This window comes from Streptococcus suis, assembly GCA_002831545.1.
Classification (GTDB): domain Bacteria; phylum Bacillota; class Bacilli; order Lactobacillales; family Streptococcaceae; genus Streptococcus; species Streptococcus suis_P.
In genome coordinates this window covers 461,372-519,042 of the sequence record CP025095.1, presented here as the reverse complement: position 1 = coordinate 519,042, position 57,671 = coordinate 461,372, and the positions used below count along the sequence as shown (strand labels likewise).

The following is a 57,671-nucleotide window of genomic DNA, read 5'->3' as shown; positions in this document are numbered from 1 at the left end:
TCCCATCTGGACTCAAAACTTCTACCGGAATATCCACCTCTTCCAATAACCATGGGTGGTCATAGCCTTTTACCAATACATTTTGAGGATATTGGCCATCAAATCCCTGAGCAAAAGGCGCAAAATCTCTAAAATCAAACGGCGTCCCTGTCACATCTTCTAAGACACCCGTGGGCAGGTTATCCTCCCCAAGCGGAGCATAGTGATTGGCAGCAATTTTAATACGGTGCTCGGCAACTGACCGTTGAAAATCACCAGTCAAGTTGAAATAGATATGGTTGGTCGGATTAAAAATCGTATCCTTATCCGATACAGCCTGGTAGTCAACCATGAGCTCATTGGCATCTGTCAGACGATAAATTGCCTTGACCATCACATCGCCTGGAAAACCATTGAAACCATCTTTTAAGGTAATACCAAAGGTAACTTGATTTCTCTCATGGTCTAACTCAGCGTCCCAGTACTGCTCATTTGCCGTTCCAATACCACCATGCAAGGTCCGACCCGGTTCATTTTCTGTCAATGGATAAACGTGTCCACCAATTTCCACCTGAGCATCCGAAATCCGTCCTGCCACAGGGATAATCGTTGCCCCGGGATAGGGATCCGTCTGCAAATATTCCTCAGCCGCCCCCGCTCCCAAACTGACATTTCGTAAATTGCCACCTTCTTCCACAGGGAGGAACACTCCCACCACTCTAGCTCCAAAATCCGTCAAGGTTACTTGCATCCCATTCTTGTTTTCCAAGCAATACAGTTTTGCTTTTTCACCAAATGTTTTTACTTCAATCATTTCTTTTCCTCATAAGCCAAATGAGGGAGTCACTATTGTAACTCCCTCAGGATACTTAAAGCCTATCAACTATAGAACAGTTTATAATTAACGAAAATCAAATCCGTCTGTAACAATCGGCTGAGTTAGCCTCACTCTCTTATTTCTAGGCTCGGGCTGAAACAGTCACTTGAACTTCCCTCGCTCTCTTATTTCTAAGTTCGGGCTGAAAAACTCCACTGGAGTTTTTCACTCATCTTCATCACTTGTTAATAGACTATTGACATGAACTAGGTTGCTTGTCCCAAATTCTACATAATCCACAGCCTCTCCCAGCAGGACGCCGTTCAAGAAACCGATAACCATTGGCATGTTCATCCCTGCATAGAGGTCAAACTGTCCGCCTTCAATCAATTTTCGTGATACGACGTTGGCTGGTGTACCGCCCAACAAGTCTGCGAAGACAACGAAATCTTCCAATCCTGCAATTGTTTCTTCAAATTTTTTCTGGAAGTCTTCTGGACCTTCTTCTGGTAAAAGAGCTACTGTATAGATGTCCTCTTGAGGCCCCATAATCATCTCAGTAGATTTCTTCAACTCTTCACAGAAGATACCATGACTTACTAATACTAAACTTCTAGTCATTATGCCATACCAAATACGAAGTGACCGATTGCAGAAAGTCCAACTGCAAGTGCGATGATAATCAAGATAGCTTTAGTAGAAGTCATGCCACGACGACCAAGAAGCCAGAAGACAAATCCTGTAAAGACAGCTGGAACAAGGCGAGGGAAGATTGTGTTGAGCAAGTCTTGAATGTCAATCACTTTCTCACCTACATTTGGAGCCCAAGTCACTTCAAAGTTAATCATAGTTGCAATCAAGGCACCCATCATGAAGACACCCATTACAGACGCTGCATCTACAAGAGCGGTCAAGCGGTCACGCATAGTAGTGATGAGTTTAGTTCCCTCTTTGTAGGCAACTTCCAACTGTTTCCAGCGGAAAATATCATATGCAACAGCCACGGCTACCCAAAGGAAAATACCTACCGGAGAACCTTCCTTACCCATAGTCGCTGCCACAGTACCCATAATCGCTGGAACAAGAGAACCAAAGATAGAGTCACCGATTGGGGCAAATGGACCCATCAAACCAGTCTTAATACCGTTAACCGCATCTTTAGAAGCCACACCGTCGCTTTCTTCCAAAGCCAAGTCAATACCTGTGATAATAGTGTGGAAGAATGGTGAAGTATTGAAGAACTGAGTATGCAGTTTCATCATTTCCTTCAACTCAGGTGTACCATCTCCATACATTTTACGCAATTGCGGCAAAATCATGTAGAGGTAGCCAGATGCTTGCATCCGCTCATAGTTCCAACCAAGTTGGAAAGTGAACAAGCTACGTTTGTTGATTTGATTAAAATCTTCTTTTGTTAATTTGTAATTAGATTTCGTCATCTTCAATTTCCCCACTTTCTGAATTTGATGGAGCAACCACAGTTACTTTTTGGCTATTTTTGAAGTGAAGCACTGAAAGGAATGCACCCACAATAGCGATACCGATCATTGACAAGCCTTTGAAGTTGTTAACAAAAGCCACGCCTGCATCTTCAGGAAGAGTACCAACGATACCAGCAACTGCACCACCCAAAGCTGACACATTACCGTAAAGAACAGTCAACATAGCTGTAAGGGCGAAACCTACCGCCAAGTAGTGAAGGTTACGTTTAAGTGGAAGGTAGTGGAGCAAGATTGCAAATCCAAGACCTGGAAGCATACGAGCTGCAAGCGTCAAACCATTGGCAATCCATTGGTATTGTTCAATAGTTTTAACCATTGCATCTACAAACCCACCACCAAAAGCAAGAGCAAGGAAGACTGGAAGTGCACGAGAAAGTGCCCAAGGAATTGCACCAAGCAAGTAGTTGCGTTCGATACCAGCGTAGTCAAAGCGTTCAATCGCAGCATCTACACGGTGTGCAAAGAAAGTAGTTGAGAAACGACCAGCAATATCTGTATAAACAAGAAGTGCTGCTACTGGAACCGCGATAGTAGATACCGCAAGTTCAGGGTCAATACCTTGTGATACAGAGAAGGCAGTTGCCAATACCGCACCAGAGGTTGCGTCGATACGAGATGCACCACCGAAAGTACCTACACCAAGTACCATGAGCTGCAAGCTAGCACCGATTGCCAAACCTGTTGCCATGTCCCCCATGATTAAACCAGAGATGAACCCTGCAAAAACTGGTGATCCAGCTGACGATACGATGGTCAGCTCATCACAAATCTGGTAAGCAGAGTAGAGCGTTAGAAGTAATATTTGCCACCATTGCATAATAGTGATCCTCCTTTAAATTTTTCAAAAATATCCGAATGTTATCTAACCTTATCCAATAATGGCATAAAGTCTTTTGGTGAATCGCCAGGTACCATTTGTGCAAATAATTTTACACCCTTAGCCGCCAAGGCATCAAAATCTGCAATATCCTTATCTACAACGTTAATAGAACGAGTTACAGAACGAGTTTCTGGTGATTGTGACATATTGCCGACGTTCAATTCAGCAAGTTCTACACCATATTCTACCAAGCGAAGGAAGTTTTCTGGACGACGAGCAACAATCAAGAGACGTTGCGCATCATATTTGCCTTCCTTGATGTTATTGGCTGCTTTTTCGATTGGCAAAATAGATAATTTTACCCCCGGTGGGCAAGCCAATTTCAAACCTTGTTTCTCAATGTCGTTTTGAGCAACCGCATCGTCAATAACCATGATACGACTAATATTTAATTTAGTAGTCCAAAGGTTAGCAACCTGACCGTGAATCAAACGACCATCAATACGCGTAGCAATAATTGCCATACAGTGTTCTCCTTTTCTTCATAAATCTTTCTGTTAGATGTTCTCTGCAGAACACCTACACCTCTTTATAAACGGGTTCCTGCGAAAAACTAATCTTCTCTCTATATTTTCCTTCCGTCTCGAAGACGACGATTTCATTTTCTCCTTTCTTTAAGTATCCTTTTGGAATATAGAGATAGAGGATTGGTCCTTTTTCCCAGAAACGTCCGATATTTACATTATTAACGAAAACAACTCCCTTACCAAAACCTGTCATGTCTAAGTAAGTATCCGCAAGTTCATCTAGTTCAAACTGATAACGATAGAAAGCAGCTTGACCTTCCTCCCAGCCCTTACTAAAATCCAAGTCCTCAACTGACTCAAGATGCAAAGGATAGGTTTCCCAATGACCAATAAAATGTAAATCAGCCATCGCACCTCGACCAAGCCCTTTAGACTGGGTAGGAGCCGTTAGTTTGTGCCCATAATTGACACGTCCCATATTTTCTACCAAAATATCTAATATTAGCTTGTCATCTTTAAAATCCAATTCAACATCGTCACCAATCTCTGTCTGATACTGAGTTGCAACGAATTTTCCATCTGCATAAATTTGGATACGGTCACGCGCATCAACCACTCGGAAACGTTCCGATTCTGTCTTATCCCGCTCCAACTCTGTTCTATATAAAATATAACCTGTTGACTGATCAAGTTCTTCCATATTCTTAGGATAAAACCCTTTTACGCAATCGCTTACATTTTCTAGAGTAGCAAATAAACTCACCTTATCATGAAGCAACACATCTGAAAAAGCTTTTGCCTCTTTTACAAGCGGTTCTGCATACTCTAATTCAGGATAGACTTCTTTCAAACGTTGTTGCAAAATATAAAACTTCTTAGTAGGATTTCCAGCTTCATCCAATATAGCATCATAATCATAAGAAGTTACCTGAGGCAAATCAATTTGACCACGAGCAGAGCAACCATTCATGAAACCAAAATTTGTTCCACCATGAAACATGTACAGATTTAAGGAACCCAATTCGATACATTCCATAACCGAATCAACCATTTCCTCCGGCTCTCTACGAATAATTTCATCGCCCCAACGATTGAACCAACCATCCCAAAATTCCATACACATGAGTGGCCAATTCTTCTGATGTTCATTAAAGAATGCCGTCATATTTGCAAAATTCTCTCTAGCTTTAGAACCAAAGTTTCCTGTTACAAATACATCGTCCTCTATCAGTGTTCCTGCACGTAACGTTGCTCGCCAAGAACCGTCCGAGGTAAACAAGGGAGCAGTTAGACCATGTTTACGCATCAAGCTAGCCACCGATCTTAGATACTCCTTCTCCTCACCATAAGAGCCATACTCATTTTCCACTTGGAACATAAGTACATTTCCACCCTGTGCGAGTTGGAGCTTGGCCAATTTAGGAATAAGAGAAGCGTAATATTCATCTAAGTGCTGCAAGTACACCGAATCACTCGAACGTACTCTAAGCTCTTCCTTCATCAACCAAGCAGGGAGGCCACCCCATTCCCACTCCGCACAAATATAAGGGGAAGGACGTACAATTGCATAAAGCCCTAATTCTTGAGCCAATTTCAAAAATCGCTCAATATCCAATATACCCTCGTAACAAAACTCACCCTTTCGAGGTTCATGCATATTCCAAGGGACATAGGTTTCAACCGTATTAAAACCAAGGGCCTTTAAGTTATACAAAGAATGGTACCAATCATCAGGATGGACACGAAAATAATGAATCGCACCTGATAAAATCTTAAAGGGTTCACCGTCCAAATAAAATTGGTCTCCAATATAAAATTCTTTCATTTCTTCCTCCGATGCAACCGCTTACCTTTCTATTAATATACTAACACTTATTTGTGGTTATGTCCAGTACTTTTTAAAAAATTTTTACTTTTTTTTTTGCAAACACATCTATTTCATCAGTCAGAAAGGGATTACATCTATTTTTTTATGGATTTCAGCTATTTTTTTTGATTTCCATCAATTAATTTAGTATAATGAGTTACGGAAAGGAAGGAAATAAGTATGAAAGTACCTAAGTACCAGCTTGTACAAAATGACTTACGTCAGCAAATCATTTCTGGTAAATTTGAAAATGGCGACAAATTTTACACAGAATCTGAATTAACAAAACTATTTAACGTTAGCTCTATCACCGTTATTCGTGCAGTAAACGAACTAGTTAAAGACGGCTACCTCGTTCGTCAACAAGGTAAAGGGACCTTTGTATCCCGTTCACGCAAAGGACGGCTTGTAGAATTTTCTGATATTGAGATTTTTCCGATGGATAAGGATAAGGTTACTGTTCTCTCGTGCGAAAAAGGCAATAAACCCGATATCCTTGAAAAACTAAATCTTGACAAGAATGAGTTTTACTATAAAATTGTACGCGTCCGCGCAGCAGAAGACACTCCATACATCTTCCACAATTCATATATCCCTCAACGATATATCCAGAATCCCGATGCTCCACTCGAGCACTATCAATCAATCTATCAACGCTTCAAACTGGACTACAATATCCACATGTCCGAGGAACCATTTGTAGAAACAAATGAAATTGTCAGCCCATGTCCAAAAGAGGTTGCCAGCCATTTGAAATTAAAAGCGACTGAACCAGCTGTACTACAAAACAAAACAACTACTAACAGTACTAGCGGTGAAGTGATGGAATATACTGAAACTTACAAACACTGGAAGTATTACAAATTTGAAATTACAGCCAATCATCGCTAAAAAAACGCAGACTAACGTCCGCGTTTTTTTCATACCCAATAACAATCAAAAGTAGCCTAGGAAACGAAACCGAAGATAGAACTGGATTTCATCAAGGCTCTTGACAACGAATAATTTTGATTTTCGAAGAGTATTAATTCTAATATCCCCGTTGATGGCTAATCTTGTAACGAAACTGGTCCGCTCTAGCAATACTAAACGTAAACTCGATAATTCTATTCTTATCATTATACGTTTTTCTTACCAAATGAAGCACTGGACTATTGCTTGGAATTCCGAGTATCTTAGCTTCATTATCCAAAGCAATACTTGCATAGAACTCTTCTTCTGCTAGTCGAATTGTCTGACCATAATCCTCAAGAAAGATTTCATAGAGTGGTTTTTCCCTCATCCTGATAGCTGTTAAGGCAGGAAATAGCGAGGCAGGAACATATGTCCTTTCCAACATCATCGGAACCTCATCTGCAAGTCTCAAACGTTCAACTTCAAACACTTCCTCACCCTGACTAAGTTGTAAATGCTGCACAATATAGTCTGACGCCTTAACCAATTCAAAGGATAAAATAGATGTCCTCGGTACTTTCCCTATTTTTTTCATCTGCTCTGTAAAACTATAGGATTGCGATAAATCCACAGCAGTATCCGAAATTTCTGAAACATAGGTCCCTTTACCATGCTTCTTATAGACTAAGCCACGTTTTTCCAATTCTTGCAAAGCCAAACGAACTGTAATACGACTGACACCATAAACCTGTGTCAACTCACGCTCTGAAAATAACTTGTCATTCGGAGCCATCCTCTCACGAATTGCAACTTCCAATTTATCAACCAACTGCAAATAGAGAGGTTTTTCAACAGTTTGACTAACCATAGACTCCTCCTTTCTAACCCACATAAGCTTACAAATCTATTTTACACCAAATTTCATATATTAACAATATCTTAGGTGATAAAATACCAGCTCTTCAAGCTAAAGCAAGGTCACCTCATCTGGCAAAGTAATGGTCTCTTTTCCCTGCTTGTCCATTACCAAGATTGTTGAGGGATAAAAAGGATCAAAACGACTACTTAGATCTACAGCCAGTACATTTTTATAACCTTCCTGCGAAAAGACCAGCGTAATCTTACCACGACGATTTTTGATAGAAAAACGGATTACATTTTTCAAAGGAATAACTCCTTTTAAGTAGTGATCAATAACATACCAGAAACTATCAATCACTTCCCCAGGAAGTGAGGTCACAACTCCAAAACTTGCATAGCGTCCATTTGTTTGTTCAAAGGCCATAAGCCCCTCCTTTACAATAAGAAAAAAGCCTGTAAAACAGGATTTTCTTTTCTAACTTTATCTACTTCTCAGTTCTAAATAGCGTTTGTACCAGATATTAACGTAGGCTGGAGAGAAAGGACCGCGCTGATTATTGATCCAATCAACCAGTATCTTGACATTTTCCTTCAAAATAAAATCAATATCATCCGAATACTTCATCGCCTTACGATGACGCTTATATTCATCCACATCCAGCAATCTCTTTTCACCATCAGCAAAGACCTTAACATCTAGGTCATAATCAATGTATTTGAGTGCCTCATTGTCGAGAACATATGGACTAGCAAGGTTACAATAATAGGAAACTCCGTTTTCACGAATCATTGCAATGATATTGAACCAGTATTTTTTATGAAAATAAACGATTGCTGGCTCTCTTGTTACCCAACGCCTACCATCATTTTCAGTCACTAAGGTATGATTATTGACTCCAATAATAGCATTTTCCGTTGTTTTTAATACCATGGTGTCACGCCAAGTGCGATGAATTTCACCGTCATGCTTATAACTTTGAATTGTAATAAAGTCGCCTTCCTTTGGTAATTTCACTTTGTTACCAACTTTCTACAATTACAATTTATCTTGACTATTATATCATATTTTTCTAACCTAGGCTAAATTTTTTCACAGATAATCACGAAGGACAGCCTGAATCCGATCAAAGTCATAACCCTTTCGAGCTAAAGCCTGTATCAACCTTTGCTTCAATTCGTAGCCTTCATATTTACGACTATATTTTCTATACTGCTTATCCAGTTCCTTGGCAATTAAGGCATCTTCATTTTCCTCATCAGCCACAAGTTCCAACTGGCCCAGGCTTTGTTTGGCCGTCTCATAAGAAAACCCCTTACCCATCAATCCCTGTACAACTTTATCTTGCAAAGCTCGAAGAGGCAATTTTCTTTGGTATCTACCCACCAATTTCTCCCCAATCTTCCTAGCAAGCTCTGAAAAATCTTCCTCTGCCAGCCTTTTATCAATCAGCAGTTTAGGAATTCCTTTCTGCATCAACTTCTGACGAATCATAGCTGGTCCCTTATCTCCATTTAGAGCATTCTGACGGACATAGCTATCAACATAATTCCCATCGTCCAGCCATTTTTCCTCCTCTAATACCGTCACAATCTTGACAATATTGTTTTCTTCAATTTCATATTTCTTTAGATAATCACTAACTTCTTTTTTGGTACGTTGCTTGAAGGAAAGGTAATAAAGTGCTAGATTTTTCCCATAAGAAAACTGAGCAAAATCGCGAAGCTCACGAAACTCCTGCTCCGTGATTTCCTTTCCCTTACTAAGCATGAAGCGAACAATTGTGTCTTCCGTAATATATAAACTATCCTGACCGTCCACTTCAAGTAAATAAAGACGTTTCTTCTTTTCAATTTTTGTAATTCTCATTCTTTCATTATACAGGATTTTTCGGTAAAATAATAATATGAATCTACAAGTAAACCAACGAATCCCCTTAAAAATCAAACGAATGGGCATCAACGGAGAAGGCATCGGCTTTTATCAAAAAACGCTAGTCTTTGTCCCTGGTGCCCTTAAGGGAGAAGAAATTTTTTGTCAAATTACCTCAGTCAAACGAAATTTCGTTGAAGCAAAATTATTAAAAATCAACAAGGAATCAAAATTCCGTGTCAAGCCTGCCTGTGACATCTATCAAGCCTGTGGTGGTTGTCAAATCATGCACCTCCGTTATGACAAGCAACTGGACTTCAAGCAAGACCTGCTCCGACAAGCCTTGAAGAAATTTAAGCCAGCAGGCTATGAGGATTACCTCATTCACCCAACCATTGGAATGGAGCAGCCAAGTCATTATCGGGCTAAATTACAGTTTCAAACCCGTTCATTCAAGGATCAAGTCAAGGCTGGGCTCTACGCTGAAAATTCCCATCGCTTGATTGGAATTACGAATTGTTACGTCCAAGATGCCGAAACACAAGAGATTATCAACGGAATCGCAAAGCTACTCACCAAGCACCGTATTCCTATTTATAATGAGCGCAAGCAACATGGAATCCGCACGGTTATGGTCCGCAAGGCTCGAAAAACAGGTCAAGTTCAAGTGATCTTTGTCACCTCTTGTCAGGTTAATCTTATTAAATTAATTGATGAACTCACCAGTCAATTTCCAAGTATAATCACTATTGCTCTAAACTGGAATAGGCAGAAAACGAGTGATATTTATGGTGAAAAAACAGAAATTTTATGGGGAGAACAAGCTATCGATGAAGCTGTTTTAGATTACGAATTCTCACTATCTCCACGGGCATTTTACCAATTAAATCCCCAACAAACAGAAATTCTCTATGGCGAGGCCGTCAAGGCTTTGGATATTTCAGGAGATGAAGACTTGATTGATGCCTACTGTGGCGTGGGCACAATCGGCTTCGCCTTTGCTAAAAAGGTCAAATCTGTTCGAGGTATGGACATTATTCCAGAAGCCATCGAGGATGCTAAAGCAAACGCTAAGCGAATGGGACTATCCAATACCCACTATGAGGCAGGTAAAGCAGAAGAAATCATTCCAAAGTGGTACCAAGAAGGCTACAGGGCCGATGCCTTGGTAGTTGATCCTCCGCGAACTGGACTCGACGAAAAGCTCCTCAAAACCATTTTGGATTACAAACCAGCTAAAATGGTTTATGTATCCTGCAACGTCTCCACTCTTGCAAGGGACCTTGTTGAGCTAAGCAAAGCCTACAAGGTAGAATACATTCAATCTGTCGACATGTTTCCCCACACAGCACGGACAGAGGCGGTTGTTAAACTAAGCAAAAAATAAAAGGCACTATAAGACTATGACGGGTAAACCCACCATAGTCATATAGAGCCTTTTTGAGTGTAGAAAAAAGTCCCCTACGACCTACACTGAAAAACAACAAAACTCATATTTTCCAACACCAAATTAGAAACAACTAACAATCTCATCAAAGTCATTAAAAGAAATGCCTTTGGTTTCAGGAAGATGAAAACTAGAAAAACGGATTTTGATTGCCTTAAACACAAAAAAAGGGAGAACGAAGTTCGTCCTCTCTAGGTGTTAGCTTTTCATCTACCCACTACAGTTGACAAAGATCTAAAAAAGAACATTGCTGCTCTCTTACAATAATCGGGAAGACAGGATTCGAACCTGCGACACCTTGGTCCCAAACCAAGTACTCTACCAAGCTGAGCTACTTCCCGATACTATTAAAAATAAAGCTCCCCTAACGTCTCCATTAAGCGAGTGATGCACCCTAGAGGAGTCGAACCTCTAACCGCCTGATTCGTAGTCAGGTACTCTATCCAGTTGAGCTAAGGGTGCTAACTATTATAATCTTCATGCCGAGGACCGGAATCGAACCGGTACGATGTTGCCATCGCAGGATTTTAAGTCCTGTGCGTCTGCCAGTTCCGCCACCCCGGCCTCTCAAAGCGAACGACGGGATTCGAACCCGCGACCCCCACCTTGGCAAGGTGGTGTTCTACCACTGAACTACGTTCGCAATCTTTCCTAATGCCGGCTACATGACTTGAACACGCGACCCTCTGATTACAAATCAGATGCTCTACCAACTGAGCTAAGCCGGCCTATTTCTATTCTATGCGGGTTAAGGGACTTGAACCCCCACGCCCGAAAGCGCCAGATCCTAAATCTGGTGCGTCTGCCAATTCCGCCAAACCCGCATATGACTCGTGCTGGGCTCGAACCAGCGACCCATTGATTAAAAGTCAATTGCTCTACCAACTGAGCTAACGAGTCGAAAATATGAAGCAAACTCCGTTTGCTCTATCTCCAACTTCAAATAGTCTCCCAGACTATTTGAACGGTCCCGACGGGAATCGAACCCGCGATCTTCGCCGTGACAGGGCGACGTGATAACCGCTACACTACGGGACCTATGGGAGTTAACGGGATCGAACCGCTGACCCTCTGCTTGTAAGGCAGATGCTCTCCCAGCTGAGCTAAACTCCCAATTTGCTAAGCGACTACCGTATCTAACAGGGGTCAACCCCCAACTACTTCAGGCGTTCTAGGGCTTAACTGCTGTGTTCGGCATGGGTACAGGTGTATCTCCTAGGCTATCGTCACTTAACTACTGAGTCTTGTCAACTCAAAATTGAATATCTATATTCTAACAAGAAACCGTGCGCTTGTCAATATCGACTCGTGAGTAATTGTACTCAGGCTAAATTCTTAGTGAAAAAGATAAACTTCCTAGAGTCTATTGACTCTGCGTCAGTTTCCTATTTTCATACAGAATTTGTAACGCCTTCGTTACTTATTCTTGGATAAGTCCTCGAGCGATTAGTATTGGTCCGCTACATGTGTCGCCACACTTCCACTTCCAACCTATCTACCTGATCATCTCTCAGGGCTCTTACTAACATAAAGTTATGGGAAATCTCATCTTGAGGTGGGTTTCACACTTAGATGCTTTCAGCGTTTATCCCGTCCCTACATAGCTACCCAGCGATGCCTTTGGCAAGACAACTGGTACACCAGCGGTAAGTCCACTCTGGTCCTCTCGTACTAGGAGCAGATCCTCTCAAATTTCCTACGCCCGCGACGGATAGGGACCGAACTGTCTCACGACGTTCTGAACCCAGCTCGCGTGCCGCTTTAATGGGCGAACAGCCCAACCCTTGGGACCGACTACAGCCCCAGGATGCGACGAGCCGACATCGAGGTGCCAAACCTCCCCGTCGATGTGAACTCTTGGGGGAGATAAGCCTGTTATCCCCAGGGTAGCTTTTATCCGTTGAGCGATGGCCCTTCCATACGGAACCACCGGATCACTAAGCCCGACTTTCGTCCCTGCTCGAGTTGTAGCTCTCGCAGTCAAGCTCCCTTATACCTTTACACTCTGCGAATGATTTCCAACCATTCTGAGGGAACCTTTGGGCGCCTCCGTTACCTTTTAGGAGGCGACCGCCCCAGTCAAACTGCCCGTCAGACACTGTCTCCGATAGGGATAACCTATCCGGGTTAGAGTAGCCATAACACAAGGGTAGTATCCCAACAGCGCCTCAGTCGAAACTGGCGTCCCGACTTCATAGGCTCCTACCTATCCTGTACATGTGGTACAGATACTCAATATCAAACTGCAGTAAAGCTCCATGGGGTCTTTCCGTCCTGTCGCGGGTAACCTGCATCTTCACAGGTACTAAAATTTCACCGAGTCTCTCGTTGAGACAGTGCCCAAATCATTACGCCTTTCGTGCGGGTCGGAACTTACCCGACAAGGAATTTCGCTACCTTAGGACCGTTATAGTTACGGCCGCCGTTTACTGGGGCTTCAATTCAGATCTTCGCTTGCGCTAAACCCTCCTCTTAACCTTCCAGCACCGGGCAGGCGTCACCCCCTATACATCATCTTACGATTTAGCAGAGAGCTGTGTTTTTGATAAACAGTTGCTTGGGCCTATTCACTGCGGCTCAGTTAAACTGAGCACCCCTTCTCCCGAAGTTACGGGGTCATTTTGCCGAGTTCCTTAACGAGAGTTCTCTCGCTCACCTGAGGCTACTCGCCTCGACTACCTGTGTCGGTTTGCGGTACGGGTAGAGTATGATACATCGCTAGAAGCTTTTCTCGGCAGTGTGACGTCACTAACTTCGCTACTAAACTTCGCTCCCCATCACAGCTCAATGTTACAGATACAAGCTTTTGACTCATATCACACCTCACTGCTTAGACGGGCTCTTCCAATCGCCCGCTTTAGTTAGCCTACTGCGTCCCTCCATCACTTCATACTCTAGTACAGGAATATCAACCTGTTGTCCATCGGATACACCCTTCGGTCTCTCCTTAGGTCCCGACTAACCCAGGGCGGACGAGCCTTCCCCTGGAAACCTTAGTCTTACGGTGGATGGGATTCTCACCCATCTTTCGCTACTCATACCGGCATTCTCACTTCTATGCGTTCCAGCACTCCTCACGGTATACCTTCTTCACACATAGAACGCTCTCCTACCATAACACTAATGTGTTATCCACAGCTTCGGTAAATTGTTTTAGCCCCGGTACATTTTCGGCGCAGGGTCACTCGACTAGTGAGCTATTACGCACTCTTTGAATGAATAGCTGCTTCTAAGCTAACATCCTAGTTGTCTGTGCAACCCCACATCCTTTTCCACTTAACAATTATTTTGGGACCTTAGCTGGTGGTCTGGGCTGTTTCCCTTTCGACTACGGATCTTAGCACTCGCAGTCTGACTGCCGACCATAAATCTTTGGCATTCGGAGTTTATCTGAAATCAGTAAACCGAGATGGCCCCCTCATCCAAACAGTGCTCTACCTCCAAGATTCTCAAATGTCGACGCTAGCCCTAAAGCTATTTCGGAGAGAACCAGCTATCTCCAAGTTCGTTTGGAATTTCTCCGCTACCCACAAGTCATCCAAGCACTTTTCAACGTGCCCTGGTTCGGTCCTCCAGTGCGTCTTACCGCACCTTCAACCTGCTCATGGGTAGGTCACATGGTTTCGGGTCTACGACATAATACTAATCCGCCCTATTAAGACTCGGTTTCCCTACGGCTCCGTCTCTTCAACTTAACCTCGCATCATATCGTAACTCGCCGGTTCATTCTACAAAAGGCACGCTCTCACCCATTAACGGGCTCGAACTTGTTGTAGGCACACGGTTTCAGGTTCTATTTCACTCCCCTTCCGGGGTACTTTTCACCTTTCCCTCACGGTACTGGTTCACTATCGGTCACTAGAGAGTATTTAGGGTTGGGAGATGGTCCTCCCGGATTCCGACGAGATTTCGCGTGTCTCGCCGTACTCAGGATACTGCTAGGTATAAAGAATATTTCAAATACGAGGCTATTACTCTCTTTGGCCTACCTTCCCAGGTAGTTCTTCTATACTCTTTAAGTCCACATTGCAGTCCTACAACCCCGAGGAGTAAACTCCTCGGTTTGCCCTCCTGCCGTTTCGCTCGCCGCTACTAAGGCAATCGCTTTTGCTTTCTCTTCCTGCAGCTACTTAGATGTTTCAGTTCACTGCGTCTTCCTCTTCACTACCTTAACAGTAGTGAGTGACAGGCATTACCTGCCGGGTTCCCCCATTCGGACATCCCTGGATCATTGCTTACTTACAGCTCCCCAAGGCATTTCGTCGTTAGTCACGTCCTTCATCGGCTTCTAGTGCCAAGGCATCCACCGTGCGCCCTTATTAACTTAACCTTAATTACTAGTTTTTTTCTAAACTAGAAAACTCATTAAATATTCACAGCGTTTTCGGTTTATTTTCTTGTTACTATTTCTTAATGTATCCTTTCAGATACATCAGGAATGTTTGATAGATATTCAATTTTCAATGGACAAATATAAGATACTAAGACCGTCCCGACTTGTCGGGCATTTTTGTAGAAAATTAGGAAACTGATGTAGTGTCGTCAGACACTAGGAAGTTTATCTATTTTCCTAGAAAATGAGGTCGTGTTCAATTACTTGAACAATATCTTTTGGTTTTAGGATAGGAAAACTCATCTCCTTACCCTATGGAGCCTAGCGGGATCGAACCGCTGACCTCCTGCGTGCAAAGCAGGCGCTCTCCCAGCTGAGCTAAGGCCCCGTACATTTTTATGTACCTGTTAACGTATTTAATTGTTTCGATATAATATCATTTTTGAGACGCTGGCCCCTGTCGTGCACTAGCTCCGCTAGTTTCGACAAAGCTTCAACCTAAAGGTTTCGCTTAGCTGAGCTAAGGCCCCACAAGACCTCTCAAAATTAAAGAAGACTGACGTACAGGTTTCCATTTCCTTAGAAAGGAGGTGATCCAGCCGCACCTTCCGATACGGCTACCTTGTTACGACTTCACCCCAATCATCTATCCCACCTTAGGCGGCTGGCTCCTAAATGGTTACCTCACCGACTTCGGGTGTTACAAACTCTCGTGGTGTGACGGGCGGTGTGTACAAGGCCCGGGAACGTATTCACCGCGGCGTGCTGATCCGCGATTACTAGCGATTCCGACTTCATGTAGGCGAGTTGCAGCCTACAATCCGAACTGAGACTGGCTTTAAGAGATTAGCTTGCCGTCACCGACTTGCGACTCGTTGTACCAGCCATTGTAGCACGTGTGTAGCCCAGGTCATAAGGGGCATGATGATTTGACGTCATCCCCACCTTCCTCCGGTTTATTACCGGCAGTCTCGCTAGAGTGCCCAACTGAATGATGGCAACTAACAATAGGGGTTGCGCTCGTTGCGGGACTTAACCCAACATCTCACGACACGAGCTGACGACAACCATGCACCACCTGTCACCGTTGCTCCGAAGAGAAACCCTATCTCTAGGGCGGTCATCGGGATGTCAAGACCTGGTAAGGTTCTTCGCGTTGCTTCGAATTAAACCACATGCTCCACCGCTTGTGCGGGCCCCCGTCAATTCCTTTGAGTTTCAACCTTGCGGTCGTACTCCCCAGGCGGAGTGCTTAATGCGTTAGCTGCGGCACTGAGTCCCGGAAAGGACCCAACACCTAGCACTCATCGTTTACGGCGTGGACTACCAGGGTATCTAATCCTGTTCGCTCCCCACGCTTTCGAGCCTCAGCGTCAGTTACAGACCAGAGAGCCGCTTTCGCCACCGGTGTTCCTCCATATATCTACGCATTTCACCGCTACACATGGAATTCCACTCTCCCCTTCTGCACTCAAGTTTGACAGTTTCCAAAGCGTACTATGGTTAAGCCACAGCCTTTTACTTCAGACTTATCAAACCGCCTGCGCTCGCTTTACGCCCAATAAATCCGGACAACGCTCGGGACCTACGTATTACCGCGGCTGCTGGCACGTAGTTAGCCGTCCCTTTCTGGTAAGATACCGTCAAATGAGAAACTTTCCACTCTTCTCACAGTTCTTCTCTTACAACAGAGCTTTACGATCCGAAAACCTTCTTCACTCACGCGGCGTTGCTCGGTCAGGGTTGCCCCCATTGCCGAAGATTCCCTACTGCTGCCTCCCGTAGGAGTCTGGGCCGTGTCTCAGTCCCAGTGTGGCCGATCACCCTCTCAGGTCGGCTATGTATCGATGCCTTGGTGAGCCGTTACCTCACCAACTAGCTAATACAACGCAGGTCCATCTCATAGTGAAGCAATTGCTCCTTTCAAGTATCTACCATGCGGTAAATACTGTTATGCGGTATTAGCTATCGTTTCCAATAGTTATCCCCCGCTATGAGGCAGGTTACCTACGCGTTACTCACCCGTTCGCAACTCATCCGTCTAGTGCAAGCACCAGACTTCAGCGTTCTACTTGCATGTATTAGGCACGCCGCCAGCGTTCGTCCTGAGCCAGGATCAAACTCTCATTAAAAGTTTTGATTCAAACTCAAGCTATTGCTAGCTTTCCGTTTTATTGTTTTGTTTTGTCATTGACGATTTATCCTTAGATAAATCACCCTGCACGTTTGGTTCGTCTTCTTTAATTTTCAAAGGTCTTGTTCATCGCTCTTGCGACAACTATCTTAGTTTATCATTTCTTATGAACTTTGTCAACACTTTTTTGAAACTTTTTTTCGTTCTTCTGTTAACTAGTCCCGCAAGAGATAACTCGATTATTCTATCATCTTCTGATGGTCTTGTCAACACTTTTTCGAAACTTTTTTTCGTTCCTCTGTTAACTAGCCCCTCAAGAGACAACTCAATTATTCTATCACGACTTATATACTTTGTCAACCGGGTTTTTGAAAATAATAAAACAGCTGCAAAAACTGCAACTGTTTTATTATCCTTATTGACGTACCTCTAGAAGACCCAAATCTCCATCTTCACGTCTATACAATACATTTGTTGTACCGTCATTAGCATCTGTATAGATAAAGAAATCATGTCCAAGCAACTCCAATTGGAGGACTGCTTCTTCCATATCCATTGGTTTCAAGTCTACTTGCTTAGTACGAACCACTTTTACTTCCTCGCCTGTTTGCTCAACAAGTTCATCTGTAAAGACTTGACCAGTTGCCACTTTTTGACGATGTTTTCGTTCAATCTTGGTTTTGTTACGACGAATTTGGCGTTCAATCTTATCTACTACAAGATCGATAGAGCCATACATTTCTTGTGAAATATCTTCTGCGCGAAGTGTAACTGCTCCAACTGGAATTGTCACTTCTACTTTTGCACGCTTGTCACGGTAAACTTTTAGATTTACTTTAGCATTCAACTCTTGTTCTTCATTGAAATATTTCTCAATCTTAGCTACTTTCTCTTCTACATAGGTGCGAAGTGCATCTGTAACTTCAAGGTTTTCTCCACGAATACTGAATTTAATCATATTTAGTACCTCTTTCTTGGCTTTCGCCTTTCTTCACTATTATTATATCACATTATTAAATAAATGCAACCGTTTTCTCATCGTGTTAGTGAAAATGTTTTGATTTCTTTCCTACCAATTTTCATGAAAAGTTCTACAGCAAGTTGGATTGTGGCTCCTGTTGTATATATATCGTCGAATAATAATATTTTTTCTGGCACTTCTTTTTCATCTAATAGATAGAACATCTGTTTTGCTTCTAGTCTCTCTGCACGATTTTTAGATGATTGTTTTTGGCTTTCATACTTTCCAAGAAGGGACTGATAGGGAATATTTGTAGCACTCAAAAGTCCTTCCACTTGATTAAAACCGCGTTCTGATAGTCGTTTTTGACTAATTGGTATGGGAACAATTGTGTAGTCAGGAAATTGGCTTAACGCTATTCTAAGCTTTTTAGCAAAAATATTTCTTAAAACATAGTCTCCTTGAAATTTGTAGCGACTAAAATAATGTGCCATCGCTTGATTATATCGGTACAAAGCTGTGTGGACAACTGGTTTCCCTTGATTCTGCCAGTACTGACAATCCTTGCAACTTTCCGATTCTCCATTTTTATAACAATGTGGACAGTGTTGCTCTGCTATTTCCTCAAAAGTCGAAAAACATTCTTCACAAGTGCCCGATTTTTCTTTACTAAAGAAGATGAGATCTGAAAATCTTGTTTTATTTTTCATAGCTTGACCGCACAATAGACAATTAGACATAACCAGCCTCCTTGTTCATCTGTTTAATTTCAGCGATTGCCTTTTCAATGGCTCCTGTACTTCCCTCATGATAAAACTGGAGTAAACCAGTCGGACGTTCCATACTCCTGCCGACCCGGCCTGCAATCTGAACAAGACTTGACGCTGTGTAGAGGTAATGATTGGCTTGAACAACAAAGACGTCTACACATGGGAAGGTCACCCCACGTTCAAGAATAGTAGTCGAGATTAAGACTGTGATTTCTCTCTTGCGAAACCCTTCAACTATTTCAAGGCGATTTTCTGTTTGACTGGATACAAAGCCAATTGTTTCTTCTGGGAATGTTTTTTTCATTATCTTGGTAAATTCTTGACCTTTGGAGATTTCTGGGACAAAAATGAGTAAGGGAAAGCCCGACTTCCTCTGTTCTTCAATCGCTTTTTTCAACTTTGGAACTAGTCTATTTTTCTTTAGGGTATCATCGAATTTACTAAACCAGACTTTTTGCGGGACAACAAGTGGGTTGCCATGAAAGCGCCTTGGCAAACTAAGACGGCTTAATTTACCCATTCTGACTTTTTTATCCAATTCATCTGTTGAAGTCGCCGTCAGAAAAACTTGAACTCCGTCTTCCTTGACCGCATTATCTGCTGCTCGATAGAGCATGGGATTATCTGCATAGGGAAAGGCGTCTACTTCATCAATCAAAACCAAATCAAAGGCCTGATAAAATTTTAATAACTGATGTGTGGTTGCTACAACTAATGGAGTTCGGAAATAGGGTTCAGACTCTCCATGCAGTAAACTAATTGGAACTGAAAAGTCATTTTGCAGACGTTTATAGAGTTCGATACAAACATCAATTCGAGGACTGGCTAGGCAAACCGCTCCGCCTTTATCAATCACTGAGGCAACGGTGTGGTAGATCATTTCTGTCTTACCTGCTCCTGTTACTGCATGAACCAATGTCGCACGATTATTTTCCACGTTTGCAACTAGTCCATCTGAAATTCTTTGTTGCCAATCAGTTAATTGACCTTTCCACTTTAAACACTTAGTGATTGAAAAATCTTTCTGAGGAAAATGATAGAGTTTTTCGTCTGACCGTACTCTGCCTAGAAGCAAGCAGGCTCGACAGTAATAAGCATCGTTTGGCAATTTGTTTTCTTCTTCAAAAGTTGTTCCACAGCGAAAGCAGTTATTCTTTTTTGTAATACTTGGCACTTTTTCTGCTTTTTCTCTTTCTTTTGCTGTCAATTGGTATTTGGTAAATAATCTTCCATAATAATTTTCTAATTCTTTCATCACTTATTTATTCGGAATTTCTTGTCAGTTTTTAAAAAAATTAGTACAATTTGGTTATGAAAGAATTTAAAACAATTAGAGAAGATGGTATTGTTGAGGAAGAAATTAAAAAGTCACGATTTATCTGCTTTATGAAACGAGTGACCAGCGAGGAGGAAGCTCGCGACTTTATCAACAAAATCAAGAAAGAACATTACAAGGCTACTCATAACTGCTCTGCTTTTGTCCTTGGAGAAAATATGGAAATCAAGCGTTCCTCAGATGATGGGGAGCCGTCTGGTACTGCTGGTGTGCCAATGCTGACGGTTTTAGAAAATCACGAACTGACCAATATCGCAACGGTGGTTACCCGCTATTTTGGAGGTATCAAACTCGGGGCAGGCGGACTTATTCGTGCTTACGCTGGAGCCGTGGCTAATGCAGTCAAGGAAATCGGGGTTGTGGAAGTCAAAGAGCAGGAAGGGATTTCCATTAGCATGTCCTATGCCCAATACCAAGAGTTTGCCAATTGGCGTGCGGAGCAAGGTCTGGAAGAATTTGATACCCAGTTTACTACTGAAGTTTCAACCATGATTTTTGTAGATAAAGAATTCCTTGAACAAACCTTAGCAAGTCTCACTGACTTTTACCACGGAAAGGTATCCGCGGAAAAAGCTAACTCTCGAATCGTTGAGGTACCTGTCTATTAAAAAAAGCTATCGGCGAGATAGTTTTTTTATATTATCCTTTTTTGACTTTCTACTATATAATGTATAATAACATTATTTGGAGGTGCCATATGGCTATTTATCAAAACATTACTCAATTAGTTGGAAAAACACCAATTATCAAGCTAAATAATATTGTTCCTGAGGGATCTGCGGATGTCTATGTTAAGTTAGAAGCCTTTAACCCAGGATCTTCTGTAAAAGACCGGATCGCCTTGGCTATGATTGAAGATGCTGAGAAGGCTGGTACAATCAAACCTGGAGATACTATTGTTGAGCCAACAAGTGGTAACACTGGTATCGGTCTTGCTTGGGTTGGAGCAGCAAAAGGTTATAAGGTGATTATCGTCATGCCTGAAACCATGAGTGTTGAGCGTCGTAAGATTATCCAAGCTTATGGAGCTGAACTCGTCTTGACTCCTGGTAGCGAAGGGATGAAGGGGGCTATCGCCAAAGCAAAAGAGATTGCTGAAGAAAAAAATGGCTGGGTTCCTTTCCAGTTTGCTAATCCATCCAATCCAAAAGTTCACGAAGATACAACAGGACAGGAAATTTTGGAAGACTTTGGAACAACTGGTTTAGATGCCTTTATATCTGGTGTTGGTACTGGTGGAACTGTTTCTGGTGTTTCGCATGTATTAAAAGCTGCCAACCCAAACATCGCCATCTATGCCGTAGAAGCTGATGAATCGGCAGTCCTATCTGGTGAAGCACCTGGTCCACACAAGATTCAAGGCATTTCAGCTGGTTTCATTCCTGATACGCTGGATACAGCAGCCTATGATGGCATTATTCGTGTTAAATCAGATGATGCTTTAGCAACAGGTCGAGCAATTGGTGGACAGGAAGGTTTCCTTGTGGGTATTTCATCTGGAGCAGCAATTCACGCTGCTATCGAAGTCGCTAAGGAGTTGGGAACTGAAAAAAAAGTGTTGGCAATCTTGCCTGATAATGGTGAGCGTTACTTGTCAACAGCTCTTTATGAGTTCAATGATTAAAAAGAAAGAAGGTTAGGAATGCATCCTATACCTTCTTTTCTTTGTGTTCTTTGAGATAGCCTTTAGCTTCCTCAATCCATTTCGGAAGTTGTTTTGCTAAAGGGGAAAAACCAATTTTATTCCGTTCATTTGTAAAACGATGATGACGCGGAATTTTTTGTTGTTCTTCTTCTAAGGTCCGGATTGATAAACTAGCCTTTTCAGTATATTCATCAAAGTCGACTACCTGTACCAAAACCTCTTGCCCCAATTTTAAATGATCATAAATATTATCAACAAAACCTGTTTTGATTTCCGAGATATGGATTAGGCCCGTCGTCCCATTCTCTAATTGTACAAAGGCTCCATACGGCTGAATGCCCGTTACCGTCCCCTTGAGTTTATCTCCGATTTTCATCTTAATCCTCTATTTCGATGGTCTCAATTACAACATCTTCATGTGGACGATCTGCTGAATCTGTTGCAACCGCTGCGATAGCATCCAAGACGACGAAGGAGTCTTCATCAACTAGATGACCAAATACTGTGTGGCGTTGATCTAGATGTGGTGTCCCGCCATTTTTGACATAGGCTTCTGCAACTTCTTTAGGCCAACCGCCTCGTTCTAATTCTTTCGCATTGTATAGGAAGTTTTGGTTTTGAACGATAAAGAATTGGCTTCCATTTGTATTTGGTCCTGCATTGGCCATTGACAAGGCTCCTCTGAGATTAAAAGCTTCCATTGAAAATTCATCTTCAAACGCAGTACCATAAATAGATTCACCACCCATACCTGTTCCGGTTGGATCGCCACCTTGAATCATAAAGTCTTTGATAATACGATGGAAGATAATTCCGTCATAATAGCCATCTTTAGAAAGAGCTACGAAATTTGCTACAGTTTTGGGTGCAATTTCAGGGAAGAGTTTTACTGTTAACTTACCATGGTTAGTCTTGATATGCGCAACTGGTCCTGTAACATTTTCCAAATCTAATTGCGGGAAATATTTTTCTTTTTCTACCATACCTAATTTCTCCAAGGCATCAAAAATGCCATCTTCTTCTACTTTTTTTGTGATATAATCTGCATGCTTTTGCAGTTCTGGATGCGAATGCCCCATAGCGATACTAATTCCTGCATAATCGAATAACTCAATATCGTTGAGTCCATCTCCGAACACTAGGACATTTTCAGGTTTCAGGCCTAGTTTTTCAACAACCTTAGCAACACCAGTTGCTTTGGAAGAGCCTTTTAGCACAATGTCCGATGAAATAGCATCCCAACGAACACTACGCAATTCCGCTTGCAACTCTTCTGGAAGTTCTACTTCGTGACCATCTTTCTCGAAAGTTAGCAATTGGTAGATGTCATTTTCTTTATAAAAAGTTGGGTTTGTTTCCAAACCTTCATAAATCAAGTCAATTACTTGACTAATGCGGTCAGTTCGTGCAGAAAGTGTCCCTTTTTGACTACCAAGCATACCATATTCGATTCCAATTTCTTTAGCCCAATTTAATACAGATTCTACTAAATTTTGGGGCATCGGCTGATGGTACACTACCTGACCTTTGGCATCTTCTACGTAGGAGCCGTTAATCATAGCGAAAAAGTCTGGCTTTAAGGCCTTGATTTCTGGCACCAAACCATAAGGAGTTCGTCCTGACGCAATTCCTGTCAAAATTCCCTTTTCTTTTAGTGATTTGAAAACCTGCTGAATTGATTCAGGAATGTAGCCTGTATTCTTTACACGTAGCGTGTCGTCAATGTCAAAAAAGACTATTTTTATTTTTTTTGCCTTATATCTGAGTTTTGCATCCATATAATTCCATTATCCTTTGGTTGAAAATTAACTAATTTTCATTATACCACTATTGGTCCTCTTGCGCCACCAAACCATGCTGGAAAGCATAAACAACTGCTTGAGTACGATCGCTAACAGCTAGTTTGGATAAGATATTGGAAACATGGGTTTTAACAGTTTTTAGGGAAATGAAAGACTCATCTGCAATTCGTTGATTATCATATCCCTTGGCTAACAGCGTCAAGATTTCGCGTTCACGAGCTGTCAAGTCATCATGTAAATCTGGGTGGCGTTTATGGTGCTCTACTTTTTTCTCTACTTCTGTCTCAATAGCATATTCTCCAAGAGCTACCTTGCGGATGGCTGCTAAGATTTCGTCAGCACTTGACGTTTTCAACATATAGCCACGAGCTCCTGCTTCCAGCACAGGATAGATTTTCTCATTATCTAGATAGGAGGTCAGGATGACAATCTGCGCTTGCGGCCATTCCTTCAGCAAGGCCAGGGTTGCTTCTACGCCAGTCATCTTGGGCATAACCAAGTCCATCACTACAACATCGGGTTTAACCTCTAATGCTTTAGCCAAACCTTCCTCGCCATCACTAGCTTCTGCAACTACTTCAACATCTGGCTGTAAATTTAAGTAACTTTTCAATCCTAGACGAACCATCTCATGGTCGTCAACCAACATCACTCGAATCGTATTCATCTTCTTTTCCTTTCAATAGTGGGATACGAATATCAATCGCCACTCCCTTATTTGGAGCTGTGCGAATTTTTATCGTTCCAGCCATGTCTTCAACCCGCTCACGTATGTTTTGAAGACCGTAACTTAATTCATCATCTGCACCTTGTTGGAAGCCGATACCATCGTCTGCCATTTTCAACTGAAGTTCTGTTTCCTTCTGCAAGAGGTAAACATCCAAATGCTTGGCCTTGGCATGTCGCAAGGTATTACTGATAATTTCTTGCGCAATGCGGAAGAGATGTTCTTCAATTAGTTTCGGTAGCTCCTCTACTTCATGTTGGAAATGAACGATAATATTACTTTTGTCACTAACTTCACGCAAAATCAGCTCAAATCCTTCAACCAAGGTTTTACTTTCGAGTTCACTTGGGCGTAGATGTAATAATAGGATGCGTAGGTCTCTTTGGGCAGACTCAATCATGTCTTTCACGAGCATCAGCTGTTCCTGCAAGGTTTCCTGCGGAAGAGTGGATAGATTGGACGATAATCCTGACAAAATCATGCTCGTTGCAAATAACTCTTGACTAACCGTATCATGCAAATCCCTGGCAATCCGTTTCCGTTCTCCCTCAACAATCTCTTCTTTCTTGACTAAATCTTGATTGTCAACCAGCTGCACCTGACGTGTGAGGTTTCTGACCTTATCCGACAACTGGAGCAAGAGTTGATCACTTTCGGTATCTGTTCGAATACTTTTATTCTTCAAGATAGCTTGTAACTTCGTCCGCATAACCTGAGTGGAGGCTAGACTGACAGTTTGTACCATTACAGCTAGAAAAAGGGTCAAAACAATAACTAGTAGAATGAGAGTAAACACGAGCTGCTCCGTTGAAATCCAGAGCGTAACATCTAGCAATGAATAATTTAAAAGTGGGAGGGTGGAAGCAATCACCACAAAAACAATAAGACAGGCAAACCAGGCGAGGAGTAGGTAGGTACGTTTTCTCATACGCGAACCACCTCCACATCTCCCAGTATATTATTGGTAACGACTTTTACACGTTTGTGTGATTCTTGATAATCGGGACTATTGACCGCTATACTTTCATTCCGCAAATCCCAGTATGATTCACCCAAGAAACTTACTCGTCCATAGATACTAGTTGCTGAAAGTGCTACCTCAACATCAATTGGAACAATAATTTTTGTCTGTCCAAACGTTTTACGAATTACAACAATATTATCTCTACCAACTAATACAGTCTTATCCAAATCAACTACATCATTGCCAAACAAGCGTACAATGTTAATATCTTCAAAACCAAACCTATCTTGAGAGTGGTCGTGGTTGCCAAACCATCTATTTTTCTCTTTTTGAACCTGTAGAGAATAGTCACTAAAAACAATGTGGGTATATTGGTTTCTCTTTTCATAACGTGAAAAGAAATTAATCAGCATGTACACGACTAGTAGCATAATCCCAATAATGAAGAAGGGATTTAAAACAAAGACCAAAAATAATAGAGATAAGGAGCTGACCAGTAAAACACTGTTGACTTTTCTTCCTAGGAAGTACCAAATGATGAGTAATAAGGCAGAGAAAAGTAGCAGGGTCCGACTGGCCTCATTGGCTACCACATCAAAGGCTGCCATCGTAAAAATCATACTTTCTATTAGTAGAAAAAATTGAACTTTCCGCATCTTCTCCATCCTTTCTATACTATTGTAACAAAAAATAAGTAAAAGAACTCCATCCAAAGTAGGAAATATTAGTTCAAAGCAACGAGATGCAGGCTGTACTAAAGTACGGCAAAGTAAATTAACGAAGCAAGCAAAATAAACTAAACATGACTATAAACTATGCAAATCACTCCTAGGCCATCACTCTTGATGGACAGAAGGAAACAATTTTGGCATAGGGGACCGCTCACAAGCTACGCTCTCTAATCAAGAGAAAAAGGTTCGGCATCTGCCCAACCTTATTCATCTTTATCGTCCGCTATCTGTTGAAGTACTTGTGCTGGTGGAACTTCCTGTTGAGGAATCGCTACTGGTGCCGGTTGATGCAACGGAGACATACAAGGTAACTGTTCCATCAATTGTTGCTCCAGCAGCAGGATATTGTCCAATGACGATGTCACTTGTCGTTGAGTAATAGCTTCTATCTTCTTGTTTTTCAATACTTTCCACATTGACGCCTAGCGTTTGTAATTGACTACGTGCCTGTGAATAGGTGTAATTGCCAGATGTTAAATCAGGCATAATCAATTCTTTTCCTTTTGAAACAACTAGATTGATGATAGAACCTTTTGTCAACTCTGCATTGGCAACGGGATCTGTACTGATAACCTGACCCGCAGTAACAGATGAGCTATATTCCTGAGTAATAGTTCCAATACTGAAGCCTGCTGTCTGAAGAATTTGAGCAGCATTCTCCTGAGTTTTTCCAACAACGTTCGGCACAACTTGTGGCGCTACTCCTTTGGAAACATAAAGGGTAATTTTTGCCCCCTTCTCAGCAGAACTATTTGCTCCTGGATCTGTTTTGATAACGAGTCCTTGGGCAACTTTTTCGCTATATTCTTCTTTTATTGTCACTTGGAAACCAAGAGCCTCCAATTCCTGCCGTGCAGTATCAGAATCCTTATCTGTCACATCTGGAATAGATACCATCGCAGCCGTTGCTACTACAATATCAATCTTACTTCCTTGACGTCTGGTCGTCTTTGCAGCCGGAGAGGTCCGTATTACCAAGCCTTCATCTACAGTCGCTGTCGCTTCTTCTGTGATGTTTCCAACTTCCAATCCTGCCACTTCAATCATTTCTGTAGCTTTTTCAACGGTTTGACCAGACACATCAGGGACTGTAACTGTTCGTGGAGTGTTGAAAAACATGAGTCCAGCCGCTATGACTGTTAACAAAATAGCCCCTATCAAGACTTTGTAGCGTGTACGCATACCTGGCCTTGGTTTTGAAACAGGCTTATTTCCCGACTTCGCCACTTCTTTCTTACCAGGCCCCTTATCCGTCGCAGAAACTTGGGCAGAACTGTTTGTATGCGGTACTTTCGTTTCAACATTGGCTTGGGAGAGTTTTGGCAAGGTTTTTGTATCAACCTTGTTCCCTTCTAGTTCAACCCTGGGTTCATTCCGACGATCCATGGATAGAGACGAAGCTAAATCTGCATACATTTCTGCAACCGACTTATAGCGCTCGTTTAATTTTTTAGCCGTTGCTTTTAGTACAACATTTTCTAAGGCCTGAGGTACGTTGGCATTCTCTTCTCTAACCGATGGGAGAGGTTTTTGGAAATGCTGAAGAGCGATCGTCACAGCACTATCTCCATCATAGGGAATACGACCCGTCAACATTTCAAAAAGGATGATCCCCATTGCATAAATGTCACTTTGAATGGTCGCTTTCGAACCACGCGCCTGCTCAGGTGAAAGATAGTGAACAGAGCCCAACATAGAGTTGGTTTGTGTCAAACTCGTTTCAGCGAAGGCAACTGCAATACCAAAGTCTGTTACTTTAGCGACTCCATTGGAAGTCAAAAGGACGTTCTGAGGTTTCAAATCTCGATGGACAATTCCTCTCGTGTGCGCCATTCGCATAGCAAGGAGAATCTGTCCCATAATTCGCACCGCAACATCGTTGGAGAGTGGTGCATTTTCTTTTATATAACGTTTTAAATCGAGGCCATTGACATATTCCATAGCCAGATACTGTTGACCATCTTCTTCGCCGATGTCCGAAATACGAACGATATTGGGATGGTCAAGTTCTGCCATGGCACGCGCTTCACGTTGAAAACGCTGGATAGCAATTTGATCTGTCTGATAGTTGGTCCGAAGAACTTTAACGGCAACCTCTTCTCCATCTAAAATCAAATCTCTTGCTAGGTAAACATCTGCCATACCGCCTCGACCAATTTGCCGAACGATTCGATACCGACCGGCAAAGATCTTACCGATTTGAATCATTACCTAGCCTCCTCCGTAATGTGAAGCAAACCTACTGTAATATTATCTAGACCGCCTGCATTATTGGCAAAACGTACAAGTGTTTCTACCTTGCTTTCAATTGAAACATCACTCAATACAATATCACGAATGTCCTCGGTTGGTACCATATTGGTTAAGCCATCGCTGTTAATAAGGACATAATCTCCAACCTCAAGAGTTTTCAAAGCAATGTCTGGTTCAATTGGTTCGGCTTGTCCAATGGACTGCGTTACAATATTTTTTTGAGGATGACGCTGTGCTTCTTCTTCTGTGAGCTGACCAGCTCGAACAAGGGCACCTACCAGCGAATGGTCGTTGGTTAGACGTGTATATTCATCATCTCTAATCAATCCAACTCGTGAATCTCCAACATGGGCATAGATCATTTGGTTGTCGATGACAACAACTGCTTCAAGAGTTGTTCCCATCCCCTTGTATTCTTCTGTCTGTCCAAGTTCATGAATCTTTTGGTTTTCAGCATCAATGATTGCAACCATCCATTCACGGACATCATTTAAGGTCACTAATTGAGTATCAACCCAAGCAGCTCCCAAATCTGTTGCTGCCATTTCACTAGCAATATGACCGGCACGGTGACCACCCATTCCATCAGCTAACACGACCAAATCAATCCCTGCGCGGTTTTTGTAGCGATTGATATAGTCTTGGTTGTTCGAACGTTTCTGTCCTACATCAGTAAGTAATGCAATTTCCATAATTTTTATCGTTGCTAAGCAACTTCCTCCTCTTATTCTAGGATTTTCGTCTAAGTTGACCGATGAAAAAGCCATCTGTCTTATACTGTTCAGGGGTTATCAACAAGCAGCCATCCACCATAATATCTATTTGAGGGTGCTCTAGTGTCACCTGTTCAAAATTGGGATGGTTTTGCAGAAATTCTTGAATAACCTCTTGATTTTCCTTAGCAATAATCGTACATGTGCTATAGGTTATTATACCACCAATTTTCAAGCTTTGGCAAACACTGTCCAGTATCTGCAACTGGATAGTCTTTAGAGAATCAAAGTCCATCGATGCCTTGTTATAACGAATATCTGGCTTACGGCGGATGAGTCCAATACCTGAACATGGGGCATCTACTAGGATTTTATCAAAGGTATCTGGACCAAATTCCTCATGAACACGACTGGCGTCCAGACCTTTGGTCTCAATCTTATCTGCTAGGCCTAAACGACGTGCGTTTTCTTCAATCAGGGTCAGTTTATGCTCGTATAAATCAAGAGCAATAACTTTACCACTTGTTAAATAGCTGGCCATGTGACAGGTTTTTCCACCCGGAGCCGCACAGGCATCCAAGATGATTTCATCTCCTTGAATATCCAAAGTCGGAGCTACCAATTGACTGGTTTCGTCTTGAATAGTGATAAGCCCTTCCTTGAAATAATCTATCCCCGCAAAGTGTCCCTGAGATTTAACCAACCCAACTGGTGATAACTGAGAGCGTTGGGCATCTAGTTCCTCTGCCAATCGCTCCACTTGTTGACCATCCGTCACGCGTACGCTAGCCTTATTCCGATCATGTAAGCTTTGGAAAATCTTCTCTGCACGTTCATCGCCATATTCTGCAATCAGGGTTTGGACCAACCAAACTGGAACAGAATACTGAACGGATAGACGTTTGTTCTTTCTTTTAATATCTGCTGGTTTCGGCAACGAATCCTGACTAAGCTTACGCAAAATAGCGTTGACAAACTTGTCTGTTCCAGGCTTTCGCTTGGCAATATTAACTGCCTCATTGACAACTGCGTGGGGGGGCAATTTGTCCAAATATACCAACTGGTAGAGGCTCAACTTGAGGAGATAGTAGACCCAAGTGTCCAACTTTTCCCTATCTTCGATAAAATGTGCCAAATACCACTCTAGGGTAATTTTACGAGAAACCGTCCCATAGACCAACTCAGTCGCCAAGCCCTTGTCCTGTGTTGATAAAGGAGAAGATTCTAGAGCCTTATTGAGTGCGATATTGGAATAAGCTCCTTGATCAAAGACTTGTTCCAATACAGATAAGGCTAAACTCCTTGCTGTTTCATGTTTATTGACCACCAAATTGATCTCCTACTGCAATATCTCGACCTGCACCATTTAAAAAGTCTGCAATGGTCATTTTTGGCTTACCAGCTGGCTGGACAGTTTTCAGAGAAAGGGCTCCCTGACCTGTCGCAATGACCAATTCTTTCTTGCTTCGAGCAATAACCCGACCGACTGGTCCTTCACCTCCTACTTCAACAGCTTCTTGAATTTTAAACCGTTCGCCTTGCCAATAGGTATAGGCAACTGGCCACGGGTACATACCGCGAATGTGATTAAATAGTTGACGAGCTGTCTTATTCCAATCCAGTACCTCTTCTTCTGGCTGGATATTTGGTGAGAAGGTTACCTGTTCTGGATTTTGAGCGACTGGTTTCAAGTCACCAGCAATATAGGCTGGTAAGGATTGTAATAATAAATCCCGACCAACAACAGCCAACTTTTCAAACAAGGTGCCGACGTTGTCACTTTCTTCAATAGCAATGCTATCGCTGGAAATCATGTCACCGGCATCCATTTCCTTAACCATTTCCATGATGGTTACGCCGGCACGTTCATCACCGTTAATCAAAGCGTAATGAATAGGGGCACCGCCACGGTATTTAGGAAGAAGAGAAGCATGAACATTGACTGCAAAGTCAACTGAGTTCAATAATTTGGTTGGTAGGAATTGCCCAAAAGCTGCCGTCACAATCCCATCTGCTCCTAAATTCATCAGCTCATCCATTTCTTGACTTCCAGATAGCTTCTCTGGTTGATAGACTGGTAAATTGTATTCCAAGGCTACTTCTTTCACAGGTGTCATTTGGATGACTTTTTTTCGTCCAACAGCTCGGTCAGGCTGGGTAACAACAGCCAGTATGTTGTAATTTCCATCAGCTAAGAGCCCTCTTAAGACCGTCGCTGAAAACGCTGGCGTTCCCATAAAAATCAACTTTGTCATCTTTGCTTTCTCATCTCCTTTACTCTATAAGGTTTCTACTAATTCTATTATCCCTTAATTATACCATTTTTGCTTATTTTTTCCTTAATTCATGCCTATTTAAAGCCTTTTAACGCAAAAAAAATAAAGCCGATTGCTCGACTTTACATCATATTCTGTGGTTCATTATCAATAATCAACCGCAAATCTTGATTTTCTCTCTCCTGCGTCCAATCCAAAATCTGATTCAATACCTCTTCCAAACGGTCTTCCTGCCGGTATTTCAAGATGATCTGGTAGTGGTAGAGATTATGGGTTCTGGCAATAGGCTTGGGCGTCGGTCCCAGGATTTGAATTGCATCTGTTAAGTGTTGACGGAGAAAGGCTACAGTTTCATAGGCTTTTTTCACGACAAATTCTTCCGACTTGTGCGAAAAGGTTAGACCAACTGTAAAATAGTAAGGTGGATAGCCAAGATTTTTCCGAATGCCCATCTCATAACGATAGAAACCTTCATAGTCCTGCTCTTTGGCAAAAGCAATGGCATAATGATTGGGGTTATAGGTCTGAATCAGGACCTCTCCTTCCTTATCAGCTCGCCCAGCCCGACCAGCTACCTGAGTCAGCAACTGGAAGGTCCGCTCAGAAGACCGAAAATCAGGCAAATTCAGAGCCGTATCCGCATTGAGCACGCCAACTAGGGTCACATTTGGAAAATCCAAGCCCTTGGCAATCATCTGAGTTCCTAGAAGAATATCCGCTTCGCCTCGACCAAACCGTTCGAGCAAGTCCTCATGAGCACCTTTTTTCTTGGTGGTATCTACATCCATCCGCAAAATTCTGGCCTCTGGCAAGAGCTCCTGTAACTCATCGTAGGCCTTTTGCGTACCAGTTCCATAATAGCGAATGGAACGACTTTGACAGTTTGGACAGGTCTGGGGAATTCCTTTTTGAAAACCACAGTAGTGGCAATTCATGGTTTTTGTATCCATGTGAAGCGTTAGGGAAATATCACAATTTGGACACTGGTCCACAGTCCCACAATCCCGACACATGACAAAAGAAGAATAGCCACGCCGATTTAACATGAGAACGACCTGTTCCTTACGAGCCAATTTTTCTCTAATCTTCTCAATCAAAACAGGGGTGAAATTGCTAGCCTCCTGCTGACCAATGTAATCTCGAAAATCCACAACTTCCACTTCTGGAATACGAGCCAAGGGATTAGCACGTTGGTTGAGCGTTAACCTACCATAAACACCTCGACTAGCCCGAGCCCGTGTTTCAAGGCTAGGGGTAGCCGAACCCAAAACCAGAGTCGCTCGATTGTAGTCTGCCCGCAACTTTGCTACATCACGCGCATGATAGCGTGGATTACTGTCCTGCTTGTAGGTCGCCTCATGCTCCTCATCAATGATGATAACACCCAAGTTTGTCAAAGGGGCAAAAATGGCCGAACGGGCCCCGACAACCACCTGGGCATTGCCTGCCTCAATCTTCCGCCACTCGTCATACTTCTCTCCATCCGACAGTCCAGAGTGGAGAATGGCAACCTGCTGACCAAAACGAGAAATAAAACGATTGGTCATTTGAGGAGTCAAGGAAATTTCAGGCACCAGCATAATAGCTGTTTTCCCCATCTTCAGAACCCTATCAATAACCTGCAGATAAACCTCCGTCTTCCCAGAGCCAGTCACTCCTTGGAGAAGAAAGGTCTGGCTTTCCTGACCGATAGAGGCCACAATCTCCCGAACTGCAATCGCCTGCTCTGGATTCAAATCCAGGGCCTGCGTTTTTTCCACCTTATCAAAAACTCCCTGAGTCCGTGACACTTCCTCTTCCCAGACTTCTATATAGCCTTTTTCTTGGAAATAGCGGAGCGTATCAGCTGAATAGTCCGATTTTAGGTTTGAAAGGAGCTGGTCTTCAGGATGAGTCAAAAGAAATTCTCTTAATTGCTGCCGTTTTTTAGCCCGATTGCTGATGTCTGCATCGTGCAATTTATCTAGACAAACCCGGTACCATTTTTCTGTCTTGATTTGCTTTTTATCCTTGGCCACATAGTCTACCAAGATTTTCCCTGACTGGGCCAGACGCATGATTTTTCCTTGCTCTTTCACGTCTAAGTCAGAAAAACGAATCTGGTCCTTATCACCGAACAGACTGACCTGCTCTGCCATTTCCAAGCCATTCCCCGGTCTGAGTAATTTGTCATAGGTGGAATTGAGAAGACTTGGCAACATGGATTTTAAGAGGGTAATTTTATAGGAGAAGACCGACTTCCTCATCTGGTCCGCCAACCAAAATTGCTCTTGATTGAGAACAGGACGATAGTCCAAAACTTCCGCAATCTCTTTCAAATCCTGCAAATCAAGTGCATCATCTTCATCAATCAAGTCAACTACAATCCCTTGAATGAGGCGATTGCCCTTGCCAAAGGGTACATGGACTCGTACACCAACCATAAGCCCCTCTTCCAACTCAGCAGGAATCCGATAAGAATAAGCTTGATCGGTCTGCATCAAGGGGACATCCACAATAACTTGTGCTAACATAGGACCTCCTTTCTTTGAATGTCCATAAGTGAAAAGAAACCCGGATGGCAAGCCCAACCGAGTTTTTTATTAAATCTTTTCGCCTTCTTCTTTTTCTTTGGCGATTTGTTCTTTGATTTTCTTCTCTTCTTCTTCTGCCAGACGTTTCGCTTCTTCCGCACGGCGACGAACTGCCTCACGTTTTGCTTCTGGATCTGGGTGGATAACCACATTACCAGATTCAATTTCTTCCAAGGCACGAAGGGTTGACTTTACTGAAGTAAATTCTTGAGTTGGTTTTGCGCCAGCTTCTAATTCATGGGCACGTTTTGCCTCAAGAATAACCAAGGAATATTTAGATGGTACCTTGTCCAACAAGGTATCGATAGATGGTTTCAACATCATAGTTCTATTCTCTACTTTCTATTAAGGTTCTATTACTTGTTCACATCACGAATCATTTCATCATAACGACCGATTACGCGATCGACACGGAAATGCTCTGCTTCGATAATACGTTTAACACGTTCTGCTGCCAAAGGAACTTCATCATTGACGACTGCATAGTCATACTCACGCATGAGGGCAATCTCTTCCTTGGCACGTTCGATACGTTGCGCAATGACTTCCTCACTGTCTGTCCCACGACCAACCAAGCGATCTTGTAATTCTTCTAAATCTGGCGGCGTCAAGAAGATGAAAACACCGTCTGGAACTTTTTTCTTGACTTGTAGAGCTCCCTGTACTTCAATTTCCAAGAAAACATCTATCCCTTTATCAAGCGTTTGGTTGACATAGGTCAAAGGAGTTCCATAGTAGTTGCCAACATACTCAGCATATTCCAACATCTGACCCTGACGAATCAAATCCTCAAACTCCTCACGGCTACGGAAGAAATAATCTACCCCATCAACCTCTCCAGGTCTCTGTGGACGTGTCGTCATGGACACAGAATATTCAAATTTATTATCCGAACTCTCGAAAATTTCCTTTCGAACCGTTCCCTTCCCAACTCCCGACGGGCCGGAAAATACGATGAGTAAGCCTCGCTCTTTCATGATATCTCCTTTAAAATCTTTCATTCTAGTGTAACAAAAATCCCTAGGAATTTCAACTGATTTTAAATGAGCAGGGTATTTTTTCAAACAGAAAGGGAGCTAGTCTAGCTCCCCCTGACTTATTTAGCAATATCTGTCGCTCTTGTTTCACGAATGACAGTGATCTTGATATTTCCTGGATAATCCAAGTTATTCTCAATTTTCTCACGAACATCATGGGCCAAGATGGTAATCTGATCATCAGTGACCTTGTTAGGATGAACGATAATCCGAATTTCACGACCAGCCTGAATAGCATAGGATTGTTTAATCCCTTCAAAACTGTTGGCGATTTCTTCCAAGTCTTGCAGACGTTTGATGTAGGCTTCCATAGATTCACGACGCGAACCTGGACGAGCAGCGCTCAGAGCATCTGCTGCAGCCACAATAACTGCAATAGTACTTGTCGCTTCTACATCGCCATGGTGACTAGCAATCGCATTGATAACAATTGGATTCTCTTTATATTTCTTAGCCAATTCTGTACCGATTTCAACGTGGCTACCATCAACCTCACGGTCAATTGCCTTACCAACATCATGGAGGAAACCAGCTCGCCGTGCCAAATTCACATTCTCGCCCAACTCAGCAGCGAGGACACCTGCTAATTTAGCAACTTCGATTGAGTGGCGAAGAACATTTTGTCCGTAAGAGGTACGGAAATGCAAACGTCCCATGATTTTAATCAAGTCTGGATGGAGGTTTGGTGCCCCAACTTCATAAGCAGCAGCTTCCCCATACTCACGAATACGATTATCCATCTCTACACGGTATTTCTCAACCAACTCCTCAATACGAGCTGGATGAATACGACCATCTTGAAGCAAGGTCTCCATGGTCATACGGGCAATCTCACGGCGAATTGGATCAAAACCTGATAGAACAACCACTTCGGGTGTATCATCAATGATAACATCGATACCTGTGAGACTTTCAAAGGTACGAATATTTCGACCCTCACGTCCAATAATCCGTCCCTTCATCGCATCATCCGGTAAATGAACCGATGTAATCGTCTGCTCAGCCACATATTCACCTGATATGCGTTGCATCGCTTGGGCTAACAAGTCCTTTGCCATCTTGTCAGAACGTTCTTTTACTTCACGCTCTGCTTCCTTGATACGAGTCGCAATTTCATGCGTCAGTTTATCACGTGTATCGGTAAGGATGATTTCCTTCGCCTCTTCTTGACTGAGGGCCGCCACTCGTTCTAACTCCAAAGCTTTTTGTTCTTCGAGTTTTACAACTTCTTGTTCACGCTCATCAATGTGCTTAGCTTTATCGGTCAGACTTTGTTCCTTTTGTTCCAAAGTCTTTTCCTTGTTGGTCAAATTATCGTCTTTGCGGTCCAAGCTGGTCGCCCGCTCTGTCAAGCGTGATTCGATTTGCTTCAACTCTTGACGTTCTGACTTAAATTCTTCTGCAATTTCTTCTCGGTACTTACGAGCTTCTTCCTTAGCTTCCAAGAGTAATTCTTTTTTCAAGGTCTGGCGATCGCGCTCAGCTGTTTTTAGAATAACCTCAGCTTGCTCTTCTGCTCGACCACGAACATTACTAGCTTCTTGTTCTGCGTTTAAAAGTGTCAATTCTGCAGTTTCTTTTGCAGATTTCATCTTCAAAGAAATGGCAAAGTAGCCAATTACTAAACCAATGAGAGCAGAAACAAGAGTCACTACTACTGTAATGATATTCATATTTCTACCTCTTTTTTATAATTCGATTTTCACAAAATCTGTTTCTATTTTATCATAATTGAACCGATTTCACAATTCCAAATTGTCAAATATGGTATAATAAATTCATCACTTATTTGGAGGAAACCATGAAAAAAGAAGTCACTGTCGAAAGCTTCGAGCTAGACCACACTATTGTGAAAGCACCTTACATCCGCTTAATTTCTGAAGAAGTCGGACCAAAAGGAGACATTATTACAAACTTTGATATTCGCCTTATCCAACCTAACGAAAATGCAATGGATACAGCTGGTCTACATACCATCGAGCATCTATTAGCTAAACTAATTCGCCAGCGCATCGATGGGCTAATCGACTGCTCTCCTTTCGGGTGTCGGACAGGTTTCCACATGATTATGTGGGGAAAACAAGACTCTGAAAAGATTGCTCAAGTCATCAAGTCGAGTTTGGAAGAAATTGCAGAAGGCATCACTTGGGAGGATGTCCCAGGAACAACCATTGAATCATGTGGTAACTACAAAGACCACAGCCTTCATTCAGCTAAAGAATGGGCCAAACTAATCCTTTCTCAGGGAATCTCTACAGATGCCTTTGAAAGAAAACCAATCTAACAAAAAAGCGGATACACCGCTCAGAACGTAGACAAACTCCTAAAATATAAAAAATTGAAGAAGTTTGCGAAAGATAGCAAGTCATTAAACTCTTAGAAACATTGATATTTCGGCATTTCTGAGAGTTTTTTATTTTCAACATAAAGAAAAAAGATTGAAGAAAATTGTCCAAAATGAACTTTTTCTTCAATCTGAAGGGAGCGGGAAAGAACTCGACTGGTCAAAAAAAGAGTTCGTCTTCCCACCCCCGCACAGTTGATTAGGTCAGATTTGGAGTGTAAAACACGAACAAATCTGCCAATCAACCACTGCGCTGAGATGTTGACACGAACCCTGAGAAGCGAGGTTGAGCTTTTTGCCCAGCCTCTTTTTTGCTTAATAATCCAAGGCATCAGAATGACCAGCACCATTGCCGACAAAGTAGCCTGTCTTACAATTTATAGAGAACAAGTAGGTCCCATCTGGTTTAAACATATTGTAGTAGCCATTACCGTTGATAATATTAACTTTTTCCAAGATATATTGATTGCCTGTTATATACCCACGTTGTTGCGAGATAGTCACAATATTTTCAAGGATACCTGGATTGAAATTCCATGCTTCATTGTTTACATCATCAATCATTGCTTGATTATAAGGAACACGACTGCGGTCACGTTGCAAGACGACACCAGCTGGTACGGCAATACCAAAGTCGGTTGTTGATCCTGAAACCGTTGTTGAAGCGACTTCTGTTGTCGCTGGTACACCAGTAGATTCAGTTTCATCAGCACCTTGGTTGCTTGTGACTGCAGCCTCACTTGCTGCCGTAGCCGAAGCGACTTCCTGTTGTGAACGACCAAAATTCACGACGGATGCCAATAGACTATCAACCGCACTAATCCCTGTCGTTGTCGCAGAAAGAGATTCTCCTGATTTAACCGTCGCCGTTGTATCAATTTCACCATTAACAACGACTTCTTTATCAAACTGACCATTAATGGCCTGAATGGCTGCAATGGCTTTTTCAAGATGATCATACTGTTCTTTAGCTTTGGTATAACTGTCCGAATTCTTATCCAATTTTTCCAACAGCACTTTCAATTCTGCTAATTTACCAAACTCTGAATTTTTTAGCTTGGTCAAACTACTATCCGTAAAGAAACTATTATAGAGCTGTTCAAAAGCAGTCACATTCGCATCTGTCGAACTTGATGCTGTCGATGACGTCTGGCTTGTACTTGTTGAACTTGAAGAAGTCGCAGTATTCGATTTGTTAACAGAATTCATCCAAACCAGCGCCGTCGCCATTACACCAATCATTGAAAGCCCTACTGCTGACCAGAAGTAAAATTTCTTTTTCTGATCCCTATCAGCGTCCTCACTATGGTCCAAGTCTTCGGCTTCATCTTCTTCCAATTCTAAACTAGAATCATCTGTCACTGGAGATAACCCCTCCATTGCTACGGTACTTGCAATCACTGTTTCTTCCAAGGTTTCCATCGGAGTTACCGAAAGTTCTTCTACAATAGGAGCAATCTCCTCACTAACTTCCGTAAGAGAAGACTCATTTGCTTCTACCTCTTCCGCGCTTTCACGTCCTTGATTTTTTTCCTCATCAGCCACCTCAACTAAAGGAAGAGGATTGATTTTGGTTTCAAATTTTTGAGATTCAATTTCTGCGCGGTGCTGCTTGATATAACGATCCAAGAGACCATCATCTTCTGTCACACCCGCTTCAATCTCCTTATGTTTTTTGACTGCTTCTTCGATTGTTAAATCTTTCGCCGCTTCAAAATCTAAAACTTTCTCCTCATCCAAAGGAAGATGATGACTATTTTTTTCTACCACGATGTCCTCCTATCCTTGCACTTGACGTTTCACTCGTTGACCAAAAAATTGATAAAGATCCACTTTTAGGGTCCCATTATATAGTTTGCGTTTCTTATCCGCTTGCTGTCCAAAACGGGTTTCAAACAACTCATCACTAGTTAGAATAAACTTAGACCATGTTTTGAGTGGTTCAAAAGTCTGCCCCATTTCTCGATACAAGGTAACAATGGCTTCATCATCCAACAAACGTTCTCCGTAAGGTGGATTAGAAATAATGACACCATTAATTTTATCTGTACGCAAGTCTTGCACACGCATTTGCTTGAAAACAATATCCTGCTCAACTCCTGCCGCCAATGCATTCTTCTTCGCAATTTCAATCATACGAGCATCAATATCTGATCCAGCAATATCTAATACCAAATCTGTTTTGATAGAAGCTTGTGCTTCTTTGCGTAATGCAGCCACCAATTGATCCTCAACCCACGGCCATTCCTCAAATGCAAAACTTCTCTTCAAACCTGGAGCTATATTTTTGGCCAACATAGCTGCCTCAATACAGAAAGTTCCCGAGCCGCAAGTAGGGTCAATAAGCGGTTTATCTGGATACCAATTCGATAATTGCAAAATAGCAGCTGCCATATTTTCTTTGATTGGTGCGCCACCTTTTTCCACCCGATAACCACGTTTGAACAAACTAGAACCTGTCGTATCAATCATGACTGTCGCCACATCTTTCAAAATCGACACTTCAATTTTAAACTCTGCCCCCATCTCTTGCAAGGGAACCCCTTCGGGACGAGAGAAGTGTTTCTGCAGTTTCTTTACAACTGCTTTCTTAGAAATAGCCTGCACACTTGGTTCATTATGCAATTTCGATTTGACACATTTGGCCTTGGAAATAGGGAACTTGCAGCCTAGAGGCAAGTAATTTTCCCAGTCCAAGTTAAAAACTCCTTGGAACAACTCTTCAAAAGTCTTTGCTGGAAATTGTCCAACAATGATTTTAATTCTATCTGCTGAACGCAGCCAGATATTGGTTTCGATAATGGATTTTACATCTCCTTGGAATCGAACACGGCCATTTTCCACTTGACATTCATAGCCGAGATTACGAATTTCTCGACCCACAACCGCTTCCAGACCTGCTGCTGCCGTCGCAATCAACTCAAATTGTTTTTTCATTTTTTTCCTCTACAATAAAAGCTAGCAGAGCTAGCTACCTATTTTATGCAATTTTCTGTAAGCCATGTTTTGTTCCGGTAGTACTAGGTTCTACCACCTTCGATAACCATCTGTCTACTGTTCTAAACAGTCAGGATTTCTGTTCATTTCCATCCATCCCATGCCCCGACCAAAGTTTGGGTTGCTAGCTTGAGGGGTTTACCGCGTTCCATTTTTTACGTTTCCATAAAAACTTCGTCACTGTGGCACTTTCAGATCTACTCTGGCATATCAAAAGACTTAGCCATTTTAACCGCCGTAACGCCCAAGGGCGTCCCTAGGCTTATTGATTCGCCTAGCACAAACACTACTGGCATCTCAGCCAGTGCTAGCATGGACTTTCCTCATGGTAGAAAACTACCACGCGATTATCCAAAAATTGCACCTTAATATCTTAGAAGTTGTATCTACAAAGCAAGCCACTTTAAATCAAGGAATATCTCTGACACAAATACAGAATGTATTTGTGCACAAGAAAATTACTGCGAATAAAGTGTCAGTTTAGGTGTACAATTTTCTATTCTTGACCCTGAACGATTTGTTTTCCAAATACTTCTTTCTCCAGACGGTTCAGACGTCGGAGAATATCAAAGTTTGTCGCTGAAGATGGACGTTCTGTACGCAATACGTCGTTCGATTCTTCAGTAGGAAGAGTTGTTTTGGGAGAATTTGCTGCCTGCGCTTTCAATCTAGCAATTTCGCCTTTTAATTCCTTGATAATCGCTTCATAAGCATCATAGTCTTTCATAATATCGTCAAGAAAATCGTTCACTTCATCTTGATCATAGCCACGAAAACCAATTTTAAAATCTTGCTCGAAAATATCTTTTGTCGTAAATTTAATACTTGCCATCTCTCTCTCCCTAATCTAAAACGTCACTACTACTATTATATTAAAAAAAATAGGGAAAAATCAAGTCAAATCACTCAGAATTTGAAAAATTTTCAGCCTCCTCATTCAATTCTTCAAAGGTAAGCGTTTTTCTATTATATCCTTCTTTCTTTAAGACCATGTGATATAAATATTTCAAATTGGTTTCATTTTCAGAATCGTAAAACAAATAACAACCTGTCGTATTATCCAGCAGAAACTGGTTATAGTCTCTAAATTGCCCTGGGTTTTCATAGCGTGGATAGGCATACTTTACAAAATCAACCTGCTTAAACCGTGCTAACTTTGCTTGGTTAGCCTCATTCCACTGTTCGCCATGATTTTCAAATGGAAATATTGTTGCAATACTCAGTTGATACCCCTCGGCTCGTAAATCTTCTAAGACTTCTAAGGCCCAGTATTCAAAGCCCAATTGACCTGTCAGTATAAACCAACTAACACCCTCTTCTAAAAAACGAATAAAATTCCTACGAATTGCAGATTTAATAATGTGCAGTCGAGGATCTTTTTCTGAAAAAATTCCCAGGTCTGTATGTCTATAACCTGTTACCAAAAGGCTCTTAGTATCCATTTCTTGTACTCTTTTCGCTAATTATGGTATAATATGCTGATATTATTTTATCAAGAAGGAGTTCTATGGTCAATTATCCTCATAAGGTGTCAAAAAAAATCAATAGAACCAGTCCTATTTCATCCCAGCGAGTAAACTTTGCTAATCGCGGAATGTCTTTTGAGGCCGCTATCAACGATAGCAATCAATATTACCTTGCGCACGGCATTGCTGTCATTCACAAGAAGCCAACTCCCGTGCAAATTGTAAAAGTTGATTACCCCAAACGGAGCCGTGCTAAGATTGTCGAAGCATACTTTCGACAGGCATCTACCACAGACTACTCTGGTGTTTTTAAAAGACATTATATTGATTTTGAAGCGAAAGAGACACGCCAAAAAGCATCTATGCCCATGAAAAATTTTCATGCGCATCAGATTGAACACATGAAACAGGTTGTAAAACAAGGTGGCATTTGTTTTGTCCTTCTTCACTTTTCAACATTAAAAGAAACCTATCTCTTGCCAGCCACTCATTTGATCGAATTTTATCAAGTAGACATGGGTAGTAAGTCGATGCCTCTAACCTTTATTCGACAATACGGCTTTGAGATTCAAATGGGGCGTTTCCCCAGCATCCCATATCTGGAAATCGTTGAAAAAAATCTATTAGGTGGTGAATCTTTTGAAAACTACAACAATTAAAAAAGCTCTTCTAATCACTGCAAATATTTTACTGGCGGGGGCTATCATTGCCTGCCTGGCCGGAGCTGCATTGGTTGTTTACTACATCCAAAGCGCCCCAGAATTGACAGAAGAATCTTTGACAGCAACTGTGTCAAGTAAAATTTACGATAAGAACGGAAATCTTATTGCAGATTTAGGAGCAGAAAAACGTTCGAATGCCAAGACTGAAGAAATTCCAACAGACTTGGTAAATGCGATTGTCGCAATCGAAGATCAACGCTTCTTCAATCATAGAGGGGTTGACGTTATTCGTATTGCAGGTTCCCTGATTAATAACTTGAGCGGAGGGCGTTTGCAGGGTGGCTCGACACTTGACCAACAGCTTATCAAGCTGACTTATTTCTCGACATCCGTAGAAGATCAAAATCTAAAACGGAAAATTCAAGAAGCTTGGTTAGCCTTGCAGCTAGAACGTAGAAATACCAAGCAGGAAATATTAACTTACTACATCAATAAAGTAAATATGTCCAATGGGAATTATGGAATGAAGACAGCTGCTAATGCATTCTTTGGTAAGGAACTGAAAGATTTAACTCTTCCTCAATTAGCCTTACTTGCAGGTATGCCACAAGCTCCAAATCAATATGATCCTTATACCAATCCAGAAGATGCAAAAGTACGTCGCGATTTGGTATTGGCTGAGATGCTAGAAGAAAAGTACATTGATAATACCCAGTATGAACAAGCTGTTCTAACACCTGTAACAGATGGTTTGCAACCACTATCTAATGCAGCTGCTTATCCTGCTTATATGGACAACTATCTGAAACAAGTCGTTGAAGAAGTTGAAGAAAAAACAGGTTACAACTTGCTGACAACAGGGATGGATGTCTATACGAACGTCGATCCTGCCGCCCAGCAACAACTTTGGAATATCTACAATACAGATATGTATGTCAGCTATCCAGATGATTTATTACAGGTAGCTTCAACGGTTGTGGATGTTTCTAATGGTAAAGTCGTTGCGCAATTAGGTGGTCGTAAACAGGAGACAAACGTCTCGTTTGGTACCAACCAAGCCGTTGAAACCAACCGTGACTTCGGTTCTACAATGAAGCCAATCACAGACTATGCTCCTGCTTTTGAAAACGGCATCTATACATCTACAGCAGATTTAATCTTAGACGGTCCTTATAACTATCCTGGTACAACAACTCCTTTCAATAACTGGGATAAACAATACTATGGTAATATCTCTGTTAAGACTGCTATTCAGTATTCTCGAAATGTTACAGCCGTTAAAGCATTGGAAGCTACAGGCTTAGAAAATGCCTTGAAATTTTTGAATAGCGTTGGTATCGATTACCCTGATATTTATTACTCTAATGCTATTTCAAGTAATACATCCGACACTGGTAGCCAGTACGGGGCAAGTAGTGAAAAGATGGCTGCTGCCTACGCCGCTTTTGCCAATGGCGGCACATACTACGCTCCGCAGTATGTCAATAAAATTGTCTTTAGTGATGGAACAGTAACAGAATACGCTCCTCAAGGTACTCAAGTCATGTCTGCCGAAACAGCCTACATGATGACCGATATGATGAAGGCTGTTATGTCTTACGGTTATGGATTAGACGCTTCTGTTAGTGGAGTTCCTATGGCAGGTAAAACAGGTACATCAAACTATACCGATAGCGAAACGGATACTATTCTAGCTGCAATTCCAGAAGCAAATTATAGCTACATGGTCGTTCCTGATGAAAACTTTGTTGGATATTCTAGTCAGTATGCAATGGCTGTTTGGACCGGATATACCAATCGTATGACTCCTATCCTTGATAACAGCATGCGAATTGCAACAGATGTCTACCACAATATGATGCTCTTTATGCATTCGGACTATACAGCTACCGATTGGGAGATGCCAAGCGGACTCGTACGTTACGGTTCCAACTACTATCTCAGAGGTAGTCGCTCACTATCCAATGCTTACAACACGTACACTAGCTATAGTACAAGTTCTTCTAGTTCGACTGAAACTAGCGAAACGGCCGAAGCGACGACAACATCAAGCGAAACATCATCTGGAACTTCCACCGAGACTGCAACTTCTTCAACTGAAACTGCAACAACAGGAAACAATCCTGCGACGGGACAGACAGATGGTCAATAAGAAAATTCCCAGACTCTTCTGGGTTTTTCTTTTGCTTAAATTATGATAAGATAAGATTATGAAACCTGAAGTATTTTATAAAACCTTGGCAGACCAAGGTATTCAATTAAGCGACCAACAAAAACACCAATTTCATCGCTATTTCCAACTATTAGTGGAATGGAATGAAAAAATCAATCTGACAGCTATTACCGAGGAAAGCGAAGTCTATCTGAAGCATTTCTACGATTCTATCGCTCCAATCCTGCGAGGCCATATTCAGAACGAACCTCTTCGGCTTTTAGATATTGGAGCTGGAGCTGGATTTCCTAGCCTACCTATGAAGATCATCTTTCCGCAACTAGATGTTACCATCATTGATTCTCTTAATAAACGAATTAATTTTTTACATTTGCTTGCCGAAGAACTAGAGCTCGAAGGTTTTCATTTCTATCATGGTCGTGCAGAAGACTTTGCACAAGATAAGAACTTCCGTGCACAATTTGACCTTGTCACAGCACGCGCAGTTGCCCGCATGCAGATTCTTTCTGAATTGACTATTCCTTATTTAAAGCTCAACGGAAAATTAATCGCACTCAAGGCGTCCAGCGCAGAAGATGAATTGACTCAGGCAAAAAACGCACTCAATCTCCTCTTCGCAAAAGTCATTGAAAACCACAACTATACTCTTCCAAATGGCGACCATCGAACATTGACCATCGTCGAAAAGAAAAAGGAAACTCCAAATAAGTTTCCACGCAAAGCTGGTATGCCAAATAAAAGACCCCTTTAAACATAAGAAAAGCGAGTTTCACTATGAAACCCGCTCTTTTATTATCCAATTTTTGTAATATTGGTCGCTTGAAGACCGCGTTGGCCTTGCTCCACTTCAAATGTCACTTTTTGACCATCTTCCAAAGATTTGAAACCATTAGACTGAATTTCAGAAAAGTGTGCAAATACATCTGGACCGTTTTCTTGAGCAATAAAACCAAATCCCTTTTCTGCATTAAACCATTTAACTGTACCTTGTACCATTTGTGTTACCTCTTTTTATTTATTTGTAAAACTTATCAAGAGGAAAAACAAAAGATGAAACTGATACTTAAACTCTAAATTTATTTACATTCCCTACTGTAACAGTATATTTCCTATATGTCAACGATAAAGGGTTGATAAGCCCAATAAACTCAATAATCATCGCCACGGATTATAGAATCGACCCTGATTAACAAAAAATAGATAGATTGTCACGACTACTAGAGCAAGAATAAATAGCAAGACAGCATAATCTATTCTCTGTAGAGGCTGTTGGGTATACCATGTTCTTTTTTTATTTTTTCCAAAACGCCGCAATTCCATAGCCGTTGAAATCGTATCAATCCTCTCCAAGGAGCTGAAAATCAGAGGAATGACAAGGGATAGATTCCCTTTTATACGATCCATCACTTTTCCTTTCTTGGACAATTCCAAACCACGCGCTTCTTGAGACATTCGAATCGTATAAAACTCTTCTTGAATATCTGGAATATAACGCATGGTCAAACTGACTGCGTAAGCAACTTTGTAGGATACCCCAATTTGATTCAAGCTGGAAGCAAACTGACTAGGATGAGTGGTCATGAGAAAGATAATCGCTAAAGGAACTGTACAAAAATACTTCAAGAGAAGATTCACCAGATAAAATGCTTGCTGACTCGTCAAGGAATAGACTCCCAGACCTGATAGCAAGGGAGTGTCTGCTCCGTAAAGTTCCACTCCATACCGTGGTGCAAACAAGTGAACCATCAGGGCATTCATTGCAGCAAAAATGATCGTCAGAATTAAAACAAGAGAGATTTCTTTATAACGAATCCCTGACATTTTGAACAAGGCTAGAGAAAATACTGCGATAAAAAGAATCAAGCGGGTATCATAAGTAATCATAGCAAGAATGGAAACTATGAGAAAAAAGAGTAATTTACTGACAGCCGATAAACTATGAATCAAGCCAGTTCCTGGATGGTAACCAATTAGTTTTTGTTGACTCATCTTCCTCTCCTTTCTTCCTGCATATAAAACGTCGTTAATTCTAAGGGATTAACTCCCAACCTCTCTGCCAAGTGAAAAATTGATGTTTCTTTTAAATTGGCTCGCTCAATCACCGTATCATCAGATAAAATTTCTGCTGGACTGGCATCTTTAATAATCTGCCCATCCACCACAACAACAGCTCTATCTGAATAATCTAGCATGAGTTGCATGTCATGGGTAATCATGACAATGGTGTGCCCTTGGGCATTTAATTGATCCAAAAACTCCATCATTTCCCGATAATGCCGTTGGTCTTGTCCTGCTGTTGGCTCATCTAGCAAAATAATTTCTGGATTGAGAACCAAGATAGATGCTATCGTTACCCGTTTTTTCTGCCCATACGACAGTGCCGAAATCGGCCAATTACGAAACGAATACAGGCCACATACTTTCAAGATATGGTGAACTCGGTGTTCAATTTCTTCTTCTGTCACCCCTCGCATACGCAAACCAAGGGCAACCTCATCAAAGATCATCGTTTGGCTAATCATTTGGTTGGGATTCTGAAGAATATAACCAATCCGTTCTGCTCGCTCTTTGACAGAATCTTCTTTGATCGACTGCCCCTTCCAGAGAATCTCACCCTCACCCTGAATAAAACCACAAAGCACCTTGGCTAAAGTAGATTTCCCAGCACCATTTTTTCCAACAATAGCTAGACGTTCCCCCTTATGAATCGTCAGTTGGATGTCTGTAAGAACTTGTTTGTTAGGATAGGAAAAATGAAGATGCTTGACTTCTAACAAAGCCTCTTTCTCTCCACTTTCAAAGTGTAGAGTCGGTAGGGATGCTATATTCAAAGCCTCAATATCAATTTCCCAAACTGAGGAGAGGCGTTCTGCCTGCGCAATCGGATATCCTAAGGCGCGAAGAGTCGATAGATATAAGGGTTCACGGATGCCGTTTTCCTGTAACAATGAGGTACGTAATAAATCATCCGGTCCTCCATTGAACAAAATCCGACCGTCATTAATCAATACAACTCGGTCCACCTGACGATACAGTACGTCCTCTAAACGGTGTTCGATAATAATGGTTGTGGTCCCTTCTTGCTTGTGCAGACGGTCAATCAAATCAATCGTATCTTGGCCCGATTTGGGGTCTAAATTAGCAAGTGGCTCATCAAACAACAAAATAGGACTCTCATCAATAAGAACTCCGCCCAGACTGACACGTTGCTTTTGACCTCCAGATAAATCTTGTGGTCGATGTGCTAGTAAATCGGTCAAAGACAGTCTTTCTGCCCAATCTCCTACTTTTTGCTTCATCACCACTTGGTTTTCCATATCGTTTTCCAAAGCAAAAGCTAGGTCCTCGGCAACTGATAAGCCAATGAATTGACCATCTGTATCTTGAAGAACCGTTGATACGAGCAAGGACTTATCATAAATTGAAAGATTAAACGCTTCCTGACCATCCAATAGTAAACTTCCGCTATGTTCTCCCTTGTAAATATTGGGAATAATACCATTAAGACATTGTCCAATCGTCGACTTTCCTGAACCAGATGGACCAATAATCAGAACTTTCTCTCCCTGATAAATCGTTAACTGAATATCTTTTAAAGTGGGTTCCTGTTGCGCTTGGTATCTAAATGTAAAATCTTTAAACTCAATGATTTTTTTCATAGGACTATTATAACGTAAATTGACTCTGAAAAAAAGGAAGAATCATCAGTTTCTCCCATTTCAAATAAGTTCATCCATGATTCTAGAGTAGATGAATTCTAACTTCCTACATCACAATCGCATTAAAATGATACCATCAAGGTCCGTAAAACTTGCTCCATAAAAGCCACGGGCATCTGTCGGGCATCCTGTAATTTGCCCGCCATTTGCTTCAACACGCTCGATAATTCTATCCACTTCTTCCCTACTCGCCACATTAAGCGAAATCAAGACTTCGTTGTCACTCGCTACTACCTGAAATGGTACGCGTTGAGCAAAGCTATCTGCCTGCATCAAAATCAAGTTGCCACCCTCAGGCAAAGTCGCAGACTTAATATGTCCAAACATCGCAACTGCAAAACCGATTGCTTCATAAAACCGACCAGCTATCCAAAGTCTGCTACTGCTAATACTCAATGAAAATCAAAAGTGACCGAGGAAACGAAGCCGAAGATAGAACTGAAGTTCATCAAGGCAAGTTGACAACGGATAATGTTGATTTTCGAAGAGGATAAGTTCATCCAAAATGACTTCATCTCCTTCTCTTTTCTAATTGATAGGCTTCGTATAGAATGGACTGAAAAAATATAAAGAATTCTGATTGCACAAAAAAATTGCACTGATTTTTCAATGCAATTTTGGTATTACTAAGCATTTGCTGGAGTAAGAGTTTCCCCAATCGCTTCCAAGCGTTCTGCCCATTCTTGATGAGTCAAGCCGTTTTCAGAGATGTAACGGTTGCGCTCATGAGCACGGCATTCAGCTGAACAGCCACGAACATACTTGTGCTCATTCTCTTCTGATGTCAAAATGCGACGGTTACAGAATGGATTGCCACAGTTGACATAGCGCTCACATGGTGTGCCATCGAACCAGTCCTTACCAACGACAACTGGGTTAACATGGTTAACATCGACCGCGATGCGCTCATCAAAGACATACATCTTACCATCCCACAATTCACCACGAACTTCTGGGTCTTTACCATAGGTTGCGATACCACCGTGGAGCTGGCCGACATCCTTGTAGCCTTCACGAACCATCCAGCCTGAGAATTTTTCACAGCGAACACCACCAGTACAGTAAACAACTACGCGCTTGTCCATGAATTTCTCTTTGTTATCACGGACCCATTGTGGCAACTCACGGAAGTTGCGGATGTCTGGACGGATCGCACCACGGAAGTGACCAAGGTCATACTCGTAGTCATTGCGTGTATCCAAAACAACTGTATCTTCGTCCAAGAGAGCTTCTTTGAACTCTTTTGGTGATAGGTAGGCACCTGTTGTTACAAGTGGATCAATATCGTTGTCAAAGTCATTGTCTTCCAAACCAAGGTGAACAATTTCTTTTTTATAACGAACAAACATTTTCTTGAAAGCTTGCTCATTTTCTTCATCAATCTTAAACCACAAATCGCTGAACAATGGGTTTGCATGAACGTAGTCCATGTACTTTTGAGTTGTTTCATAGTCACCAGAAACAGTACCGTTGATACCTTCGTCGGCAATCAAAATACGTCCTTTTAGTCCGATAGACTTACAGAAAGCTAAATGCTCAGCAGCATATTCTTTGGCATTTTCAATTGGAACATACTTGTAATAGAGTAGAACGCGAATATCTTTTGACATAGTGTCTCCTTTTCAATCTTTGCAGTAGATGATAAAACTCTGTCATTTCTAATAAATGATACCTTACGATTATATCGTTTAGCCCCTCAAAAGACAAAAATCTGAACTGAAAATTTAGAACCTGTATTCGCAGGTTCAGTGCTTATGTGTAAAAAATGAGGCTGGGCAAAAAGACCAACCTCGCTTCTCAGGGGTCGTGTCAACATCTCAGCGCAGTGGTTGATTGGGTTTAACAGTCCAGTGGACTGTTAAAGGTTGGAGATAGGATTTGCGAAGCAAATCTCAGCAATTCGTGTTTTGCACTCCAAATCTGACCTATACGACTGATGCGAACAGAGTTCGCTTCATCTCCAACCTCAAACTGTCCCCCAGACAGTTTGAGCTGTGCGGGGGTGGGAGTGAAACAGTCTGGGGATAGACTGTTTCAGCTCAACAACTTAAAACGAAAAATTGTTGACGAACTCTTTTTGACTTAATCGAGTTCTTTCCCGCTCCCATTTATTGAAGGTTCGCTATAACTTCTTAGTCGTCTAATTCTGTTTTCAGTTGTCGGAGTTTTTCCAAGGTATCATGTCCAATCAGTTGGTCCACTTTTCGCTTATGGCGTCTAGCAATATTTTCCTTCCATTTATCTTCAATAGGATTATGTGGCTTCTCGGCTTTCCTTTGCTCTTTGATTTCTCTTGCCTCCTGCCACTCCACTCCTTCAATAACTTCTTCCCAATAGCTGGCAATGGCAGAGCAGAGATAGAGTTGGACCTTATTCAACCAGTGTCCAAAAAAAGTTTGCGGAGCACTTTCCTCCACTAGCCGATAGGTCCTTTGGATTTCAATAAGTTGACTTTGGTATTTTTCCCACTGGAGCATAGCTTTACTCGGCTTTTTTCGATAAAGTTGACGCTGTTTGATTAGAGCTATATACGGTGCAACAAAACGACTCGTCCGTATCTTGATAAAATTTCTGGAGGAGCGAGTGGCCACCAGCATGCCTGAGGCCAATAAGCGTTCAACCTCCCTTGCCTGATTATCTGGAAAACGGTAATGGACTTGCCACCCCTCTTCTTCAACCACTAAGCGAATCTGCATTCTACCATTTTGCCAACTCGCCTCTACCTCTTGCTTTTCATCCCATAACTTTTGAAAAAAGAGAAGAAGGTAGTAGCATTGTTTACTAAGTTCATACCCACTGTTCGTGTGGTAAAGGTAGGTCCGAATCGCTCCTTTCATATAAAATTCGCCATGGAAATCATAAAAAGTTGGCTGTTTATATGTAGATTGTGATGGGTGGTTACTAACTCGGAAAACCTTATAATAATAATTATTCCAAAGAATGCAGCCATAAATTGATTTCGTCGTTTTCGATTGATAAAGACTTAAAACTTCCTCGTCAGGATTGAGTATAGAATGAATAATCGGTCCCAACTTTTCTTCTGTCCAGACCATACTTCTCCCCTTGAACACATGTATTTGTTTGTTTTATATTATTATATCATATTTGTATTTTTTGGTATTGAAAAAACCCTAGAATTTTTTCTAGGGAAAATAAAAACTTAATCTTTAGACAAACTACCTGTCTTCGTTTGAGATTTTGCATAAACAGCCAAAAGGAGTGTCCCTGCAATAGCAACTGTAATACTGTTTGCAATACCTGCCACAAGTCCCTGTGCAAAGACCTTATTCGCCGCCTCACTATAGATAAGAATATCTAAAACTGGGGCAATGACTCCCCAAGCAATGAGGTTAGCTACTGCTTGAAAAATATTGAAAGCAAAAATATCTTTTCCGTCAAAAATTCCTTCTTGAATACGCAGACGATTTCTAGCAAAACCTAACACCAAGCCGAAAACTGCTGAGGCTAGAACCCATGACCACCAAGGCGACCCACCTCGCAGTGCGTCTATAAAGGCATGACCAATAAGCCCTACAAAGAAACCAACAATTGGTCCAAAAACAATTGACAAGAGCGACTGAACTGCATACTGCAATTGAATGTAGGTATTTGGTACAAAGGTTGGAATACTAATCAGCAAACCAATAACAACAAAGAGTGCTGCGCCGATACCAGTAGCAACGACTGTTTTGATTGAATTATTTTTCATAACTATCTCCTAAAATTTCTTTAATTACTAATACGTTTGATTTCAATATGCCAGTTTTGACCTACACCGACATTATAAGCCTTGGCAAATGAGCCCTGATTAATCGCAACACCTACACGATAGAGGGAATTGATATAAATCAATGGGTGTCCGATACGTACATCCGCAAAGGACTTGCCATAGGTTACTTGGTTTTGATACACAAGCATGTCATTATTGTATATGGTCACTTCAAAGCGATCTTTAAACTGCGGTTGCAAGGTGTAAAATTCTTCCCTCGTAATCGAGGTCCAAAGCGAGCCGAATCGAACATCTAGAATATCAATTGCACCTTTTACATAGTCCGAACCAACTTCCGTTGGGACTGTTGGAATTTCCACAATCTCATCCACGCTTAATTCTGGACCAACTTCTTCAAAGCTAATGTGTCCAGAAGCCAATTTATACTCAACAAAAATCAAAAGCAAACCAGTCAAGTGTTTTTAAACCATTGTCTACTAACAATTGGTTTTAAAATAGACCAATCTAACTCTCGTATTACTTCTTGAAGCTTGTTTATCACATCGTCTAGTGTTTTAAAAGCTTTATTCTTAAACCCTCTCTTTCGAATCTCAGCCCAAACTTGTTCAATTGGATTCATTTCAGGAGTATAGGGAGGAATAAACTCAAAACCAATATTATGTGGTTTCTCTAAGGTACTTGATTTATGCCAAACGGCATTGTCCATCACTAATAAAATATAATCGTCAGGATAAGCTTCAGATAGTTGTTTGAGAAAAACATTCATCCAATCTGTATTACAGCCCCCAGCGATAATGAAGAAGGACTCTCCTGTATGGGCATCAACAGCACCATAGCAATAGCGATACTCACGAATATAGTGACTATGTACATGCGGTCTCACCCCTTTTGGTGCCCAGGCCTTCCCAATTTTACTGATCCGACCGAAACCCGCCTCATCTTGATACATTAGCCTGACTTTATGATAGCGACGACTATTCTTGAAGCGCTTTCCTGTTTTCGTGAATGAAGATTTTATTTTTAGACGCTAGAATCGTTTCGGCGTCTGCTTTTTTAGGGTGTTCTGGTCTTGGCGTCACTTTGCGCCAACCATGGCGTTTAAGAATGGCATAGAATCCTTCCTTGGTCGTAGGGTGTCCAACCCGTTTCTGATAAGCTTCATAGAGAGAGTTTATCGTCACAAATTCGCCATTTAGTGAGGCTGTTAACTGTTCTTTTAGAAACGCTTCCTCTTCTTGAAGGGTTAAATATTGACGGTTCCGTCCACCTCGCGTTTCTCTTACTAGAGCTGAAATCCCCTCAAGTTCGTACTTGCGCTGTAAGGACCAGATTGTATACTTTGAATAGCCGATGAGGTTAGTGATTTCCTTATAGCTAAGACCTTCTGCTCTGAACAAGATAACTTGAAGTCGTCTATGAAATGGAGAATAGGTTTTATCTTTCAAATAAGTTTTTAATTCTTTCGTTTGTTCGATAGTAAGTTTCATAAATCTATTATAGGTTAGTTTTTGTTTTTTGAATAGTATTAGCTCCCGTATAGACAATATGTAAAGACCCCCAGTTGAGAATTCGTGGATTTACCTGTACACTAGAATAAAAAAAACAATCAACTTCTAACAGGAATTACCACACTCAATTGGAGGTCTTATATGTTTCATTTTACCACACTTTTCATCGGAATGGATGTTCACAAAGAAAGTTTTTCACTCTGCTATTATGATATGATGGCGAATCAATTCAAACATAGCACTAAAGTTGGTCCAAATGTTAGCTATATTGTGAACTATGTGAATGAGCTTCGTCGTTTATATGGTCAAGATGCAGAAGTGTTATGTGGCTACGAAGCCGGATGTCTTGGATTTACCCTATATCACCAGCTACAAGCTCACGGGATTCCCTGTATCGTGATGGCGCCTACAACGGTGATGAAGGAAGGATCTAAGCGTGTTAAGACTGATAAAAAAGATGCAGCTCAGCTCGCAAAAGCTCTGGCCTTTCGTAGCTATCGGCCTGTTCATATTCCTACTGTTGAGGATGAACAAGTCAAAGAATATATCCGCATGAGAACAGACCACAAAGTGGCTCTGAAGAAAATCAAACAACAAATTCTTGCCTTCTGTCTCCGACATGATTTTCGCTATACCGAGGGAAGCAGTAATTGGACACAGAAACATGTCCGCTGGCTCCATTCCCTAAATCCTGATGGACTTTACGCAGAGATTTTGACAGAATACCTATTGACCTATGAGAAATTAGTAGATCAAATAGAACGGTATGATGCGCGAATTGAGCAACTGGGTCAAAGCGACAGTTATCAAGAGAAGGTCTCATGGCTCTCTTGCTTTATTGGCATTAAAACACTAACCGCACTTTCCATTGTGACGGAAATCGGTGATTTTAACCGCTTTGCGACAGCTCAACATTTTGCTTCCTATCTTGGGCTAACTCCTAACGAAAATTCTAGCGGTGACAAGGAGAGAAGAGGTGCTATCACCAAAGCTGGGAATAGCCATGTGAGACGACTTCTGATAGAAGCTGCACAATCATTGGCTAAGGGGACGATTGGGTATAAATCCAAAGAATTGAAACGGAGACAAAGTGGAAACCGAGTGGAGGTGATTGCTTATGCGGATAAGGCTAATGAACGCTTAAGAAGACGTTATCGCACACTTGTTCTAGGAAAAAATAAGAAACAAAATGTTGCTAAAACAGCTATTGCACGAGAATTGTCTGGTTTTATTTGGGGGATGATGACAGGAAGAATAGCTTGAAGTTAGCGCTTGTTTTCATGTACACTTTTGACCATTAAGTTTTATCATCGCAGAGCGATGAGGAATCCCTATTTCTATCCAAAATCACTGGGTGAATTTGGACAGAAATAAGGATTGAAATCATGTTTGAATGGAAAGTATCTTGAAGGAGTTTAGGACTTCAAGGTTTGAGTCATCTACGAAATGACTAAGTGGCACAATTGTGATCCACGCTTATAGAGAGTAGGACTCGCGGCAGAACCATTGACCTGTAGGTAACCAATCCACGAATATCAGAGTGGCCAATGCCCGAAGCTAAGAACTAGGCTCTTTCTAGATACTTTTCATTTTTTAATCAGTTCGATTGTTTTTACTTGACAAAGGGCTTTACATATCAGGCATAAACATCTCGACCATGGAAGGTGTACGAATGTTCTGTATTGGCACGGCGATTGGCCACCTCTGAAATTTCTCGAACCGCCTTTATCCCCACATATTTTTTGATGAAGGATAGCGTCCCATTATCTGGCGTTACAATGTAGTGATTTTGTTCGGTCAAAGCTACTACACTCTTACGTTTTGAACCAACTCCCGGATCAACAACCGAAACAAAAGTTGTCCCCTCCGGCCAGTATTCGACTGTCTGAAAAAGGCGATAAGAACCCTCAAAAATATTGTAGGGTGTAATATCGTGGGTGAGGTTGTGAACAACTAGGTCACGCGACTCCTGAAGAGCAACACCAATCATCGCTGAAACTGCACCATCAACTAAACCAAAATCTGATTGTAAAACAAGTAAATTATTTGACATAGCTCCTCCTAAAAATAATACCACTCTATCATATCAGAAAAGATAGAAGCTTTCAAATAGCTTTTTCCTAAACAATGCTATAGTTTCGCCTTATAGCTAATTTTTTTAGAACAACTTATTTACATCTTCAATCTGAACATTTAACAGTTGGTTATTAATTGGCAATCTGGCACTAAAAAATTTCCCAACGTCCGTTCTAATTTCCAATCCAGACTTCGAACTTTGATATTTATACAAAGAAAACCGCCTAGCGTAGTTCCAATTTCCAGCCTTCTAATAAAAATGACTGTCCCCCGGACTTTTGAATATAAAGAAAACCAGCTTCCGCTGGTTCTCATTTCCAACCTTCTAGGACGTCCCACGTACAATGAGAATCGTCTGCCGACGATTTCAATTTCCAGCCTTTTAATAAAAATGACTGTCCCCCGGACAGTCATTTTTATTAAAAGCCATCTACATTTGTGTAGATTTTTTGGACGTCTTCGTCGTCTTCGAGGGCGTCGTAGAGTTTTTCAAATGTTGCGAGGTCATCGCCTTCAAGTGATACTTCTGATTGTGGGATCATTTCAAGTTCAGTGACGTTGAACTCTTGGATTCCTGATTCTTTAAGTGCCACGATGGCCTTGTGCAAATCAGTTGGTGCTGTATAAACAGTGATTGTGCCGTCTTCTGCTTCTACGTCATCCACTTCGACATCTGCTTCAAGGAGCAATTCGAAGATGGCATCTGCATCATCACCAGCAAAGACAACCACACCTTTTTTATCAAACATGAATGATACAGAACCAGATGCACCCATGTTACCGCCGTTTTTACCAAAAGCAGAGCGCACGTTAGCTGCCGTACGGTTTACGTTTGATGTCAAGGTATCAACGATAATCATAGAACCATTTGGTCCAAAGCCTTCGTAACGACCTTCCACGAAGGTTTCGTCTGTGTTTCCTTTTGCCTTGTCAATGGCCTTGTCAATGATGTGTTTTGGAACCTGCGCTTGCTTAGCACGGTCGATAACAAATTTCAGCGCTGAGTTTGTTTCTGGATCTGGGTCACCCTTTTTCGCTGCTACATAGATTTCAACACCAAATTTGGCGTAAACTTTTGAGTTAGCACCGTCTTTTGCGGTTTTCTTGGCTACAATATTGGCCCATTTACGTCCCATGGGGCACCTCCTACATTTTATAAAATCGCTTTATTATACCATAAATGGCAAGGATTGAGAAGATTTTTAAAAGCAAAAGACAAGCTCGCATGAACTTGTCTTTTTATCTTACAACTCAACTGTCGCAACTTGGCTATCTTGACTGACCTGTCCAAGATTTTCAAGGCTGACAGATTTGATTTCTGCTGTGTTTGTGAAGGCAACGACGATGGTTGTTTCACGTCCTGCTGAGCGAATGGCTTCCAAATCTGCGACAAGGAGCAAATCCCCTGCTTCAACACGTTGACCATCTGTTACCTTAGTTGAGAATGGAGCACCGTTTAGTGCAACTGTGTCTAAACCAACGTGAACTAAAACTTCTACACCCTTGTCAGACAAAATACCGACAGCGTGTTTGGTTGGGAAGACACTGGTTACGATACCTGAAACTGGTGCGTAAACATTGCCGGAGCTAGGCTCAACTGCATAACCGTCGCCCATCATTTTTTGTGAAAAGACCGGATCTTTTACTTCTGTGATGGCAATGGCTTGCCCTTCAGCAACAGCATAAACTGCCTCGGCCACACCCTTGAATTGTGCTTCCTCAACTACTGTTTCAGTCGCAACAATTTCCGTACGAGGGATGGCTACGCCAGATTCTAGTAAGTCTTGAATGTCTGATTTGAGAACATCTGCTTTTGGTCCATAGACTGCTTGAACACCTGAGTCTTTGATAATCAAGCCCATAGCACCAGCCTGTTTCCAAGCATTTTCATCTCCAACCTGTGCCACATCTTTGACACTTACGCGAAGACGAGTCATACAAGCATCCACATCTGCGATATTATCACGACCACCAAGCAAGTTGATGATTTGTACCACTTGTGAATTAGCATCCGCAGTATCTACGTTTGAATTTGAAACCACATCTGTTGTTTCTGTATCATAGTTACCATTGCGTCCAGCTGTTGCTAGGTTGAATTTCTTAATCATAAAGTTGGCAATGAAGTACATTGCAACTGCAAAGAGGGCTGTTACCCAG

General features: G+C 41.8%; 51 protein-coding genes, 10 tRNA genes, 3 rRNA genes, 1 other RNA gene and 3 pseudogenes (2 of these 68 running past the window's edge). 10 read left to right on the top strand and 58 right to left on the bottom strand.

The annotated features are described in order from the left end of the window. From CWM22_02685 to CWM22_02660, 6 genes are all read right to left on the bottom strand, one after another. A protein-coding gene (locus CWM22_02685) for a galactose-1-epimerase (GenBank protein AUC90888.1) crosses the window boundary here: on the bottom strand, positions 1-793 show its 5' portion. Its footprint begins 209 nt before the window's first position; 793 of the gene's 1,002 nt are visible here — the first part of the coding sequence; its start codon is at positions 791-793; its stop codon lies off the left edge, out of view. A 228-nt stretch (positions 794-1,021) separates the two neighbouring features. Then, entirely contained in the window at positions 1,022-1,417 is a 396-nt protein-coding gene (locus CWM22_02680; GenBank protein ID AUC90887.1) for a PTS fructose transporter subunit IIA, read from the bottom strand. Next, the gene (locus CWM22_02675) at positions 1,417-2,235 is read right to left on the bottom strand and encodes a PTS fructose transporter subunit IID (protein ID AUC90886.1); all 819 of its coding nucleotides are present in this window, start codon (positions 2,233-2,235) and stop codon (positions 1,417-1,419) included. The genes CWM22_02680 and CWM22_02675 overlap by 1 nt, the downstream gene beginning before the upstream one ends. Beyond that, the gene (locus CWM22_02670) at positions 2,222-3,115 is read right to left on the bottom strand and encodes a PTS mannose/fructose/sorbose/N-acetylgalactosamine transporter subunit IIC (GenBank protein AUC90885.1); all 894 of its coding nucleotides are present in this window, start codon (positions 3,113-3,115) and stop codon (positions 2,222-2,224) included. Before CWM22_02670 ends, CWM22_02675 begins: the two co-directional genes overlap by 14 nt. A gap of 41 nt (positions 3,116-3,156) precedes the next feature. Then, a complete protein-coding gene (locus CWM22_02665) occupies positions 3,157-3,642 on the bottom strand; it encodes a PTS system mannose/fructose/N-acetylgalactosamine-transporter subunit IIB (protein AUC90884.1) in 486 nt (161 codons plus the stop codon). Between the two features lie 55 nt (positions 3,643-3,697). After that, entirely contained in the window at positions 3,698-5,470 is a 1,773-nt protein-coding gene (locus CWM22_02660) for a beta-galactosidase (protein ID AUC90883.1), read from the bottom strand. Positions 5,471-5,692: 222 nt separating this feature from the next. Between CWM22_02660 and CWM22_02655 the strand changes: the two genes are divergently transcribed. Further along, positions 5,693-6,403 (top strand): GntR family transcriptional regulator, encoded by a 711-nt coding sequence (locus tag CWM22_02655; protein AUC90882.1) that lies wholly within the window; start codon positions 5,693-5,695, stop codon positions 6,401-6,403. 139 nt (positions 6,404-6,542) lie between these two features. On the opposite strand, the gene CWM22_02650 is transcribed toward CWM22_02655, so the two are convergent. From CWM22_02650 to CWM22_02635, 4 genes are all read right to left on the bottom strand, one after another. Further along, positions 6,543-7,274: a GntR family transcriptional regulator gene (locus CWM22_02650; protein ID AUC90881.1), complete on the bottom strand. Its 732-nt coding sequence runs from the start codon at positions 7,272-7,274 to the stop codon at positions 6,543-6,545. 99 nt (positions 7,275-7,373) lie between these two features. Continuing rightward, positions 7,374-7,691 (bottom strand): hypothetical protein, encoded by a 318-nt coding sequence (locus tag CWM22_02645; protein AUC90880.1) that lies wholly within the window; start codon positions 7,689-7,691, stop codon positions 7,374-7,376. A gap of 57 nt (positions 7,692-7,748) precedes the next feature. Further along, positions 7,749-8,282 (bottom strand): DUF402 domain-containing protein, encoded by a 534-nt coding sequence (locus tag CWM22_02640; GenBank protein AUC90879.1) that lies wholly within the window; start codon positions 8,280-8,282, stop codon positions 7,749-7,751. Between the two features lie 75 nt (positions 8,283-8,357). Continuing rightward, positions 8,358-9,134, bottom strand: coding sequence for a recombination regulator RecX (locus tag CWM22_02635; GenBank protein ID AUC90878.1), 777 nt, complete (start codon positions 9,132-9,134; stop codon positions 8,358-8,360). Between the two features lie 37 nt (positions 9,135-9,171). Between CWM22_02635 and CWM22_02630 the strand changes: the two genes are divergently transcribed. Both CWM22_02630 and CWM22_02625 read left to right on the top strand, forming a co-directional pair. Continuing rightward, positions 9,172-10,524 carry a 23S rRNA (uracil(1939)-C(5))-methyltransferase RlmD gene (locus CWM22_02630; GenBank protein ID AUC90877.1) on the top strand — a complete coding sequence of 451 codons (1,353 nt, stop codon included), beginning with the start codon at positions 9,172-9,174 and terminating at the stop codon, positions 10,522-10,524. A gap of 99 nt (positions 10,525-10,623) precedes the next feature. Then, positions 10,624-10,786 (top strand): annotated as a pseudogene (locus CWM22_02625) (ISL3 family transposase). 65 nt (positions 10,787-10,851) lie between these two features. Here the strand turns inward: CWM22_02625 and CWM22_02620 are convergent. The 17 genes from CWM22_02620 to CWM22_02540 form a co-directional block, all read right to left on the bottom strand. Continuing rightward, positions 10,852-10,925 (bottom strand) — tRNA-Pro (locus CWM22_02620). A gap of 44 nt (positions 10,926-10,969) precedes the next feature. Further along, positions 10,970-11,046, bottom strand: a tRNA-Arg gene (locus tag CWM22_02615). Between the two features lie 18 nt (positions 11,047-11,064). Next, positions 11,065-11,148 (bottom strand) — tRNA-Leu (locus CWM22_02610). Between the two features lie 7 nt (positions 11,149-11,155). Next, positions 11,156-11,227 (bottom strand) — tRNA-Gly (locus CWM22_02605). 12 nt (positions 11,228-11,239) lie between these two features. After that, a tRNA-Thr gene (locus tag CWM22_02600) sits at positions 11,240-11,312 on the bottom strand. A gap of 14 nt (positions 11,313-11,326) precedes the next feature. Further along, positions 11,327-11,408, bottom strand: a tRNA-Leu gene (locus CWM22_02595). Positions 11,409-11,411: 3 nt separating this feature from the next. Further along, positions 11,412-11,484, bottom strand: a tRNA-Lys gene (locus CWM22_02590). A 65-nt stretch (positions 11,485-11,549) separates the two neighbouring features. Next, positions 11,550-11,622, bottom strand: a tRNA-Asp gene (locus tag CWM22_02585). 2 nt (positions 11,623-11,624) lie between these two features. Then, positions 11,625-11,697 (bottom strand) — tRNA-Val (locus CWM22_02580). 5 nt (positions 11,698-11,702) lie between these two features. Then, positions 11,703-11,818, bottom strand: a 5S ribosomal RNA gene (gene rrf / locus CWM22_02575). 191 nt (positions 11,819-12,009) lie between these two features. Next, positions 12,010-14,915 (bottom strand): 23S ribosomal RNA (locus CWM22_02570). A 317-nt stretch (positions 14,916-15,232) separates the two neighbouring features. After that, positions 15,233-15,305: transfer RNA gene (locus CWM22_02565), tRNA-Ala, on the bottom strand. A gap of 187 nt (positions 15,306-15,492) precedes the next feature. Beyond that, positions 15,493-17,048 (bottom strand): 16S ribosomal RNA (locus CWM22_02560). Together the 16S, 23S and 5S rRNA genes with 10 tRNA genes alongside form the textbook arrangement of a ribosomal RNA operon. A gap of 147 nt (positions 17,049-17,195) precedes the next feature. Further along, positions 17,196-17,411, bottom strand: a complete 216-nt coding sequence (locus tag CWM22_02555; GenBank protein ID AUC90876.1) for a hypothetical protein — start codon at positions 17,409-17,411, stop codon at positions 17,196-17,198. 55 nt (positions 17,412-17,466) lie between these two features. Further along, positions 17,467-18,009, bottom strand: a complete 543-nt coding sequence (raiA, locus tag CWM22_02550; GenBank protein AUC90875.1) for a ribosomal subunit interface protein — start codon at positions 18,007-18,009, stop codon at positions 17,467-17,469. 77 nt (positions 18,010-18,086) lie between these two features. Continuing rightward, positions 18,087-18,752, bottom strand: coding sequence for a ComF family protein (locus tag CWM22_02545; GenBank protein AUC90874.1), 666 nt, complete (start codon positions 18,750-18,752; stop codon positions 18,087-18,089). Continuing rightward, complete coding sequence (locus CWM22_02540) at positions 18,745-20,037, bottom strand: DNA/RNA helicase (GenBank protein ID AUC90873.1); 1,293 nt, start codon at positions 20,035-20,037, stop codon at positions 18,745-18,747. Before CWM22_02540 ends, CWM22_02545 begins: the two co-directional genes overlap by 8 nt. A gap of 50 nt (positions 20,038-20,087) precedes the next feature. Here CWM22_02540 and CWM22_02535 point away from each other — a divergent pair, with 50 nt between their 5' ends. Next, positions 20,088-20,726, top strand: coding sequence for a YigZ family protein (locus tag CWM22_02535; protein ID AUC90872.1), 639 nt, complete (start codon positions 20,088-20,090; stop codon positions 20,724-20,726). An 89-nt stretch (positions 20,727-20,815) separates the two neighbouring features. Further along, on the top strand, positions 20,816-21,742 hold the full coding sequence (cysK, locus tag CWM22_02530) for a cysteine synthase A (GenBank protein AUC90871.1): 927 nt from the start codon (positions 20,816-20,818) through the stop codon (positions 21,740-21,742). Between the two features lie 25 nt (positions 21,743-21,767). On the opposite strand, the gene CWM22_02525 is transcribed toward cysK, so the two are convergent. From CWM22_02525 to CWM22_02465, 13 genes are all read right to left on the bottom strand, one after another. After that, the gene (locus CWM22_02525) at positions 21,768-22,139 is read right to left on the bottom strand and encodes an RNA-binding protein (protein ID AUC90870.1); all 372 of its coding nucleotides are present in this window, start codon (positions 22,137-22,139) and stop codon (positions 21,768-21,770) included. Position 22,140: 1 nt separating this feature from the next. Continuing rightward, a complete protein-coding gene (locus CWM22_02520) occupies positions 22,141-23,541 on the bottom strand; it encodes a Cof-type HAD-IIB family hydrolase (GenBank protein AUC90869.1) in 1,401 nt (466 codons plus the stop codon). 49 nt (positions 23,542-23,590) lie between these two features. Then, complete coding sequence (locus tag CWM22_02515) at positions 23,591-24,232, bottom strand: DNA-binding response regulator (protein ID AUC90868.1); 642 nt, start codon at positions 24,230-24,232, stop codon at positions 23,591-23,593. Continuing rightward, entirely contained in the window at positions 24,204-25,220 is a 1,017-nt protein-coding gene (locus CWM22_02510) for a sensor histidine kinase (protein AUC90867.1), read from the bottom strand. The genes CWM22_02515 and CWM22_02510 overlap by 29 nt, the downstream gene beginning before the upstream one ends. Next, the gene (locus CWM22_02505; GenBank protein AUC90866.1) at positions 25,217-25,912 is read right to left on the bottom strand and encodes a hypothetical protein; all 696 of its coding nucleotides are present in this window, start codon (positions 25,910-25,912) and stop codon (positions 25,217-25,219) included. Before CWM22_02505 ends, CWM22_02510 begins: the two co-directional genes overlap by 4 nt. Positions 25,913-26,200: 288 nt before the next feature. After that, the gene (locus CWM22_02500; GenBank protein AUC90865.1) at positions 26,201-28,195 is read right to left on the bottom strand and encodes a serine/threonine protein kinase; all 1,995 of its coding nucleotides are present in this window, start codon (positions 28,193-28,195) and stop codon (positions 26,201-26,203) included. Further along, positions 28,195-28,932, bottom strand: a complete 738-nt coding sequence (locus CWM22_02495; protein AUC90864.1) for a serine/threonine-protein phosphatase — start codon at positions 28,930-28,932, stop codon at positions 28,195-28,197. Before CWM22_02495 ends, CWM22_02500 begins: the two co-directional genes overlap by 1 nt. 37 nt (positions 28,933-28,969) lie before the next feature. Continuing rightward, on the bottom strand, positions 28,970-30,283 hold the full coding sequence (locus tag CWM22_02490; GenBank protein AUC90863.1) for a 16S rRNA (cytosine(967)-C(5))-methyltransferase RsmB: 1,314 nt from the start codon (positions 30,281-30,283) through the stop codon (positions 28,970-28,972). After that, positions 30,270-31,208 (bottom strand): methionyl-tRNA formyltransferase, encoded by a 939-nt coding sequence (locus CWM22_02485; GenBank protein AUC90862.1) that lies wholly within the window; start codon positions 31,206-31,208, stop codon positions 30,270-30,272. The genes CWM22_02490 and CWM22_02485 overlap by 14 nt, the downstream gene beginning before the upstream one ends. A gap of 143 nt (positions 31,209-31,351) precedes the next feature. Then, positions 31,352-33,742, bottom strand: a complete 2,391-nt coding sequence (locus CWM22_02480) for a primosomal protein N' (protein ID AUC90861.1) — start codon at positions 33,740-33,742, stop codon at positions 31,352-31,354. 69 nt (positions 33,743-33,811) lie between these two features. Continuing rightward, complete coding sequence (locus CWM22_02475; GenBank protein AUC90860.1) at positions 33,812-34,126, bottom strand: DNA-directed RNA polymerase subunit omega; 315 nt, start codon at positions 34,124-34,126, stop codon at positions 33,812-33,814. Positions 34,127-34,158: 32 nt separating this feature from the next. Then, positions 34,159-34,779: a guanylate kinase gene (locus CWM22_02470; protein AUC90859.1), complete on the bottom strand. Its 621-nt coding sequence runs from the start codon at positions 34,777-34,779 to the stop codon at positions 34,159-34,161. 119 nt (positions 34,780-34,898) lie between these two features. Beyond that, positions 34,899-36,512: a ribonuclease Y gene (locus CWM22_02465; protein AUC90858.1), complete on the bottom strand. Its 1,614-nt coding sequence runs from the start codon at positions 36,510-36,512 to the stop codon at positions 34,899-34,901. A 128-nt stretch (positions 36,513-36,640) separates the two neighbouring features. On the opposite strand from CWM22_02465, the gene CWM22_02460 reads away from it, so the two are divergent. Continuing rightward, complete coding sequence (locus CWM22_02460) at positions 36,641-37,123, top strand: S-ribosylhomocysteine lyase (GenBank protein ID AUC90857.1); 483 nt, start codon at positions 36,641-36,643, stop codon at positions 37,121-37,123. Positions 37,124-37,215: 92 nt separating this feature from the next. Here the strand turns inward: CWM22_02460 and CWM22_02455 are convergent, their stop codons facing one another. The 6 genes from CWM22_02455 to CWM22_02430 all read right to left on the bottom strand — a co-directional run bounded on the left by CWM22_02455 (position 37,216) and on the right by CWM22_02430 (position 41,622). Next, a complete protein-coding gene (locus CWM22_02455) occupies positions 37,216-37,533 on the bottom strand; it encodes a hypothetical protein (protein AUC90856.1) in 318 nt (105 codons plus the stop codon). Beyond that, positions 37,499-38,953 carry a hypothetical protein gene (locus CWM22_02450; protein AUC90855.1) on the bottom strand — a complete coding sequence of 485 codons (1,455 nt, stop codon included), beginning with the start codon at positions 38,951-38,953 and terminating at the stop codon, positions 37,499-37,501. Before CWM22_02450 ends, CWM22_02455 begins: the two co-directional genes overlap by 35 nt. A gap of 9 nt (positions 38,954-38,962) precedes the next feature. Continuing rightward, the gene (locus tag CWM22_02445) at positions 38,963-40,120 is read right to left on the bottom strand and encodes an RNA methyltransferase (protein ID AUC90854.1); all 1,158 of its coding nucleotides are present in this window, start codon (positions 40,118-40,120) and stop codon (positions 38,963-38,965) included. Positions 40,121-40,173: 53 nt separating this feature from the next. Beyond that, positions 40,174-40,539, bottom strand: an RNA gene (gene rnpB, locus CWM22_02440) — RNase P RNA component class B. 137 nt (positions 40,540-40,676) lie between these two features. Further along, entirely contained in the window at positions 40,677-41,012 is a 336-nt protein-coding gene (locus tag CWM22_02435; protein ID AUC90853.1) for a cell division regulator GpsB, read from the bottom strand. 70 nt (positions 41,013-41,082) lie between these two features. After that, on the bottom strand, positions 41,083-41,622 hold the full coding sequence (locus CWM22_02430; protein AUC90852.1) for a DUF1273 domain-containing protein: 540 nt from the start codon (positions 41,620-41,622) through the stop codon (positions 41,083-41,085). A 65-nt stretch (positions 41,623-41,687) separates the two neighbouring features. Between CWM22_02430 and CWM22_02425 the strand changes: the two genes are divergently transcribed. The 3 genes from CWM22_02425 to CWM22_02415 are packed head-to-tail and all read left to right on the top strand — an operon-like array spanning position 41,688 to position 45,232. Beyond that, entirely contained in the window at positions 41,688-42,305 is a 618-nt protein-coding gene (locus CWM22_02425) for a Holliday junction resolvase RecU (protein ID AUC90851.1), read from the top strand. Further along, positions 42,274-44,460 (top strand): penicillin-binding protein, encoded by a 2,187-nt coding sequence (locus CWM22_02420; protein ID AUC90850.1) that lies wholly within the window; start codon positions 42,274-42,276, stop codon positions 44,458-44,460. Before CWM22_02425 ends, CWM22_02420 begins: the two co-directional genes overlap by 32 nt. A 58-nt stretch (positions 44,461-44,518) precedes the next feature. Next, positions 44,519-45,232, top strand: coding sequence for a 16S rRNA (guanine(527)-N(7))-methyltransferase RsmG (locus tag CWM22_02415; GenBank protein ID AUC90849.1), 714 nt, complete (start codon positions 44,519-44,521; stop codon positions 45,230-45,232). A 41-nt stretch (positions 45,233-45,273) separates the two neighbouring features. On the opposite strand, the gene CWM22_02410 is transcribed toward CWM22_02415, so the two are convergent. From CWM22_02410 to CWM22_02370, 9 genes and pseudogenes are all read right to left on the bottom strand, one after another. After that, entirely contained in the window at positions 45,274-45,477 is a 204-nt protein-coding gene (locus tag CWM22_02410) for a cold-shock protein (GenBank protein AUC90848.1), read from the bottom strand. A 159-nt stretch (positions 45,478-45,636) separates the two neighbouring features. Next, the gene (locus tag CWM22_02405; GenBank protein AUC90847.1) at positions 45,637-46,470 is read right to left on the bottom strand and encodes an energy-coupling factor transporter transmembrane protein EcfT; all 834 of its coding nucleotides are present in this window, start codon (positions 46,468-46,470) and stop codon (positions 45,637-45,639) included. Further along, a complete protein-coding gene (locus CWM22_02400) occupies positions 46,467-48,140 on the bottom strand; it encodes a heme ABC transporter ATP-binding protein (protein ID AUC90846.1) in 1,674 nt (557 codons plus the stop codon). Before CWM22_02400 ends, CWM22_02405 begins: the two co-directional genes overlap by 4 nt. A 111-nt stretch (positions 48,141-48,251) precedes the next feature. Further along, positions 48,252-48,500 (bottom strand): lactoylglutathione lyase, encoded by a 249-nt coding sequence (locus CWM22_02395; protein ID AUC92825.1) that lies wholly within the window; start codon positions 48,498-48,500, stop codon positions 48,252-48,254. A 326-nt stretch (positions 48,501-48,826) separates the two neighbouring features. Continuing rightward, positions 48,827-49,810 (bottom strand): rhodanese domain-containing protein, encoded by a 984-nt coding sequence (locus CWM22_02390; GenBank protein ID AUC90845.1) that lies wholly within the window; start codon positions 49,808-49,810, stop codon positions 48,827-48,829. Between the two features lie 522 nt (positions 49,811-50,332). Beyond that, complete coding sequence (locus tag CWM22_02385; GenBank protein ID AUC90844.1) at positions 50,333-51,253, bottom strand: hypothetical protein; 921 nt, start codon at positions 51,251-51,253, stop codon at positions 50,333-50,335. Positions 51,254-51,360: 107 nt separating this feature from the next. Then, the gene (locus tag CWM22_02380; protein ID AUC90843.1) at positions 51,361-51,909 is read right to left on the bottom strand and encodes a DUF3816 family protein; all 549 of its coding nucleotides are present in this window, start codon (positions 51,907-51,909) and stop codon (positions 51,361-51,363) included. Between the two features lie 20 nt (positions 51,910-51,929). Continuing rightward, positions 51,930-52,352, bottom strand: a pseudogene (locus tag CWM22_02375) (DNA-directed RNA polymerase subunit delta). 29 nt (positions 52,353-52,381) lie between these two features. Beyond that, positions 52,382-53,417, bottom strand: a protein-coding gene (locus CWM22_02370; protein AUC90842.1) for an IS630 family transposase whose coding sequence is annotated in 2 segments (ribosomal slippage) — positions 52,382-52,922 and positions 52,921-53,417 — 1,038 coding nt in all. Because the reading frame shifts where the segments join, the coding sequence is not laid out codon by codon here. Between the two features lie 162 nt (positions 53,418-53,579). Between CWM22_02370 and CWM22_02365 the strand changes: the two genes are divergently transcribed. Beyond that, entirely contained in the window at positions 53,580-54,701 is a 1,122-nt protein-coding gene (locus CWM22_02365; protein AUC90841.1) for an IS110 family transposase, read from the top strand. Between the two features lie 376 nt (positions 54,702-55,077). On the opposite strand, the pseudogene CWM22_02360 reads toward CWM22_02365, so the two are convergent. The 3 genes and pseudogenes from CWM22_02360 to CWM22_02350 all read right to left on the bottom strand — a co-directional run. Continuing rightward, positions 55,078-55,491, bottom strand: a pseudogene (locus tag CWM22_02360) (DNA-directed RNA polymerase subunit delta). 442 nt (positions 55,492-55,933) lie between these two features. Next, positions 55,934-56,650, bottom strand: a complete 717-nt coding sequence (locus CWM22_02355) for a YebC/PmpR family DNA-binding transcriptional regulator (protein ID AUC90840.1) — start codon at positions 56,648-56,650, stop codon at positions 55,934-55,936. A gap of 108 nt (positions 56,651-56,758) precedes the next feature. Further along, positions 56,759-57,671 carry the 3' portion of a PTS glucose/maltose transporter subunit IIBCA gene (locus CWM22_02350; protein AUC90839.1) on the bottom strand. Its footprint extends 1,256 nt past the window's final position, so the window shows 913 of its 2,169 coding nt (coding positions 1,257-2,169); its start codon lies beyond the right edge, outside the window; it ends in the stop codon at positions 56,759-56,761.

Excerpts from the sequence above, each read along its gene's own strand:
- CWM22_02680 (AUC90887.1), bottom strand. The coding sequence starts at position 1,417 with ATGACTAGAAGTTTAGTATTAGTAAGTCATGGTATCTTCTGTGAAGAG.
- CWM22_02675 (AUC90886.1), bottom strand. The coding sequence starts at position 2,235 with ATGACGAAATCTAATTACAAATTAACAAAAGAAGATTTTAATCAAATC.
- CWM22_02670 (AUC90885.1), bottom strand. The coding sequence starts at position 3,115 with ATGCAATGGTGGCAAATATTACTTCTAACGCTCTACTCTGCTTACCAG.
- CWM22_02665 (AUC90884.1), bottom strand. The coding sequence starts at position 3,642 with ATGGCAATTATTGCTACGCGTATTGATGGTCGTTTGATTCACGGTCAG.
- CWM22_02660 (AUC90883.1), bottom strand. The coding sequence starts at position 5,470 with ATGAAAGAATTTTATATTGGAGACCAATTTTATTTGGACGGTGAACCC.
- CWM22_02655 (AUC90882.1), top strand. The coding sequence starts at position 5,693 with ATGAAAGTACCTAAGTACCAGCTTGTACAAAATGACTTACGTCAGCAA.
- CWM22_02650 (AUC90881.1), bottom strand. The coding sequence starts at position 7,274 with ATGGTTAGTCAAACTGTTGAAAAACCTCTCTATTTGCAGTTGGTTGAT.
- CWM22_02645 (AUC90880.1), bottom strand. The coding sequence starts at position 7,691 with ATGGCCTTTGAACAAACAAATGGACGCTATGCAAGTTTTGGAGTTGTG.
- CWM22_02635 (AUC90878.1), bottom strand. The coding sequence starts at position 9,134 with ATGAGAATTACAAAAATTGAAAAGAAGAAACGTCTTTATTTACTTGAA.
- CWM22_02630 (AUC90877.1), top strand. The coding sequence starts at position 9,172 with ATGAATCTACAAGTAAACCAACGAATCCCCTTAAAAATCAAACGAATG.
- raiA (AUC90875.1), bottom strand. The coding sequence starts at position 18,009 with ATGATTAAATTCAGTATTCGTGGAGAAAACCTTGAAGTTACAGATGCA.
- CWM22_02545 (AUC90874.1), bottom strand. The coding sequence starts at position 18,752 with ATGTCTAATTGTCTATTGTGCGGTCAAGCTATGAAAAATAAAACAAGA.
- CWM22_02540 (AUC90873.1), bottom strand. The coding sequence starts at position 20,037 with ATGAAAGAATTAGAAAATTATTATGGAAGATTATTTACCAAATACCAA.
- cysK (AUC90871.1), top strand. The coding sequence starts at position 20,816 with ATGGCTATTTATCAAAACATTACTCAATTAGTTGGAAAAACACCAATT.
- CWM22_02525 (AUC90870.1), bottom strand. The coding sequence starts at position 22,139 with ATGAAAATCGGAGATAAACTCAAGGGGACGGTAACGGGCATTCAGCCG.
- CWM22_02520 (AUC90869.1), bottom strand. The coding sequence starts at position 23,541 with ATGGATGCAAAACTCAGATATAAGGCAAAAAAAATAAAAATAGTCTTT.
- CWM22_02515 (AUC90868.1), bottom strand. The coding sequence starts at position 24,232 with ATGAATACGATTCGAGTGATGTTGGTTGACGACCATGAGATGGTTCGT.
- CWM22_02510 (AUC90867.1), bottom strand. The coding sequence starts at position 25,220 with ATGAGAAAACGTACCTACCTACTCCTCGCCTGGTTTGCCTGTCTTATT.
- CWM22_02505 (AUC90866.1), bottom strand. The coding sequence starts at position 25,912 with ATGCGGAAAGTTCAATTTTTTCTACTAATAGAAAGTATGATTTTTACG.
- CWM22_02500 (AUC90865.1), bottom strand. The coding sequence starts at position 28,195 with ATGATTCAAATCGGTAAGATCTTTGCCGGTCGGTATCGAATCGTTCGG.
- CWM22_02495 (AUC90864.1), bottom strand. The coding sequence starts at position 28,932 with ATGGAAATTGCATTACTTACTGATGTAGGACAGAAACGTTCGAACAAC.
- CWM22_02485 (AUC90862.1), bottom strand. The coding sequence starts at position 31,208 with ATGACAAAGTTGATTTTTATGGGAACGCCAGCGTTTTCAGCGACGGTC.
- CWM22_02480 (AUC90861.1), bottom strand. The coding sequence starts at position 33,742 with ATGTTAGCACAAGTTATTGTGGATGTCCCCTTGATGCAGACCGATCAA.
- CWM22_02475 (AUC90860.1), bottom strand. The coding sequence starts at position 34,126 with ATGATGTTGAAACCATCTATCGATACCTTGTTGGACAAGGTACCATCT.
- CWM22_02470 (AUC90859.1), bottom strand. The coding sequence starts at position 34,779 with ATGAAAGAGCGAGGCTTACTCATCGTATTTTCCGGCCCGTCGGGAGTT.
- CWM22_02465 (AUC90858.1), bottom strand. The coding sequence starts at position 36,512 with ATGAATATCATTACAGTAGTAGTGACTCTTGTTTCTGCTCTCATTGGT.
- CWM22_02460 (AUC90857.1), top strand. The coding sequence starts at position 36,641 with ATGAAAAAAGAAGTCACTGTCGAAAGCTTCGAGCTAGACCACACTATT.
- CWM22_02455 (AUC90856.1), bottom strand. The coding sequence starts at position 37,533 with ATGGTGCTGGTCATTCTGATGCCTTGGATTATTAAGCAAAAAAGAGGC.
- CWM22_02445 (AUC90854.1), bottom strand. The coding sequence starts at position 40,120 with ATGAAAAAACAATTTGAGTTGATTGCGACGGCAGCAGCAGGTCTGGAA.
- CWM22_02435 (AUC90853.1), bottom strand. The coding sequence starts at position 41,012 with ATGGCAAGTATTAAATTTACGACAAAAGATATTTTCGAGCAAGATTTT.
- CWM22_02430 (AUC90852.1), bottom strand. The coding sequence starts at position 41,622 with ATGGATACTAAGAGCCTTTTGGTAACAGGTTATAGACATACAGACCTG.
- CWM22_02425 (AUC90851.1), top strand. The coding sequence starts at position 41,688 with ATGGTCAATTATCCTCATAAGGTGTCAAAAAAAATCAATAGAACCAGT.
- CWM22_02415 (AUC90849.1), top strand. The coding sequence starts at position 44,519 with ATGAAACCTGAAGTATTTTATAAAACCTTGGCAGACCAAGGTATTCAA.
- CWM22_02410 (AUC90848.1), bottom strand. The coding sequence starts at position 45,477 with ATGGTACAAGGTACAGTTAAATGGTTTAATGCAGAAAAGGGATTTGGT.
- CWM22_02405 (AUC90847.1), bottom strand. The coding sequence starts at position 46,470 with ATGAGTCAACAAAAACTAATTGGTTACCATCCAGGAACTGGCTTGATT.
- CWM22_02400 (AUC90846.1), bottom strand. The coding sequence starts at position 48,140 with ATGAAAAAAATCATTGAGTTTAAAGATTTTACATTTAGATACCAAGCG.
- CWM22_02390 (AUC90845.1), bottom strand. The coding sequence starts at position 49,810 with ATGTCAAAAGATATTCGCGTTCTACTCTATTACAAGTATGTTCCAATT.
- CWM22_02385 (AUC90844.1), bottom strand. The coding sequence starts at position 51,253 with ATGGTCTGGACAGAAGAAAAGTTGGGACCGATTATTCATTCTATACTC.
- CWM22_02380 (AUC90843.1), bottom strand. The coding sequence starts at position 51,909 with ATGAAAAATAATTCAATCAAAACAGTCGTTGCTACTGGTATCGGCGCA.
- CWM22_02365 (AUC90841.1), top strand. The coding sequence starts at position 53,580 with ATGTTTCATTTTACCACACTTTTCATCGGAATGGATGTTCACAAAGAA.
- CWM22_02355 (AUC90840.1), bottom strand. The coding sequence starts at position 56,650 with ATGGGACGTAAATGGGCCAATATTGTAGCCAAGAAAACCGCAAAAGAC.